The organism is Kitasatospora sp. NPDC034023 (assembly GCF_055575795.1).
The window spans coordinates 1-53,560 of the sequence record NZ_JBVIRY010000038.1 but is presented as its reverse complement, the minus strand read 5'-3'; the positions used below and the strand labels follow the sequence as shown (position 1 = coordinate 53,560).

The following is a 53,560-nucleotide window of genomic DNA, read 5'->3' as shown; positions in this document are numbered from 1 at the left end:
CAGGTGGTCGCCGCCGAGGTGGGCCAGGTAGGCCCGGGTCTCCTGGACGGCCAGGACCTCGGGGTGCTCGGGGCCGCACGCGGCGGCGACGTCCTGGTGGAGCTCCCCGGCAATCCGGTCGGCCTCGGCCAGCTCGCCCAAGCGCACGGCCCCGGCGATCTGCCGGGACCGCACGGACCAGGGCTCGGGCAACAGCGCCTCACCGGGGCCGGCCACCAGCAGCGGCGGCGCCGAAACGGTGCTCCCGACGGTGCCCGTGGCGGCAGGGCGGTGTTGCGTGCGGTTCATCGTCCTATCCTTCGCCGGATCAACCTTCGCAGGCGGGAGGCGTGTGACGGCGTGGCGGCGGTCAGGAGTCGTACACGTCCTCACACGCCTTGCGGCCGGTGACGCCGTCGAAGGTCACGCACAGCTGGCCGGAGAACTGGAACCAGCCCCATTCGGCCGAGAGCGTGTCACCGTGCCGGGTGGCGGTCTGCGGGTAGTCCACTTCGCGGCCGTTCAGCAGCAGGTGTGCGGTGCGCTCCTTCACGTCGCGCGGCGGGTTGGTCCAGATCGCCACCGCCTTGCTGACGTGCTCGCCTTCGCCCTCGACCCGGATGCAGACCTGCGGGCCGCCGCGGTGGGTGCAGGCCGAGGCCGAGCGCGTCGCGGCCTGGACCTGGGGGGCGGTGAGCACCGGCAGCAGGACGGCGGCGAGGACCGCGACGGTGGTGGTGAAGCGGCGCACGGCAGTCTCCCGGTCGGCTCGGCGGATGCGGTGTCCGGCCAACCGCCCGCGCCCGCCGGCGGTTCCGGGGTCCGGCTGCGGTTCACTCAGGCGGCGCAACCCGTCCTCCACCGGCCGCTGGCCGGGAACGGGTCCGGCTGAGGCCGGCCCAAACGACCCGGGGCCGGCCTCTGCCGGTCAGGCCCCGACGGGGCTGGACTGCAGCGCGATCTCCTCCATCACGTCGGTGCCCAGCCAGATGGGCCGGGCGTAGGGAGGGTGGTCCTCCCAGAGCAGGGCGGTCCGGGCCAGCACGTCCCACGCTTCCGCGGCGAGCACGCGCCGGGCGGCTGCCACCCGCTCGTCCAGCTCCGGCTTCGGGGCCAGGTAGGTCTCCAGCGTGGCGACGGCGCTGCCGACCACGTCGAACAGCGCCTCGGCGGTGCGCCGTTCGTCGGTACGCGGCGCCTCGTCCACCCGGGGCCGGAGCCGGTCCTGGATGAACACGGCGAGACCGACGGCCTGCTCGACCGTCACGGTGGCGAGGATCGCCACCCGCGCCCGGAGGTCTTCTTCGTCCGTCATGCGGTGCTCCCCCTCGTCGGTGCCGCCGGGCCGGTGCCCGGGGCTGCACCGAGAACGCTATGCGAGCCGCGCCGGGGAAGGCGTGAGCCCCCGCGCCGGTCGGCGTGGGGGCTCACGGTCGGGGTGCCGGGTCCGCCGGGTCAGGGGCGGGCCTTCGTGCGGGTCACTTCACGATCATGTCGGCCGGGTGGCCGTTGGTCATGTGGTCCACGCACTCCGGGCAATCCTCCCGCCATCCGAGGTGAGCGTGCACCTCGCGGGAGGCGTAGGCGTGCCGCCAGCACTGACGGCACTCTCCCTTGGGCGGGTTGTTCGCCTTGTCGTTCGCCATCGTCGTCTCCTTCGGCTGGTCGGACGGCCGTCCGCTGCGGGGCCGGCCGCCCGGGGTCGGACCGGCGGGCCGGGTCGGCCCGCCGGCGGTTCGGCGGTTTCCGGATGGTCAGCTGAACTCGCTGAGGTCGACCGCGGGCGGCGAGCTCGGCGCGGGCTGATCGCCGTTGCGGGACCTGCGGGGCTTGCGGCGCACAGGCCGGGCGGCATTGGCCTGCCGGACCCGCTCGCGTTCGGCGGCCCGATCCCACCGGACGTTGGCGGCGTCGCTGCGACGGGCGTCGGCCTCGGTGGCCTTGGCCTGCCGATTGGCGTCGGCCTCGGTGGCCTTGGCCGCCCGGTCGGCCTGGTTGTCCCGGTACTGGTCGTCCCGGGCGGACTTGGCGGCCGCGGCGGCCCGGTCGGCCAGGCCGAGCTTGACCTGGCCCTGCACGTGCTGGCCGCCGACCTTGATGCCCTCCTTGGCGGTGGAGATCGCTTCGGTGACCGGCCGGGACACGGCGGCGGTGGTGGTCGCGGCGGCCTGGGCGACGCCTGCGACGGCCTGGGCGGTGCCGGCCACGGCCCCGGCGAGCTGGCCGACGGTGCCGACGGCCGCCGCGGCCAGGTTGATGGTGGCGGCGCCCAGGCCGCCGCCCCCGGCCGGGCGCCGGACCGGCGCGGCGGCGGAGGCGGCGGGGGCCTTCGCGGCGGCGGCCTTCTGCAGGGCGGTCTGCTTGCCCTTGCCGCCCTTGCGCTCCTTGGCCATCGAGTCCTTCGCCAGGACGCCGGTGACCTTGGTCTTGGCCTCGCCGCGGCCGGCCTCGATCTCGAACTTGCCCTCGTTGTTGTAGCGGACCGAGGTGACCACCTCGACCGGCACGGCGGCGTTGGTGAACTCGTGCCCGGCGCTGCAGCGGATGACGGCCCGGGGCTCGGTGTGCCGCTTGGGGCGGCTCAGCCGGTGGTTGGTGACGGAGCCGCACTTCGGGCAGGCGACTTTGGAGCCGTTGGCGATCAGGGGCCCGGCGAGGGCGGTCGTCGGGCGGGCGAACCAGCGTCCCATTTGCGGTCTCGTCTTTCTGGTCGTGGCGGTGCGGGCCGGGGAGGGCCTGGGTCAGGCGGGGCGGTGGTGGAGGATCTCGGCGAAGCCCTCGCCGGGGAGGGTGGCGGCGGCGGCCAGGGCGAGGGCGTGCTGGCGGCGCACCACGTCCTCCGGCACCCGGGTGGCCGGCGGCCTGGCCGCGTTGCGCTGTAGGCAGTCCTCCAGCTCGGCCTCGACCAGCAGAGCCACCGGCCGCACACCGAACTGCCGCGCGAGGCCGACTAGTTGGGCGCGATGGTGGATGTCGACCGACGTCGAATCGGTGTAGGTGGTGGCCCCGCGTCGCAGGCGCATCGTCAGCAGCAGGTGCTGGAGTACCGCCGCGTCGGGCGTCGCCAGCTGGTCGCCCGGCTCGGAGACGGCGGCGCGCAGGGCGTCCAGGCTGACGACCTGGTGGGCCGGGACGGAGCCCAGCAGGGTGGTCTTGCCCGCCCCGCTCGGGCCGATCAGCACGACCAGGTCGCCGGGTCGGACGCTCGCCAGCCAGCGGGCGGTGGTCTCGGCGCCGGTGGAGATGCTGGCGGCGTGCCAGGGGGCGGTGCGGGCGGGGCCGGTCATGGCGGGTACCTCCGTGGTGGGGTAGTGGCCGGTCACTGCTGGACGTTCTGCGCACCGGCGTGCAGGTGCTTGATCCGGACGGTGCGGGCCTCGATGTGCTGCTGGGCGCCGATGACCGCGGTCTTGACGGTCGCGGCCGCGCTGCCGAGGCCGGCGCCCGGCTCGGCGGTGCCGAGGGCGGCCGGGCCGGTGCCGGTGCCTGCGGCGAGGTGCTTGACGATGAGAGCGACCAGGGCGAGGGTCAGCACGGCACCGCCCGCCCCGGCGGCGAGCTGGCCGAGGCTGACCACCACGGCGCCGAGGCCCTGCAGCACCTGACCGGCACCCGCGCCGACGCCCCACGCGGCGACGCCGCCCCCGGCGAGCCAGGCCCCGCCGGCCAGGCCGCGGCCGACCACCGGGTCCTCGCTGACTCGGTAGGCGGGACGTGGGGTGGGCTGGACGGTGACCGGGGTCGGGACGTAGGCGGGGACGGTGCGCCCGTCGGGGAGGAGCACGTGCTGCACGGTCATCCCGGGGTGGCCGGCCGGGATCGGGGCCGGGGCGAGCTCCTGGTGCCCGAAGGCCACCGGGAGGGGCGCCGGAAAGGCGGCCGGGGTGTAGACCGGGGTCTCGTACGGGTCGGTGCCGGGGGCCTGCCACATGATCGTGCTCCGCCTTCTCGGGGTGCCCGGACGGTGTCCGGGTGGGGTAATTTGTGGGTGTTTGTCCTGGTCAGCGGGGTGTCCGGAGGGTGTCCGGGGGGCCCGCAGGCGTCCGGTGGCGGACACCTCGCAGTGGGGTCCGGACACCCTCCGGACACCCCGCGACCTGGGGTTTTGCGGGGCCGGACACCTGCCCGGACACCCGTTTTGCCCTGTTATGCGCCGATTGCGGCGAGGACGTCGGCGAGGGCGAACCCGCGCGTGCTGTTGTCGGTGTCCTTGGTGCTGGCCAGGCTCCGGCCGGTCCCGGCCAGGGCCTTCTTGCACTCGCCCGCCAGGCGGGCGCCGATCCGGGTCGCCCACTGCCGGTCACCCTCGTCCCGCTGCTGGGCCCACCCGGCGGAGGGGTCCATCACGTGCAGCAGCTCGGCGATCTGCACGCTCGGCAGGAAGGCGGGATTCCCGGCCTTCTCGAACACCTTGCGGATCTGGGCGAGGATGCCGCGCGAGCCGACCGCGGGCAGGACCGGGATGCCCATGCCGCCCTCGCCGCCGGCCGCCGAAGTGCGGCCGGTCATCTTGATCAGGTAGTTCTCGATCGGGTCCTCGAACTGCCCCGGCAGGCGGTCGGCCTCGCCGCGCAGCTCGTACCCGGCGTCCAGCGAAACGCGCAGGTCGTCAGACTTCTCGCCGTCGATCAGCATCGAGCGGGCCCGCTCGATGCCGACGCCCTCCATGTCCAGGTAGCCGAGGCCGCGCGAGTCCTTGCTGATCTCCTCGGCCTTGTAGCCGGCCCCCGACATCCCGTCACCGAGGATGCTGTTCGTGCCCTTGTAGTTCGCGGTCCGCATGCACCACCGGTTGGCGCACTGGCTCCGGATGATCTCCGGCACGGTCTTCACGTTCGGGTACTGGGTGGCCAGCAGGAGCAGGATGCCGAACTGCGTGCCCTGCGCGGCGATCAGCACGAGAGCGTCCAGAATCGCCTCGCGCAGCTCGTCCGTCAGCGAGCCGTCGCCGACGCCCGTGTAGGTCTGGAGCTCGTCCACCACGGCCAGCTCGACCGGGTAGTCCGCCAGCATGTCCTCGGCCAGCACAATCCGGCCGGCCCTCATGAACTCGTTCTCGCGCCGCTTGATCTCGGCGACCAGGGCCTGCAGCAGGAACAGCAGCCGCTGGGGGTCACGGTTGAACATCGTCGCCGCGACGCGCGAGTACTGCCCGTGCTCCGGGGGCTTGCCGTCCGCCAGCCGCAGGTTGATCCGCACGTCCCGGGCCGCGCCCACGACCACGTTGCGGATGCCCATGCCCTTGCCCGAGCGGGTGGTGCCGCCGACCAGGGTGTGCGAGTCGCGGATCGGCACGTAGATGAACCGGCCGCGGCGGCTGAATGCCAGCGGCACGCCGTCGGACCAGGCGTTGAGCGGGCCGAGGTAGCTGACCAGCGGGCTGCGGCGCGGGGCCTCGAACGGGTCGCTCTTGGTGTGCCACAGCGAGACCCGGTTGACGGTTCCCACCTTGCGGATGTCCAGCCACTCGGTGTCGATGCCGAGCGCTCCGGCGATCGGCTCGGCCTTCGCCACGACCGTCTTCACGGTCACGTTCTCGGGCAGCTTGAGCGTCATCTCCACGCCCTCGCCGTGCTTGTCCCGCATCGGCAGGCCGACCATCTCGACCACCTGGTTTTCCTTGAGGACACCGACGGTGCGCAGGATCTCGGTGATCCGGGCGAGGTCGACCGGCCGGCCGGGGGCGTCCAGCGGCTGGACGTCCAGCAGCTGCCAGCCCTCACCCTCGGGGGCGTTGCGCTGCTTCTCCCACCGGCCGAGCGTCAGCAGCACCCCGTAGGCCAGCAGGCCGGCCGGGGAGGCCGCGAGCAGCCCGAAGGCGAGCGCGACGTACAGGGTGGCGCCGACGTAGAAGCCGAGGCCGGCCGCCGCGGCGATGGTGCGCGCCTCCCGGCGGCGGGCCTTCGCCACGATCTTGCGCTCCTTGCGCAGGTCGGCGACCACGTCGCCCCGGCCCCTCGCCCGCTTGTTCTCGTGGATCAGCTCGGCGTACTCGTCGGCGGCGGTCAGGTAGCGCACCGCGTCCCGCAGGGTGACCCACGCGCCGAGGCCGGCCGTCAGGGTCGCCCGCCACATGTACTTCGGCGCGCGTACCCCGTGGTAGGCGCCGAGGTTCTTCGTGGTCTCCCACGTGTCCACGACTGCGGCCTCGAAGTGGCTGCGGGAGGCGAACGCCTGGGGCAGCACGGGCCGGTAGGGCTGGTGGCGCCATGCGGTGCGCTCCGCGGCTCCGGCCTGGGAGGGGATGACCATGCCGGTGAGCACCTCGGTCTGCTCCTGGGCGGCGCCGTCGTACACCGAGTCGGTGTCGACCGGGTGAACGGTGACCGTACCGATCCCGGCGGAGGCGCGGCCGTGGTCGGACCCGGCGATCGCGGCGTGCTGCATGTCGCCCTGGAGCCGGGCGAGGGCCTCGGGGCCGAGGCGCTTGGTGAAGTCGACCACCAGGGCGTCGGGGCCGGTGTCGATCCCGGGGGTCTGGGTGGCGTCGGACATTGCGTTCTCCTCGGTTCCGTGCGCGGCGGGGGGGGTGGCGGGGCCCCTCGCGGTGACGGGGCCCCGGTTCGTGCGGGTCAGCATGCTGACCTGCTGGCATGCTGAGGTGTTCCGGATCAGGCGCTGGTGTGGCCGGCCTGCAGGCGCTGGCTGCGGTGGGCCAGCTCGCGCAGGTCGTCGGAGCGCTCCTTGGCGTAGAGGGCCAGGTTCAGCTCCACCTCGGCGCGGCGGTGGGAATCGCTGCGCTGGTTGAGCCAGGCGGCCTGGCGGTAGTGGGCATCGGCCTTGGCCAGCCAGGTGCCGGCCTCCTTCACCGCGGCGTCGGTGTCGAGCTGCTCGTTGGTGGTGTCCACGGTCATGTCGGTGGGCCCTTCTCGGTGGGTTCGGATGAGTGCTGCGGGGTGCCTTCCCGTGCCGCTTCCCGGCTTCGTCGGGTGGCCCGCCCCGGTTACTGCGGGGAGTTGTCGAGCTCGGCCTGGACGGCGTCGCGCACCCGCTGGGCGTAGACCTTGGAGCGCCCGAGCAGCTTGGCCACCTCGGGGGTGGAGAAGGAGCGGTGCGTCCCCTCGATCGCGTGGGCGAAGTGCCGGGCCTTCGTCAGATCGGCCTGCGCGAGGGGCTCCACGGCGTCCCTGCGGGCACGGCGGCCGGTGGTGCGTCGCCCAATCCCCCCAAGGGCTGCAGCGGTGTCGGGCGGCCCATCGGACGGGCCTCCGGCGGACGTCGCGGAGGCGCTCCCGCCGTCTTCCTCGTCGCCCGGCAGCAGGTCCAGCAGGAAGCTGTCGAGCTCCCGGTAGACGCTGTGCTCGCGGGCCTCGGTGAGCACCGTCTCAAGTGCGGCGTCAGCTTCGACCCGGCGGCGCCACGTCGACGCAGTGTCACCAACCGAGGCGCGGTGCACGTCGGACCAGGCGGCGCCCCACACCTTTTTCCGGGCCTCGCCGGTGACGTCGCCGAGGGCCAGCAGGCGCTCCTCGTAGCGCTCGTGGACGGCCGGGAAGCGCACCGCCCGCCGGGCCTCGGCCCAGACCTGCTCGCGGGGGTGCTGGCCCTCGGGGTGGGCGGCCAGCATCCGCTCGAACGCCTTCCACTCCGCAGGGAAGTGCTTGCGGCGCCGGGCGTCCAGCTCGACCTGGGCCTTGCGGGCGGCCTCGGCCTTGCGCTGCTCGGTGAGCTCCCTCTCGGTCGGCTTGGTGACCTTGGGCCGCTCGGTGACGTACTCGAAGACCTCCCACACCAGCGGTCCCACCACGCTGCAGGCCGCGAGCGCCCACCCGGCCGTCGGGCCGAAGGACTCCGAGCCGTGCGCCAGGTTGATCCACCCCGCGTACCCGGCCAGGGTTCCGGCACCGATCCAGAACGGCCACTTCGGCAGCCCCTTGCGGCCGGCGAAGTTGCCGAGCAGGACCATGCCCCACGCCATGAGCTCCAGCGCGAACGGCACGAAGCTGGTGGACCAGGAGTAGGCGGACCAGTCGGTGGGGGCCGGCTGCTTGGGGTCGTGCAGCGTCAGGAAGTACTTCACCTGCGCGGGCAGGGCACCAAGGGTGGTCAGCGCCACCAGGCCGACGACCAGGCCACGGACGGTGTCGCCGCGGTCGGCCTTCGCCTCCTTGGCCTTGCGCCGGTGCTGGGCCTCGACGTCGTCCTGCTCGCGCCGGACCTCGGCGAGCCGGGCCCGGAGTCGGGTCTGCCGGATCTCCTCGGCCAGCCCGGCCGTCGCGGCCTCCCGGCGCTGCTGCTCGGCCCTGGTCTCGTTCTCGACGGTCAGGACGACCGCCTCGGCCTTCTTGATGTCGGCCTCGGCGGTCAGCGCCGCCGCCTCGGCCTGCGTCTTGGCGGCGTCGGCCGCCATCTGGGTGTAGCTGCGGTACTCGCTCACCGGGGGAGCTCCTCGGTCTGGGGGGTCTCGGGGAAGGTCTCGTGCAGCGTCAGGGCGGTCTCGCGCATCACGTCGATGTCACCGGTGCGCTTGGCGTCGTGCATGATCTGTGCGCGCTCGATCACGCGGGCGGCCGCCGGGTCACCGGCCGCCCGGCCGGGGGCGCTCACCGGACCGTCTCCGGGCTGGCCGCCTCGGCGGCCTCGACGATCTCGACGGCCTGGAGCTGGGGGTAGAGGCGGGTGTAGTCGATCAGCCGGATGTCGAAGACGCGCTCCACCTCGGCCGGGTCGATCCCCATGGCGATCATGTGCTCGATCGCCTCGCCGGGGGTCTCGTAGTACGGGGCGTCATCGATCGGCAGCGGGGCGGCGTACTTCCACCAGGCGGCGGCGCACTGGTCCGCGGCGAAGGCGATCAGGAGAGCGACGGTGGCGGCCGTGGGGCTGATCCGCACGCTGCCGAGCTCCAGGACCCACATCACGCCGAGCCCGGCGGCCAGGTACAGGGTCTTGTCGGTGCTGGTGAGGAAGTTGAACACGGCGTCGCCGACGGCGCGGCGGGCGACCATGACGGCGGTCTGCAGGGCGGTCGTGATCTGCTTCATCGGATGCTCCCGGGGCTACTGGGGGGTGGACGGCTGGACGGCGCGGGCCTGGTCGGCGGCGCGGTTCTGCTCGATCTGCCGGTTGATCTCGGCGAGCTGGCGGGCGACCTGCTCGGCCAGCTGGGCGGCGGCGGCGCGCTCGGCTTCGGCGCTCACCGCCGGCTCCGGAGCATCCAGTGGAGGCCGAGCCAGCCGAGCAGGTAGAGCACCAGGCCGACGGCCAGGGAGATGATCACGGGCTGACCGCCCGCGATGCTCTTGTAGGTCATCCACCCGGTAAGGGCGAGGATGGCCAGGTCACCGACCATGATCAGCATGCTGGTGTGCTTGCTTGCCTGCTTGCTGGCACGCTGGTTCCCCCTGCCGGGGCGGCGGGCGGCCATCAGCTGGCCCCGGCGCCGGGCCGCACGCGGAAGGTGCCACCGGCGGGGGCCTGGGCGGCCGGGGCGGTGTGCGCCAGGGTGTCGACGGCCAGGATCACCAGGACGGCGGGGACCAGCAGCAGCCGGACGACCGGGCCGATCTCGACGCCGAGCAGCCACAGGACCAGGCCGACGGGGGCGATCACGCGCAGGCGGGTGACGACGCCGAGGACCAGGTCGCGGGGGTTGATGCCGAGGGACTTCACGCCGCCACCCCCGTCCCGGGTCGGGCGCCGGCCAGCCAGGGCTTGGCGGCGAGGGCGGCCGGGATGGTCGGACGGAGCACGGCAACGTCGGCATCGGCGGCCAGACGGGCCGAGCGGGTGCCGGTACCGAGGGTGCGGACGTAGAGGTCCGGGTCGTCGGCGAGCATGTCGCGGGCGGCGGCCAAACGGCCGGCCTTCTCCTCCGCGGTCTCGCCGGTCAGGTCGTCGGCGTAGGCGAACAGGTCCACACCGAGGTGGAACGAGAGCTCCTCGACCTCGGTGTTCGTGGCCAGGATGCTCATGGGCGATTCGGTCCGCGGGACGGAACCCGGGATGATGTGGAACACGGCTGATCTCCCCTCAGAAGCGTGAGGTGGTGGGTCCGCCGAGCTGCGGGGTTCGGGGTCGCATCCCGGCCCCGCAGCGCCCGAAGCGGGCACGGCGGCAGTGCAGTCTCACCGCACCTTTCCGGGGTCGCATCCCGGTCCGGCTGGCGATGTGATGACTCTGGCACGTCCGGTGATGGAGTGTCAATAACCGGTCTATTGAACTTGAGAGACACGCCGGGCCCGCCTTGCAGACGCCCAATAACCGGGTCTATTGTCTGGGGTATGGACGACGACCAGGCCCACAGCCCACCCACCTCCCGCTACCGTGAGATCGCCGATGACCTGCGCCAACGCATCGAGTCAGGCGAGTTCCCCGTCGGCTCGAAACTGCCGACCTTCGTGGATCTTCGCGCCGAGTACGGGGCGAGCGGGTCAACGATCGAAGAGGCTGTCAACGTCCTGCGCGTTGAGGGCCTGGTCCGCTCGGCTCGCCGACTGGGGACCGTCGTTCTCGACAGGGCGGTCCAGGTCCACCGACTGGACCGAGGCAATGCCGTCCGGCGAAATGAGTACGGCTACATCTTCAACGCCGGTGCGGGCCACTGGCCTCCGCTGCAGGTTCGACCGCCCGCCTGGGTGCCGGCCGACAGCGAGCTTGCGGCCCGACTGGACATCGACCATCGCGCACTGCTCTTGGTCCGTTGGCGGGTGGTCGGCCCCGACCGGGAGCACCCCTACCAGCTGACCCGCTCGTTCATCGTTGAGGATGTCGCGCGGGGGACCGTGATTGAGCAGGTCGACACGGGGCCCGGCGGCTGGATGGACCGGGTGGAGCACGACTTGGGGCACGGTCCGCTGACGTGGGCCGAGTACGTAAGCGCACGGCTCCCCGACCCGGAGGAGGTGAAGGCGCTCCGAATCTCCAAGGAGGCGCCCGTCCTCGTGCTGTCGCGCGTGGCCTCGTCGGGCACGACGGGCAAGCCGATCGCGGTAGACATGACGGTCATGGCTGGCCGGGCGTTCGAAGTCGCTTACCCCATCAAGCGAGACCGCACCGCAAAGTGGCCGACCACCCCGGCCGCCGACCGCAACGTCCCCCGGTAGCTGGCAGTTGCGGGTTGGACAGGGCTACCGTCCAACCCGACCACCTTCGTCCTCCGAACCAGGAGAATCCCCGAGTGAAGACAGCTCAGACCCCCGCCGGCTCCGTCGCCGATCGGCTGGAAGAGTGCTCCGTCAACGCCGAACGGGTGTACCGGGAACTCGCAAAGAGGGCCGTCCGGGGGGACGGGCTTGACCTGATGCCGGTGATCAGCGAGCTGGCCGACGCTCTGGGGCTCAGCCGCCGCTTGGTCACCGACGCCTATCAGGAGCTTGACAACGCGGGGCTGCTGACGACGCGCCGGGTCTACGCCCTGCAACAGCACGACGGAGACGTTTAGCCGTCGACCGGGTATGGTGGCTGCCGGTGATCGTTGCGTGACCTGCAGCTCACCGCCACAGTTGTGCCCGGCCGCAGTGGCTGGGAGAAGTAAAAACCTTGACCGGCTGCGACGGCTGGGAAAGGCGAAACCCCCGCGGCATCCTGCCTGCGGGGGCTCAACCCGGGACTCGTTCGATCTTGGCGGACTGGCCGAGTTCCCTTGAACAAGTCGTCGCACTGGGAGACGACCCTTTTTCTGGCGCCGGCCGGTTGGTGTGCGGCTCCGTATGGAGTCCAAGACCCACCGCCGTATCCCAGCGCTGCCTCAATGGTACCGGCAGCGCACCCCTCGGGAAACCGCACCAGCGAAGGAGTCGCCAGGTAGCGACGGCGGAGGCGCTCGTACATGCGTGTTTTCAGCCGTTTCTCGACTGTCCGGCCTGGTGGCGGGTCCGCCGGATGCAGCACGGGCATGATCAGCCGAATGGGTGGCGTGTCGCCCGTCGGCACCGGCCCGTCGGCGGTGACCCGGTGACCAACGCGTTCGGGATCGAAGAGTCCGGAACCGTCCTGCGGGCCACGGGGGCCAAGGCCGTCACGGTGTACCGGGGGATGACCTTCGGCGGCATCCTGGTCCACGCCCTCGATCACCTGGTGCTGACGCACATTCTGTTCGCCATCGCCAGCGGCGAGGCGCTGACCCCGCTGGTCCTCTGGAAGCGGCTGCAGGAGCTCGGCATTCGTTCCGCAAAGAACGAGAACATCCTGGTGGGCCGGGGTTCGGTGTACGAGTCGTTCGCCCGGATCATCGCGGCCGGCTACATCCACCGCCTCCAGCTGCCGGGCGAGAACGGCAGCGGCTTCGGCCCGGTGGTGTACCTGGCGTACGAAGACCCGGCCGACAACCCGGACCACGGGACGGGCACCACGTCGCCCCAAACGCTGGCCCGCGCGCAGGCGCAGGTGGCCGCGCTGGCTCTTGCAAACGCGCAGGTCAGCGCGCTTACCGGGTGCCAGGAAGCACAGCAGGGCGACAGTGCGACGAATGACGTTTCCGCAGGTCAGACCGCTTACCGGGTGCCGGGAAGCGGGCACCCCGCTTCCCGGCACCCGGTAAGCAGTAGGCAGGACGTTTCCGCAGGTCAGACCGCTTACCGGGTGCCGGGAAGCGGGAAACTTGCACCCCCCCACACCCCCCCGGAGGTTAAAACCCTCCCTTCTTTCCCTCACACCACAGCGGTCCCGCCCGTCGCGGCTGAGGCCGGACCGGGAGGGGGAGGGGTTCGCTCCGCGACAAGCAAGAAGCCCTCCCGGGCTGAGGCCGCAGCGTTGAAGCTGGCGGCGTTCGAGTTCCTCCGTAGCCTGCCGGGGCCTTGGGAGTGCGGGATCACGGTGGCGAAGCGGACCACGAACCTGTTGGTGCAGGTCCACGTGGACCAGGGCTGGCCGCTCGGGCCTGAGCTGGTAGCGGCTCTGACGGAGGAGAAGCGCGGGGCCCGACCGATCGACAGCTACCCGAAGACGCTGGCGTACCGGCTCGGTGCCCTCCCCCGGTACCGGCCGGCTGCTGCTGGCGGCTCGGACAGCGGCCACGGCTCGACCGCACCCTTCGAGCCGTGCGAGTACCACCCCAACCGCGAGGCCAGCACCTGCGTGATCTGCCTGGCCGGGCCGGACTACGCCACCGAGCAGGCCCCGACCGCCCCGGTCGAGACCGATCTGGTGGACGAGACCGCGGGTACCGGGGTCCCGCCGGCCGTCCGGGCGCTGTTCACCAAAACGGCCCGTGCGGCGATCCCGCCGAGCCGGGACGGCCGGAGCCGTCAGCGGACCGGCCGCGCGGCCGGTTACCGGAAGAAGATCGCCAAGGACGCCGAACTCGACGCGGCCGACCGCGCGGGGAAGCTCGCCCAGCTTGAAGAGCTCATGCGAGCCGAGGGCGCCGCCGCCGAGGTCTGAGCGCCCCGGACAGCATGAAGGCCGCCGGTACAGCCCTGCCAGGCCCCGGCGGCCACCGATCACACCCATCTCTCGAACAGGAACGATCTGATGACCAGCGTACCCACGCAGAACCTGCCGGAGCCGACCGAGGGGCCGGAGTCGGAGCCGTTCGACTGGAGCGACAGCACCGAGGCATCGCCCCGGAGGCGGCGCCGCCAGGACGACCAGGCCGACGGCTTCGAGCGGGTGCCCCCGCAGGACCTGGACGCCGAAGTTTCCACGCTGGGCGGTGAGTTGCTGTCCAAGGATGCCATCGCGGACGTGCTGGAGGTGCTCAAGCCCGGCGACTTCTACCGCCCGGCGCACGAGATGATCCACAGCGCCATCCTCGACCTGTACATGGCCGGTGAGCCGGCCGACCCGATCACGGTGGCGGCCGAGCTGACCAAGCGCGGGGAGATCGCCAGGGTCGGCGGAGTTTCCTACCTGCACAAGCTGGTCAACTCGGTGCCGACGGCGGCGAACGCCGGCTACTACGCCGAGATCGTGGCGGAGAAGGCCGTGCTGCGGCGCCTGGTGGAGGCCGGTACCCGGATCGCCGGCATGGGCTACGCGGGCGAGGGCGACGTGGAGGAGATCGTCAACACCGCGCAGGCCGAGGTCAGCGCCGTCACCAACATCCGCACGGAAGAGCAGGTGATCCGCACCTCCACCAGCATGGAGGGCACGATGGACCTGCTGGAAGCGCTGGGTAAGCGGGACAAGGGCAAGCTGTCCGGCGTGCCGACCGGGTTCGCGGACCTGGACGCGGTGACCAACGGTCTGCAGCCCGGCCAGATGATCCTCATCGCGGCCCGTCCGGCCATTGGGAAAAGCACCCTAGCTTTGGACGTTGCCCGGGAGGCGGCGATCCGGCACGGGATCGGGGTGGGCATGTTCAGCTTGGAGATGTCCCGGGACGAGATCAACATGAGGCTGTTGTCGGCCGAGGCCAAGGTCGCGCTGCACCACATGCGGGCCGGAAAGATGACCGAGGACGACTGGGCCCGGGTCGGGCGCCGGCTGCCCGCGATCAACGACGCCCCGCTGTGGGTGGACGACAGCCCCAACCAGTCCATGATGGAGATCCGGGCGAAGGCCCGCCGGCTTCACCAGCGCGAGGGCATCGGCCTGGTGATCATCGACTACCTGCAGCTCATGCAGTACGGCGGCCGCCGCGCAGAGAACCGCCAGCAGGAAGTCAGCGACATCTCGCGCGGGGTCAAGCTCCTGGCGAAGGAGCTCGGGGTACCGGTCATCGCCCTCTCCCAGCTGAACCGCGGGCCCGAGCAGCGCACCGACAAGAAGCCGGTGGCCAGTGACCTGCGGGAATCCGGCTCCCTGGAGCAGGACGCGGACCTGGTCATCCTGCTGCACCGGGAGGACGCCTACGAGAAGGAAAGCCCCCGCGCGGGCGAGGCCGACCTGATCCTCGCCAAGCACCGAAACGGCCCGACCAGCACGATCACGGTGGCGTTCCAGGGCCACTACTCGCGCTTCGCCGACATGACGCGGGACTGACCGAGTCGAACAGGTTTTCGAGAAAGGAGAGGTGATCATGACCACCGTTTCGGGCCGCGTCTACACCCGCACCCGTCCGCGCGGCTTCGCCGAGTGGGCACCGCGCGCCGCCACCCTCGACCTGCTCGACCAGGTCAAGGCCGTGCTGCACGAGAACCGCGAGTACCTCCCTATGACCGCCCGCCAGGTCTTCTACCGCCTGGTCGGCGCGTTCGGCTACGACAAGACCGAAAAGGCGTACGACCGGCTGACCGAGACGCTCAACCGCGCCCGCCGGGCCCGGCTGATCGACATGCACGCCATCCGCGACGACGGCGGCAGCGTCAGCGCGCCGTTCGGCTACGACGGCCCCGAGAGCTACTGGGACAGTGTCCGGGGCGGTGCCCGGTACTACAGCCGGGCCCTGGACGCCGGCCAGCCGACCGCGGTCGAGCTGTGGGTGGAGGCGGCCGGCATGGTGCCGATGGTGGCCCGGGTCGCCCACGACTACGGAGTGACGGTCTACTCCAGCGGCGGGTTCGACTCGGTGACCGCCAAGTACGGGGCCGCGATGCGGATCACCCGCCGGGAGGTGGCCACCAGGGTCCTGCACGTCGGCGACTACGACCCGTCGGGACTGTCCATCCTGGACAGCGCGGCCGAGGACGTCGCCGCTTTCGCCCGCGACGACCTGGTCCGCGAGCTCACCGACGGCTACAGCGAGCTGACCCGGGAGGAGATTCTCGACGGCCACCGGCAGCCGACGTTCACCCGGCTCGCCGTGACACCGGAGCAGATCCGCGAGCACCGCCTGCCCTCCGCCCCGCAGAAGGGCACCGACCGGCGCGGTGAGCACATGCACGCCACTGTCCAGGCCGAGGCGCTGAGCCCGACGCAGCTGCTCGACGCCGTCCGGACCGGCATCGAGGCGGTGGTGGACCTGGCGGTGCTCGCCGAGGTCCGCGAGCAGGGCGAGCGCGAGCGGGAGGAGATCCTGCAGCGGCTGGAGGATCTGGCGATCTGAGCCGGACAACGTGAGGCCCCCCCGGATGGTGTCCGGGGGGGCCTTCTCGTCAACTGGCCTGTGCTTGGGGTGAGTTAGACGTCCGGAAGGGCGTCGCGGTAGAAATCCTCCTCGTCCGGCTCCCGTACGGTGAAGTCGAGCGGGAGTTCCTCCTGGGCGAGCCCGCCGGCCACGGCCCGCACGGCCTCGCGCAGCAGGTCGCCCGTCGTCACGATCTGGGCGCGCAGCCGCTCCCGCTCCTCCAGTGCGGCCCGGGTCGCCCGCGGTGCGAGCACCGCCGCCAGCGCGGCCAGGACGGCGGGCACGCCCTTGGCCTGGGCCTGCCGGAGCCTGATCTCCGGGGCCTCGCCCCACTTGTCGGCCCACTTCCGCAGCTGCTCGATCACCTCCCACGTGTGCCAGTACACAGCCCGCCGCAGTTGCTCCTCCAGGTCGGCCGGGAGCTCTAGGCGCAACGTCGCCTTGAACCCGCCCTCGCCGCGGACGTGGCCGTGCCTGCGGTCGCTGTCGCCCACCGGGCGCCCCCGTGAGGTCGTGCCGGGAGGCACCGGCTTGTACTCGCCGTCCAGGCCGCGCTCGGCGAGCACTTGCCGAAGGCCGGCCGCGACCATGAGGCTTCGGTTGCCGAGCAGCTCCCCGCTGGCCCGTCGGCGGGCCAGCTCGGCCCGGACGTCCTGCCGGGCTTGGGCCCGGTCGGCCCGCGTCGGCAGTTCCTCGGCCGTCGCGCGAGCCTTCTCCAGCCACTTCTTCTCCACCGCGAAGTAGCCGGCCGCCGCATCATCGAAGGCGGCCCGATCGGCTGGCTCCAGCGCCAGCACCGTCATACCCATAGGTTTAGTTTCTGCGTAGATAAACCAAAAGGGAAATCGGCGGACCCGAACCCCCTCCTCAGTCAGCGCAGTTCACCCTGATCAGCCCCGAGCACTTCGTGAGGGTGCGCGAGGGGCGTGCACCAGTGCGAACGGCGGGGAACGAAAGCACGTAGATAAACCGCCCGCGCGCGCCGAAGGCGCTCCTCCACCCAGTTTTTCTACGTAGATAAACCTGGATTAGACAGCCGCCCGAGGGCGGCCGAAGCGGAGCGGAGCCGTGCACGGGGCCCGGTGGCGAACCGAACTGCCCTACCCTGCGGGCCCATTCGGGGCTGGGGAGGGCCCCGTGCACACCCCCGCGCGGCATCCACGTCTGCCGTCCCCGACCACCCACCCCGGCCGCTCGCGCCGATGGTGGCTGAGGACCCCAAAGACTGAACGGAAGGCCGTGCCTGGGCACGGGGCCGGTGCCGAAGCCGGGTGCGGGCTGTGCGGCCCGCGCTGTTCCGTCCCCGCCCCCTCGGCCGCGGGGCGGCCTCACGGGCGGTGCCGGGCGCGGCCCGCCCGGTGGCTGCGGTCAAGGAAAGAAGGCGCTTCGCGCCGCTACCTGGAAGGCCGGCCCCGGCCCGCGGGAGACTTCACGGCTTTGCCGTGCTTTCCGTCGGGGGGCCCCGGTGCGGCTGGCGTCAACGGAACGGTGACACTCCCCGGTGCCGGGCGGGGGACCGGCGATTTCACGGCAGGCCGTGCATCCGACCCCGGCCGGACGGCCGGGAACATCCGTGCCGGATCGTGCGCCAAGAGCGTGTCCCGGCGCTGCCCCGGGCCGATAGGAAGAACGGGGCCTGATCCGCGAGGGGGACGGCCGGACTGAGGGAGGCAGCGGTGGACCAGGACCTGCGGATCGGGACGGCGACGCGAGAGGGGACGGGCGGGCCGCTCGCGGACGCGGCGGCCACCTACCGGTCGGCGCTCACCGGGCGGACGGCCGTGGCGGTGGTCGACGGGATGGGCCACGGCGAGGACATCGTGCGGCTCGCTCCCCTGCTGGCCGAGACGGCCGTGCGCGTCGGCGCGGTGCGCGGCGGCCTGGCCGGCCTGCTGTCGGCGGGGCTGCTGCTGGCCGACCCGGGCCACCCGGACGCGGTCGGCGTCCTGGCCGTGACCCGGGCGGACGGCAGCGGCGCCGAACTGCTCTGGGCCGGCGACTGCCGGGCCTGGCGCTGGGACGGCGCGGTGCTGCAGCAGCTGACGACCGACCACAACCTCGCCGCCTACCTGGGCCGGGCCGCGGGGGCGGAGGTGCCCGTGCACGCCCTGGCCGACTTCGTCGGCGTGACCCTGGGCAGCGCGGTGCCCGCCACCGTCCCCTTCGTCTCGGTGCCCGCGGGCGGCCGGCTGGTGCTGACCTCAGACGGTGTGCACGACCAGGTGGAGGCCGAGGTGCTGGAGCGCCTGGTGCGCGAGCACGCGGACGCCCCGCAGACCCTGGCCGAGGTCCTGGTCGCCGCCGCCGAGCCGGGCGCGGACGGCTACCGCGACGATGCCACCGCCGTCGTCCTCGACCTGGTGCAGCCCTCGGCGGAACACTGATGGCCGGGGAGCTCGACCGGCGGCTGCACCTGTTCGAGACGGTCAGGGCGATCCCGTACGCCACCGACGGCGCACACGACGCCGACAGCCTCCCGGCGGCCGGCCGCGGCGACTGCCTGGCCAAGTCCGCTTACCTGGACCGCGAGTTCCGGCGGCTCGGGTACCCGGTCCGCCGGGTCCGCTGGCTCTACCTGCTCCCCGCCGAACCCGCCGAGGTCCTGCTGCTGGCCAGCCGGGAGGACGTCCACACCGCAACCGAGGTGCGCATCGGCGACCGCTGGGTGCTCGTGGACGCCACCTACGACCCGCCCCTGGCCCGAGCCGGGTTCACCGTCGCCACCTGGGACGGGCACCACGACACCCTGCCCGCCCACCCGCCGGCCGGTCCGCTCTGGCGCCCCGGCGACGGCCCCGAACCCATTCCCGTCCACCCGGGTCCGGGCGGACCCCGCTACCGGGAGGCGTTCAACACCTGGCTGCATTCCGTGAGGGACGTCGGCCGGGAGGCTGAGACGTCACCGTTCCGCTGACGCCTGGCCACGCGGCACCCTAGGCTGCGGCCATGACTACCACTGAGCGAACCCGGGTCGACACGGCGGCGGCCACCCGCGAGGGCTCGGCCGCGCCCTCGGGCGACGCGACCGCCCTCTTCGTCCTGGCGGACGAGACGGTCGGGGCCGCCCTGGTCGACGGCATCGGGCACTCCGACCGGGTGGCCCGCACCGCCGCCCTGCTGGCCGAGGTGGCGGCCCGCACGGCCGCCCGCCGCGGCGTGCTCGCCGGGCTCCTGGGCGCGGGCGAGCTGATCGCCGACCCCGGCGCCGGTGACGAACCCGAGCCCGACGCCGTGGCGGCCGTCGCGGTCACCGCCCCCGGCGACAGCACCACCCGGGTGGCCTGGGTCGGCGACGCCCGCGCCTACGGCTGGGACGGCGAGCGGCTCACCCTCTACTCCACCGACCAGACCATGGGCCAGTGGGTCCGCCAGCACAACGAAGTGCCGGCCGAGATCGCCGCGCACCACGACGCCTGGGTGCGGGTCTCGCTCTCCACCGCCGTGGTCGCCACCGTCCGCGAGGTCGAGATCCCCGACCCGGTGGTGATCCTCACCAGCGACGGCGTGCACGACAGCGTCGACCACCAGGGCCTGGAGGAACTGGTGGGCACGGTCCTGCGCGGCTACGGGCACAACCCCCGGGCGCTCGCCGAGGCCCTCGTCGGCGCGGCCGGGCAGGTCCGCGGCGGCGACCGGGACGACGCCACCGCCCTGGTGCTGATCCACCAGGGCCCCGGGGGCCGGTGACACCCTCCCCGCCTTCCTGCCGCCGGGCCGCCAGCGAACCGCTGACGGCCCGGCGCCGTTCGGGCGGCCGGGGCCAGCCGGTTGTTCCTCATGCCCCGAACCTCAGCGGCCGATGCGACCGCCCCACTAGCGTCAGACCATGAGCAATCCCCACCCGCAGTTCCTCGTCCGCGACCTGATCTCCCGCACCGAACAGGCAACCGCCGACATCGCCCGCCTCGCGGTCGAGACCGGCGTGACGTTCACAGTCACCGCCATCGTGGACGCGGTGGAGCGCGCACTGCCTCCCGGCTACGCGGCACCCACCAAGGGCACCGCCACCCGGCGCGACATGATCGCGGAGATCGCCGAACGGATCATCACCGGCGAGCTGTACCAGGCGTAGGAGCGGACGCCCTCCCCCGCCTTCCTCCCGCCGCCAGGACCCGCCCGTGCGGGAGCGCGCGAAGCGACCCTGTTATCTGTGGCATCGGGAGTCGGAGGGCTTGGCGCCGGTTTTCGCAGAGATGTTCCTCAACGCAAAATCACGGATGGTCAATCTCACGTGACATAAAGTAATGTCAGCCGCCGACTGGTAGGAGGTTCCGTTGAACGACCTGGTGGCGCCCACCGAGCGCGGCCGATCGGCGAACCCGCTCGACGGCCTACGGTCAGTACTGGACCCCTGCGGTCGCTGGCCCGGACACGAATTCACCGCCCGCCTCTTCGCCCGCACTGCAGCGGTCGCGGTCACCATGGCGGTGCTGGTTCGCTGTGACCCGGCGGCGATGCCCCTGCTCGGTGGCATCATCCTGCACCTCTACGGTCCGATCGTGGCCAGCGTCGTCTACCTGATGCTGGCCCACGGGCTCGGCTGGTGGGCACACGCCGCCGTGATGGTCGGCACCGACCTGGCCCGGGGCATCAACCCGATCAATCGCTGGCGCGCCTGAACCGGCGAACCGCCGTGAGGTCGCTCAGCAGGTTGTCGGGGATTGGCGCCGGCCTCGGTCCGGTCTCCTATCTCTGACCCACGGCGCAAAGTAGGCCGCTGGGCTTGCTGACGGCCCGGCGCCGTTCGCACGGCCGGGGCCAGGACCCGCCCGTGCTGAGTGCTGTCGGGCATGGCCGCAGACTGCCCGAGGTGTCGCCCCGACACGGCCGGCTGTCGGGGCGGGTTGTCGCCGGCGCCTTCCCGACAGCCCTGGCACCCGACACCGCGTGTCGGTGGCTGTCGGGTGCCAGGGCCTTGCGGCGGACCGGTGTCGGGCTGTCGGGTCGCTGCCGCGCCCGGCAGTCCTGCGTGTCGGGCTGTCGGGCTGTCGGGCTGTCGGGTCAGGGCGACACGGCCGGACCCGACCCGTGGACGGCGTGCAGGTGTCGGGCCTGCCCCTTGACCTGCTTCATCAGCCGCTGTCCGGTGCGCTCGGTCTCCTGGAGCCGACGCCCGGCCTCCGCGCCCGTCAGCTCCGGCTCGGTCTGGAGCCACAGCCGGATCTGCTCAAGGCGGGGGTCGGTCCCCGGCGCGGAAGGGGCCTGAGCTGCGGCGGGCTGGACTGCGAGCGCCGTCGCCCCGCTCGTCGCCGTGGAGGCCGGCCCGCCCGACACCGGGGCGGCCGACCCGGCAGACGGCCCAACAGGGGCCGTCAGGGGCCCGACAGCGGCCTGTCGGGCGACAGCCGGGGCCGCGCCCGACACCGGGGCGGCCGAGGGCGACACGGCGCCCGTGGCGGCCGTCGGGGCGACACCCGATGTCGGGCACGACACCGGGGAGGTCGACCCGACACCGGCCGGCACCCGGGCCGTGACGGCACGGGAGGCGACAGCCGGGACCGGCCCCGACATGACGGCCTGTCGGGGCGCACCCGACAGGGCGACAGCGCCACCCGACACCGACACCGGGCCTGTCGCCCCGACGGCGGCCGCGGCCGACACGACGGGGAGGGCGACACGGGCCGACAGCGAACCGGCGGGGGCGACAGCGGCCTCGACGGCGAACGGGCTCGGCTGCCGCATCCGGGTGAGGCCGTCGGCGTGCTGGGCGACCGCGAGTTCCATCCGCAGCAGCTCGCGCAGGCGCGGGTCACGGGCGACGCCGGCGGTCCGCAACTCGACCTGCAGCCGGCGGGCGGTGCGTACCGCCCGCCGGGAGCCCTTCGGCAGCCGGGCCAGGCGGACGGACAGCTCCACGGCCCGGCCGAAAGCCCGGTCGCGGCGGATCTGGTCGGCCTTGCGCTCCCCCTCGGTGATGCCGAGGTGGGAGAGCAGGCGCTCACGCGCCTCCCGGACGAGCAGCACCACCAGGTTGGCCGAGGTGCTGCGGCCGCCGTGGCGCATCTCGATGCCCATCGCCAGGTGCCACAGCACGGCGGCGGCCGGCGGGCCGAACCCGATCCGGAAGATCGCGCCGTAGATGTCCCGGGACTCGGCGACGGCGGACACCGAGGCCACCGCCGTGATCACCCACACCAGTTTCCCGGCGGCGCCGGTCGTGCCGGGGGTGCCGGGCTGGCCGTCCTTGGCGGGCTTGGCGCTGTCGCGCAGGGACTGCCGGGCCATCAGCGCGCACGCCAGCAGGGCGGTCTCCGCGACGGCGAAGAGCATCAGCCGCTCGTACTTGTCGGTGATCTGGAGCCTGTCACCTACGAAATGCCAGTTCGTATTCAGGCCCACGCCGGTGGCGAGCAGGGCACCGAGCGCGGCCATCGCGGAGCCGGAGCTGATCTTCCAGCTCTCCAGCTTCTCCCCCTTGGCGATCCTGGCGAGACGAAGCTGGGTCCGCGAGCGGACCACGGCCCGGAGGACCAGGGCGGTGGCGCACGCGCCGGTGGCCGCCACGACCGCGGCGACCACATAGCCGGGGTGGCTCTCCAACCACGTCACGAGTGCATGCACGTCCGCCGCCCTTCGTCTCGGTACCCGCCCGGCGATGATCACCGGGCATGTGACGAGACAGACAGTAGTGCTGCACCGGCGGAGCATGACCCGGAGATTCCGCAGGCCAGGCCGGGTGGGAAGACTGAGCGCCCTGGCCGCCGCCGAGGTCCTCCGCCTGCCGACCACCGGTCCCGAGGCGGCCGGCGAGCAGTCCGCGCCAGGCTATTTCCGCAGGCCAGCCGCCGTTTGGGAGCGCTGCCGCGTGTCGCTCAGCTCTTCTGAATGCGAGCAAAGAAAGCGCAAAGGACCGATCTTCTGCACGGCCTTGGTCACACTTTGGTGAACGCCGTGCCGAACCCTGGCGTGTCGGCTTTCTGGGGCGCACGCGTAGGCGCTTGTCCTCACTGACGCTGATACGGATGCGCACTCACCGTCAGGAACGCGTGTGTGCACGAGTGCGGCCACGGGGTGGTCCCCAGCATTACATCCGCGCGTGCCAGCGGCCGGGCGCGCGTGATCAAGCGCGCGGTGCAGAGCGATGTGACGCGCGCCCGTTCACGCGGTGTGGTACCCGCTTGCAAGGGCGCCGCCGGACGCACTGCGGCGTGCGGGCATGGCCACCCCGTCATGTGCGCCTCCCGTCCCTCTGGCGGACGGGAGGCGCGGTGCGCGGGGGTGGGCGCGATGCGCCGCAGAAGGGTCCGCGTGCGGTTGGATAGTGCGATGAGCACTGTCGGGTGCTCCAGCTTCCGGGACACCCCGCGAGAGGACGAGAGCGAGAGATGACCCAACCTGCCGTGCCTGCCACCTTCGCGGGGCCTGCCGTCCTGCCGTCACAGACCACCGGCCAGCAGCCGGCCGAGGCGCCCGAGGCGCCGCCGAGCGTGCGCGAGGACCCGTCGTGGCGGGCCCCCTCGCTCAAGCACATCGTTCTGGCGGACCTGGTGGCGCGGCTGCAGCCGCGCCTGACCAGGACGGTCGCGGTGATCAACGGAAAGGGCGGCCAGGGGAAGACCAGCGTGGTGTGCAACCTCGCCGTGCTGCTGGCCGAGCTGATGGTGGAGAGCGGTTCCAAGCGGCGGGTCCTGGTGGTCGACCTCGACCCGCAGGCGAACACCGGCCTGGACCTGGGCCACCAGGACCGCGAGGGCGACGACAACGGCGAGGGCCTGGAGGACGCGATCCTGCGCGGCCGGCCGCTGCACATCATCCGCGACGTCCGCCCGCAGCTGGACGTCGTGCCGAGCGGCGACAACCTGGAGCTCCTCGGCGCCGACATCATGTCCCGGGTGACCCGCGACGGCGACCGGGCCTGGCTGAACCTGGCGCTGGCGCTCGCCAAGGTCGCCCACGAGTACGACTGGATTCTGATCGACTGCCCGCCGGGCGAGGCGAACATCCAGAAACTCGCGCTGGCGGCCACCCGGTGGGTGCTGATCCCCGCGCACCTGGACGCCGCCTCTCGCCGCGGCCTGGCCAAGGTCAGCCGGCGGTTCGAAGACGCGGCCCGCTACAACCCCGCCCTGGAGCTCCTCGGCGTCGTGTTGTTCGACTTCAAGCGGACGATGACCAGGCCCAAGGACGGCACGCCGCCCCGGCCGACCGGCCAGGTGGTGCGCCAGCGTCGCCGGATCGAAGCCGTGCTCAGCCGGGTGGGCGCCGACGTGCCGGTGTTCGACGCCTTCATCCGGTCGGCGGACACCGTCGCCGAGCAGTGCCGCGACCGGGGCCAGACGGTTTTCGAGCTCTCGCGCTCCACCGACGGCGCCAAGTGGTGGCAGGTCCGCAAGGACCGGGCGGCCGGGATCGTCCTGGCCTCCGACGCCGCCGAGGCCGTCGGCCAGGACTACGAAGACCTGGGCGCCGAGGTCATCGAGCGCATCATCGGAATCGAGCAGCTGGAGGCCGCCGCGTGAGCACTCCCGAGCCCGTCGTCCGCCCGCCGGCGGACCCTGCGGTGGGCGGCTTCGGCGGCAGCCGCGGCCGGATGCGCAACCTGGTGGGCGGTTCCGGTGCGCGGCCGCCGCAGCCCGGCGAAGCACCCCCCGGCGCCCCGCCGGCTGTTCCGACCACCGCTCCAACTCCACAGCCCCCTGCCGCGGTTGCTCCCGCCGCGCCGGAGCCCGACCCCGTGCCCGCGCCGAGCGGCCAGGCCGCCCCGGCGGCGGCAGGTGGTCCGGCCGGACCACCCGCCGGTCAGCGGACGGCCCCGGCCGTGGAAGCGGACGACGGCGAGGACGACCTGGACGACGGGTTCGAGAGCGACCCGGACAGCGGGCTGACGCGGGAGGTCAAGCCGCTGCTGCCGCTCTCGGTGATCAGCAGGTTCGAGAAGTTCGAGCGGAGGGCCCGGCAGCCCCGCGCGGTGATCCTCATGGACGCGATCGACCACTGCCACGGCAGCGGCACGCTGGGCGAGCTGCTCGCGCCGCCCGCCGTGCGGCCCGCGAACAGCCTGTTCCCGCGCACCGCGCCGTCGCACCGCCGGCTGCCCAAGACGGAGAAAGAGACTCAGCTGTCCTTCCGCCTGACCGGGGCTGAGCGCGAGGTGCTCGACGGCCTGGTGGAGGAGTGGAGCAGGAAGATCGGCCGGAGAATCCCGCTGTCCCGGCTGATCGCCGCCTCCCTCGACGGCTACCTGCCCCCGCTCAAGAAGGCCGCCGCCGCCAGGGCCGCCGCCCCCGAGGGGGACTCTCCCGAGTAGGCCGCTGGCACGGAACGTTGGAGGCCCGCACCACCTCGTCGGTGGTGCGGGCCTCGGCCGTTGCTCACTTGCCCCGGAGTTGGCGCTGCAGCAGCTTCTCCGGCGGGTTCTTGGCCACGAACAGCTCCATGGCCTTCTTGAGCCCCTCGCGCTTCTCGATGCCGAGCAGGTCGCAGACAACTCGGAACTGCATCTGCAGGCCCTCGGGCGCGTAGGAGGAGAAGTGCGACCACTCGTCCTTCGACTGGTCCTTGGCGGGCGTAGGCACCTGGTTGAGTCCTTCCGGGACAGAGTGGAACGGGGGCGGGCCGAGGGCCGCCGGCGGGGCCCACCATCCCACACGATCCGGCGTCCGGGCCAGCGGCTGCGACAGCTTCACGTGCCCCGACCTGCACATATGTACCACTCCAGCGGGCTGGCGTGCGGGCCGGTCAGCATGCTGGCGTGCCCGGTCGCGGATGTGGTGGAGCCCCTCCCCACTGCTCGGGAAGGGGCTCCGGTCTCCGGGGTGCGGTCAGGCCGCGCGGGGCACGAACCGCAGGCCCGGCTCGGCCTGGGTCAGCGCGAGCGTGGCGTCGGCCTGGAACGCCCGACCGAGGGCCTGCAGGACCGGCACGGTCGGGTCCACGGCGGAGGTCTCGATCTCCTCGACCAGGTCCTCGGCCAGGCCGGCGGCCTCGGCGAGCTCGGCCGCGGTCCAGCCGAGCGCGGTCCGCCGCTCGTACACCGCACCGGCCAGCGCCATGCGCCAACCCGCCGCGATGTACTCGGGGTGGCTCTCCCACCCGTCGGTGGCCATCGGCCACCGGGTGTGAACGTCGCTCTGCCTGCTCACGGCCGGGCCTCCTTCGCGTTCCTGCTCCACACATCATGCTCCCCGGGCGCGTGGTGGTGGGCCTCGCACGCCTTTCTCGCCCGGTAGGCCCTCTCCTTGGCGGGCCGGTCGTTGTCCCTCCTCTTGCGGAACGCGGTCAGCAGCACCGCCGCGGGCCGGTCCTCCGGGAGCCAGAACGTCACCCGGTACGGGCCGGGCCGCAGCTCCAGCACGCCGTGCTCCAGACGCTTGGCGTACGGCTCGGTGAGCTCGCGGCCCTGGACGGCGAGCAGCTCGGCGAAGCGCAGGACCATGGCGAACTCGGCGTCGCTGAGGGTCTCCAGCCACAGCCGGACCTCCTCCTCGACCTCGATGTCCAGCAGGCTGGCCCCGGCCTGGAGTGCCTCGCTGATGCCCAGCAGCCAGCGGTGCCTACGCCAGGGCGTGGCCATCGGCCTCTCCCTCCAGTTCCCGCAGCTCGGCCTCGGCGCGGTGCTGGTCGGCGACGGCGGCGATCCCGAAGTCCACCGCGCACCGCTGGACCACGACCTTGCGCCGGGCGAGGTCGAGCAGGGCGTCACGGCTCCAGGGCCGGCCCTGCTGGGCGGCCTGCCAGGCGAGGGTGGCGTCGTCGCCCACCTCCGCGGTGGCGCGCATCGCGGCCCCGACCACGCTCTGGTCGGCGAGCTGGCGTGTTCGCCACGCCAGGTACTCGGCGCGGACGTAGCCGCGCGGGTCGGCGGCCTGCTGGGGCGTGTGCGGGTCGAGCGGGCCGAGGTGGCCGCCGTGGGTGCGGTCGTACTCCAGCAGCGCCAACGCGGTGCTGGTCGCGTTGGCGACGACCCGCTCGTCCATCCAGTCCGGGCCGTCCCCGCGGCCGCCGAGCAGGCCGCCGAGACGGGGCTCTGCCTCGGCCTGCAGGGCGCCCCGGTCGATGATCGCGGCCTGCCGGAGCAGCCACGGGCGGTGCTGGTCGAGCCGGCCGCCGGCTGCGGCGACGGCCGTGCCGATGTTGATGATGGCCTGCATCTCGGTGGGGTGGTCGGGGGCGGTCTCATACGCCTCGGCCGGGGTCGGTGCAGCGCTCATTCGGTCAACTCCCCGTCCGGGCGGGCCTGGTAAGCGGCCCACGCCAGGTACTCGCTGCGGACGTAATCGCGGGTGTCCTTGCCGTCCGGGCCGAGGGGGCCCAGCGTGGTCCCGTGCTCACGGTCCCACTCCTGCAGCTCGACGGCGGCCGCCTCGGCGGCCTTCACCATCTCCTCGCGCAGCTCACGCGCCTGCCGGGCCTGGGTCGAGCGGCTGCGGGCGTAGTGGGCGGCGGTGTCCACGGCAAGCAGCGCGTTGCGGTCGGCCAGGGCGGCATGCCGCAGCCGGTACTCGCGCCACTGGGCCGTGGGGAGCTCGCCAGCGATCCACCGGGTGAGGCCGGTCATGTCTTCGGACATCTCCGCCGGGAGGGACGGGGCGGTGCGGTACGCCTCTTCGGGCGTGGGTGCGGTGGTCACTGCGTCCGCTCCTGGTCGGTGGCCTGCTGGGCGAGCTCGGCGAGCTGGCCGGCGATCCAACGGGCGGCGGCGGTGGGGGTCTTGAACGTCTGGTCGGTGCTGCGGCGGTGCCAGCCGTGGCGGAAGAAGTCGCCGGGCTGCTTGTTGACGCGGATGTCGAGTCCGGCGGTGGCGGACCAGACGATGGCTCCGCGCTTGGTCGTGCCGATGGTGATCTCGCCGACGATGTCGGCCTCGGTCAGCGGGCCGGTCTTGCGGGTGGCGACGACGTACCAGCCCGGGTTTCCCTCGTACAGGCCCCGGCGCGGGCCCGCGTGCAGCCACAGGTCGCCGGCCTTCTTCGGAGCCAGGTCGATCCCGATGTCCTCGGGGACGTGCCCGCGCTGGCGGACGCGCTCGCCGTCCAGCTCGACGGCGGCCCCGCAGCCCCGGCAGAGCAGGCGCACGGTGGTCTTCTCGTAGGTATCGCCGTGCGAGCAGTCGTAGCCGTCGGGGTCGGTCTCGTTGACCTTGCAGGCGTGGCCCTTCTCGGGGTAGCGGCGGTAACCCGTGCCCTGGTGGACGGCCACCTCCCAGCCCCGGGTGCACCCCTCGCGGTGCTCGACCGGCAGGTACCGCAGGTGGGGTTCGAGTCCGTTGAGCATCAGTTCTCCTCGGTGGTGTCGGGCTGCCGGCGGCCGCACCACTGGCAGGTGCGGGTGGCGGCTCCGCCGCAGTACAGGCAGGTGCCGGTGTCGGTGACCGGGCCTCGTCCGTCCTGGCAGGGCGGCCACCGGTCCTCCTCCGGCGGGGCGAACGGGTCGTCCCACGGGTCGAACGGCTTGAACTTGCGGACCTTCCATCCGAGCCGCTCGGCCTGGTCGTAGGCCGTGCCGTCCGGGGCACCCGGGCTCACGGTGGCGGAGAACGCGGCCCGGCATCCGGCGGCGTCGCAGCCAACGGTGTGCACGTGCGTGTTCAGGCTCACGAGATCCTCCACGCCAGGTACTGGGTACGGACGTAGGCCGCGAGGCCCCCGGAGGCATCCCAGTGCGGGGAGTCGGCGCTGTGCTCGCCCTGGGAGGTGCCCGCCCGCCGGTCGTGCTGCAGCAGGGCGAACGCGTCGCGGGCGGCGCCCTGGGCGAGGCGCTCGACCAGCTCGGCGACCTCGCCCCGGTCGGCGGCGGTCAGCGCGGTGCGGTCGGCCAGGGCGGCCTTGCGCAGCAGCAACTCCCGCTCCTCGGCGGGCGAGAGGTCACCGGCGAGCAGGCGGCCGGCCTGGCCGGTGACCAGCTCCGCCTCGTCCAGCAGATCGGGGGCGCCCTCGTAGGCGGCGGGCGGGGCCGGGGCTCCGAACTCGTCCCGGGCGGGTGCCATCGTGGCCAGGATCGCGGCGGCGGGGCCAAGGACGTCGCGCAGGGTCGTGGCCTGGATCTGGGCGCGCTGCAGGACGGCGAGCACCCGGGCGGACTGGGTGACCGGGTCGGTGCCGTCGGTCGTCAGGATCAGCTCCTGGGTGTCCAGCCGGTCCAGCGCCGTGGCGACCTGAGCCAGGGCCTGCGGCAGGTGGCCGGCGAGCTGCTGCAGGCTGGCGACGACGTCGCGCAGGTCACCCGGCCGGGTGGTCCAGTCGGCGCGCTCCGTGCGGCGGGCGAGCGCGCGGAGCTCCTCGACGGCGGCGGCCGCGAGCTCGGCGGGGGTCCGGTCCGGGGGACGGCCGAGCTCCTCGCCGTCCTCGCGGACGCGGCGGGCGGCGTCAACCACCGTTCTGTCCTTGCTCATTGGGGGTCCTTCGGTGTTGGTGGAATCGGCCTGGCGGCCGAGGCCCCGCCCGCCGCGGGGTCCGTCCGGGGCGGGCGGGACGTCGGCTGTCAGGACGGTTCTACGCCACCGGGGAGGCGTGCGAGGCGTGAACGAAGACCTGCAGGCCGCTCTCGCCGCGGCGCTTGACGGCGGTGACACCCCAGCTCCAGCGGTCCAGCCATTCCTGGCGCTGACGGCGGGTGACCTCCAGCCCCTGCTTGGCGAGCATCTCGGCGAACAGCGGGTCGGTGACACCGATCGGGCCGGCGCTCTCCAGCACAGCGAGGGCCTGGTCCTCCAGCTCCAGCAGCCGGGCCTCGGCGGCTTCGCGGTCGGTGCGCTCGGCCGCCCGCTCGGCCTGGCCCGCGGCGAGGACCTCGGCGCTCTCCTGGTCGGCGTCAGCGATCAGGTCTCCGAGGCGGATCAGGGCGGCAAGGATGCCGCGCTGGACCTGCAGGACGTCGGCGCCCTCGGCCAGGGCGTCGGTGGCGATGGTGCGAAGGGGGTGGGTCATGATGGGGCTGTCCTTTCGGGGACAGGCGGGGCGGCCGGCTGTGAGAGGTCGGGGCCGCCCCGCCGATGGGAATCGGGGCTACGCGCCGGCGAGGTGGTTCAGGGCGCGCTGCAGCAGGGGCCGGTGCGCGGCGTAGAGGGTGCGTCCGGCGGCGGCGATCGCGGCGTCCAGCTGGGCGAGGTCGGCGAACGGCCACCAGGTCGCTTCGAGGGCGTCGTCGGAGCCGACGGCGGTCACCGTGGCGGGCAGCAGGTACAGGGCGCTCGTGGAGGCGACCCACGCCTGGTCCGACTGGCGCCAGTCGTCCACGACGTCCCGGCCGAGGATGATCGGGCGGTGGTCCGAGAGGTCCACCCCGGTCTCCTCGCGCAGCTCGCGCACCAAAGCCTGCGGCGCGGTTTCGCCGGGCTCGACCATTCCGCCGGGGATGGCCTCCTGGCGGATGTCGTCCCGGGTAATCAGCAGGACCCGGCGGTCCTGGCCGGTGCCCGCGACCACGATCGGGTCCGCCGCCTGGTTCTCTCCCCACTTGCCGAGGTTGCGGCCGGTGCGGCCGGTGCGGCCAAGGGGGTGCAGCGGCCAGCCCCGGTGGTCGAGCTCGAACGGAACGAGCGCGGCGGCCCGGCGCTCGGCCCAGTCGGTCACGTCGGCCGGCGTCGGCGCCGCCTCGGCCCAGTCGGGCACGTGGCGGGTCAGCGCCGACGGCTGCAGCTCGGGCGGCGTGATGTCCGTAGGCGTGTACTCGCCCATGGTGGATCTCTCCTGGTCTCGTGACGGATTCGGAAGGGACGGCGCTCAGGGGCGGTTCTTCTTGATGGTCAACCGCTCGATGTGGCCCGCGACCAGGCCCACGTTCACGGCCCCCCGCACGGTGATGCCGCCCACGGTGAGCGTCGTCTGGCCGGTGGCGGCCGGCTCGGCCGCCGGGCGGGGGACGGTGCCCTGCTGCAGGGAGGCGGCGATGTCGGCGAGCTGGCCGGCGATCTCGTCCGCGTCCAGGCCCATGTAGCCGTCGGAGAGGGCGCGTTCGAGCGCCTCGGCGAACGCGGCGGTGAGCTGGTCGCGGGCGGCGTCCTGGGCGCTCTGGCCGTCGGTCCGCTCGACCACCGGCAGGTCCAGGTCGCGGTGCACCACCTCGACGTCGTAGCCCTCGGGCCGGGCCAGGCGGGCGAGCTCCTGGGCGAAAACAGCCGCCCTGTGGCGTCCGCCGGCGCATCCGACCGCCACGGTCATCGGCCGGTCGCCGGCCGGGCCGGTGGCGAAGGCGCGCACCGCTGCCATGGCGGAGTCCAGGAGTTCGGCGATGCCGGGGGTGGTCAGCACCGCGTCGACCACCTCGGCGTCACGGGCGGTCATGTGCCGCATCTCGGGCCGGACGTGGGGGTCGCGGAAGTGCTCGCGGAGATCGGCGCTCCAGTGGGCGGCGGGCTGGGGCCTTGTCACGCTGTTGTGCAGGTAGCCGAAGCTGGTGATGGTCAGGCGCATGCTGGTCTCGTTTCGGGGAGTAGTTCGGGCGGCGGCTGGTGTGAGAGGTCGGCCGCCCGGCCTGGTGGGTGGTGCCGGACTGGCCGGTCCCCCGGGCGGCACGGACAGGTGGTCCGTGCCGCCCGGCCGGGCCGTCAGGCCGACGCCTCCGGGAGGCGGTTGCGGACGGCGCTGCGGAGCGCGGCCACGGACTCCGGCTCGAAGCGCAGCCAGGACCGGCCGATGCGGCCGTTCTCGTCCTTGGTGTAGGCGACCAGGACGGCGGAGCCGTCGGTGCTGGACTCCAGGTTGAACGCGGTGATGGTGCCGGTGATCTCGTCGTTCGGGATGTCTTTCACGGCTTCCTCTCGGGGTCGGATGCCAGTTCATCGGGTTGGGGCTGGTCGCTCTGCCCAGCGGTGGGCACGGCGGCGGTGGCGGTGGTCACACGCTGGGCGGCTCGGGTCTTGCGGCGTACCCACTCGCCGAGCGCCTCGTCCACCAGCAGGGAGAGGGACCGGCCGTCGGCCAGGGCCTCCGCCTCCTGGACGGTGGACTCGGACAGGGTGAGGTTGCGCCGCACCGTGCTTCCGGCGCGTCTGATCCGCAGCTCGGAGTCGGGCTTCTTCTCGGTCATTGGACTGTTGTACGTCAGGGGGCGAGGGCGGCCAGGGTCTTGGCGGCCGCGCTCTCGCGCTTGGTGCGCTGGGCCTGGGCGGCCCGGACCGTCGCCCCGCCACCGGGCCCGTACGGCCAGCGGGCGCCCGGGGTCTCGGTGATCACGTTGCTCAGGAAGTAGTGGGCCCGGTCGCCGAGGGTCAGCCGGTCCTCGGCCCAGTCGTGGTGGCGGTCGGCGCTGACGAGTTCCTCGCCGGCCTCCGCCGCGGCGTCCTCGGCGAGGACCCAACGGTGGTGGGCGGCGGCCCAGCCGTCGGTGCGGGTGCTCGCCAGGGCGGTCCACAGCTGGTCCGCCTCGGCCTGGGCCGCCTCGTACACGGCGGCGAGCTTGTCGCCCTCGGCGGAGCGCGGCGCGAGCGTGTTGTAGTAGCGGGCGGCGAGCCAGGCCAGGCGGTCCTCGCCGTCGCCGGCCTGCTGGGGCTGGGGCTCGTCGCCGGTGAATCCGCGGGGGGTGATCCTGGTGACGGTGATGGCGTCGGGCATGTCCGTGCTCCTCGGGCTCTGGCGCGGCGGGATTCGCGCGCTGGTGGATCGAGCGGAGACGCCGGGAGGCGGTCCCGATTCGGGGGTCCGCGACCTTCCGGCCCCCCAAGTATGCGCATAGTTCGGAGGGGTCCGCAAGCACTTCCACACGCCAGACCGCTGGCGTGCTGGCATGCCAGCACGCCAGCGGCGCGTTCTCAACTCCCCTATGGGTCCTCTGATCTGCGGCTATGCGACCGCCTCACTGGTCGGCTTGAGAGCGGCCAGCGGGGAGCGCTTCCTCCGACCGGATGACCTGACCGCCTCCCAGTTGACCTCGGGGTGCGCGGCACACAGGGCGTCGACTTCGATGGTGCGGTAGACCGGCACGTAGACGGCGCCCGCCCTGGACGTGCCGAACCGGACCTCCCAGTAGGTCGCCGGGGTGAGCCAGCCGAGTCGGGTGACGTGGTCGAAGTCAGCCCGGCGGATGCCGAGGCGGGCGGCGGCCTGCTCGGGGCCGAGGGGCGATTCCTCGGCGACCAGGCGGGCGAGGTCGTCGCGGCGGCAGACCTCGGCGACCTGGTCGGGGTGCAGCAGCGAGCCGTCCGGATTGCCGGACAGGTCGGTGAGCAGGCCGCGGCCGACCAGCTGCTGCACCACGAACACCGCGACGCTGGCCCGGCTGTGGGTCTCGTTGGGCCGGCCGATCGCCTCGGCGATCCGGTCGGCGGCCTGGCCGCCGCTGAGGCAGCCGCCGGCCGGGACGGCGGCGCGGATCGCCTCCCGGTCCATCGCCTCGACCTGCTCCCGGGACCAGGTGCCGCCCGGTCCGGGCTTGGGAGCGATGCCGGTGTGGACGGCCCACCGGTAGGCGGTGATCGGGACGCGCAGCCGCCCGGCGGCCTGGTCCTCGCGGTACTCGGTCAGTCGGTTCGCCATGGATCTCTCCTCCGTAGGTCTTCGCAGGTCAGCGGGCGTTGGGGCCGTCGTGGACGACGCGGCCGTGCCGGACGACGGTCAGCCGATGCGGGCCGGCCTCCATCCACAGGTCGAACAGCACGTCGCCGAGCACCGGGCCGACGGCGTAGGCCCCGGCCAGGCCCTCCCCGACGGGGGTGTAGGCGAGCAGGCGCAGGGCCAGTTCGCCGGAGTCGTCGGCCTCGACCAGGTATGTCTCGCCGAACTCGGTGTCGCTGCCGGGGCCGGCGCCGAATGCGGCGTGGACCAGGTCGCCGGCCCGGGGCGGGTACCAGGGCGCGGCCAGCAGGGCCCGTTCGCCGTCGACCAGGGCGCCGACCTCGGCGCCGAGGTCGCGCCGGCGCTTGGCCTGGTCGGCGCGCTCGGTGGGCGAGGTCGGCGCGGCCGGGCCGGGCCGGACCAGGGCGGCCGGGTCGACCACCACGGACAGGTAGGCGCGCAGGCCCGCGCCCTTGCGACTGGGGGCGTAGGACGCGGGCGAGCTGCCGGGGGTGGCGGCGATCGACTCGGCCAGCGCGCGGACGGCGATCTCGCCGCCGATCAGCCGGACGTCGACCGGCTGGGGAGCGGTGCGGGCATGCATGGGGGGTCCTTTCCTCGGGGCCCGGAGTCGGGCGGAACAGACCGTGACACATCGCATGATGTGCCGTCAAGTAGCTTGATAGTGGGGCGAGTTGGACACTTTCCCCCCTACTGCGCTCGCGTACGCGAGGGAGATTTCACCCACCCGGAGGACGGCCCGGAAAGCCCTGGGGGCGGGAACGGCGAAGGCCCCGGACCAGGGGTCCGGGGCCTTCGAACGCGGCGGGCGGAGAGGGCCGCCGGGGGGCGCGGCCTACCCGGCGAGGAACTTCTGGACGGCCTTGGTGGGCTTGGCGCCGGAGCCCGCCACGACGGTGAGCATGGGCAGGATCTCGGCCCCGACCGCGGCCCGCTCGGCGGGGTCGCGGATGGCGGCCCACATGGCGTAGGCCCGGCGGGCGCTGGCCTTCGTCAGGTCGTGGCCGGTGCCGGAGATTCCGGCCTGCAGGCCGGTGGTGTGCAGGTGCCAGCGGGCGGCGGCGGCCGGCTGGCCCTGCAGGTGGGAGATCATGCCGCGCAACTCGCGGATGTTGATGGTGTTCTGGTCGGCGGGGCCGAACGCTGCGGTGATCTCGGCGTCCAGGTGCTGGGCCTCGCTCTCGGCGAGCATCATCTGCAGGTTGGTCTGCGGCCTGGAGAGCTTCTTGGCCAGGTCCTCGATGCGGTCGCGGTAGGCGGCGGGCATCGGCTGCGGCGGGGCCTGGGCAGCGACGACGGCCGGCGGTACCCGCTGGGCGGCCGGGGCCGGCGGGGGCCCGGGGAGGGGCGGCGGCGCGCTCCGGCGGGCCGCCGCGTAGACGGGCGGCTCGGTGTAGGTCACCGGTTCGTCGTGGTGCTCCGGCTGCGGTTCGGGCTCCGGCTCCGGCTCGGGGGCGGGGGCGGGGGCGGGGGCGGCCCAGAAGTCGGCCGCCGCCTCGCCCCACGGGCGGGCCAGTTGGTCCTCGGTCAGCATCGTGCCCTCCTGTCCGTTCACCACTGCACCACCCGCACGACCTGCGTGATCCGGGTGGTCGCCTTGGTGCTGTTGCGCCAACCGTCGTAGGCGACCACCCGGGTCTGCGCACCGGTGTGCGGAGCCTCGACGATCATGCCGTTGCCGACGTACATCCCGACGTGACCGGGACTGTCGTCACTGCCGTCGGACCCTGCGTTGAACACCAGGTCGCCGGGCTTCACGTCGTCAATGCCTACCCGGGTGCCGATCTTGACCTGGGCGTAGGTCACACGGGGGATCGACACCCCGGCCTTGGCGTACGCCTGCTGCGTCAGGGAGGAGCAGTCACAGCGGCCCATCGGTTCGTCACCGAGGGGGTTCGTGCAGTTGCCGCCCCACTGGTACCAGCCGCCGCGCTGGGCCAGTGCCCACGCCACGGCCGTCTTGACCTGCTCCGGCGTGCCCTCGGGCAGCTGGTAGTCCGCCGGGAGGTCAACCGGTGTGGTGTCCTGTGACATGGTGAACTTCCTGACGTCCTCCATGATCTTCTTGACGTAGTTGTAGGTCTGCCCCTGCGCGAACTCGACGGGCGGAACGCCCTTGTACTGGTCGACGCGGCCCCATCCGGCGTTGTAGCCGGCCAGCGCGAGCTCGATCGGGCTGGCGCTGTAGTCCGGGTGGCCCTTCGCCGTCTTGAGCAGGGAGCACATGAACCGGCCCTGCGCGGCGATCGCGTCGGCCGGCTCCCAGACGTTCCCGCCGTTGCCCCACGTTTTCCAGGTGTCCGGAGTGAACTGGGCGATCCCCTGGGCCTGGCCGGAATCGGCCCTCGGGTCGAACGCGGACTCCGCGTTGATCTGCGCGGCGAGGACTCCGGCGCTCAGCCCCTGGTCGCACGCCGCGGCCGCGCCCCGGATGAAATCGGCGTACTGCTCGGGCACTCCGCCGGGCCCCACCCGCAGGGTCCCGGAGCCGACCAGGACGGACCCGCCGCCCCCGCCGCCCGAGTCGTCATCGAACATGGAAATGAACATGACCAGCCCGACACCCAACGCCAGCGGGCTCATCGCCACCGCGCCGACGGCGGCCGCCAGCCCCCGATTGATTTGCAATCCGCCCCCCTCAGTCGTAAACCGTCCAAGCCGTTCCGGCACTTCCGGCCCCCTGCGGCGGACCGCGGGGAGCGAGCGGAGCGCCCATTCTCACATCGCCCCACGACGCGCCCGGCGGCATTAAGTCCCCAGCTCGGAGCACTCCGCCATCCGGAGGCGTGTCAATTGGTGCATTCCAGCGTTAAAGGGGATGAACCATCCTACTGACCTGCCCCCGCCCCCCATTTGACTGATCGTCAACAAAATAAGTCTCGGGACATGTGTTCGGTACCGAGATTAGACTGACGCGCGGGCCCGGCAGCCATGGGAGGGATTGCCCGAGCACGACCGCACATTGCAATTCGGGGGAACGTTGGCACGAAAAGCTCAACCCGCCGTGGTGCTGTCTTCCCACGCCCGGGTCATGACACCCGTCCTCTCCGCCGTGGGCGGCAGCGGACGATCGACAGTGGCGGGACTGCTCGCCGCCGCGCTGGCACAGTCGGGGTCGAGCGTGGTCCTGGACCTCGCACACCGCCTGGCCTCGCCCTGGCCGGAATGGACCCCGGACCCCGGGTCCGGACTGGTCTCGATCCCGCCGCACCAGCCGCTGAGCAGGCGCCAGGTCCACGCGGCCGCGAGCAGGCGCCAGGGCCTGGGCGGCGCGCAGTGGCAGGTCCTGACGGACAACCGGGAGTGGAGCGCACCGCCGCTCCCGCCGGTGGACAACCCGGCGGCCTGGCACCAGCTCGCCGCCGTCGGCGGCTGGCAGGCGGTGGTCGCGGACACCGCGCACCCGATGGCACACGACATCGTCGCGGCCCGGACGGCCGGCCGCTCCGGGGCGACGGCGGCGTGGTGCGCGCTGCCGTTCAGCGTGCCCGTGGTGTGCGCGGCCGCGACCGCCTCCGGCATGCAGGCCCTGGAGACCGCGCTCAAGGCGGCCACCGCCGAGGGCCTGCCGCTGGAGCGGATGGTCGTCGCCCTGGTCTCCACCGCCGACGGCCGGCTTCCCGCAACCGTCCAGGCCGGGAAGACGATGATCGAGCCGCGCGTCGGCGCCCTCGTCCACGTGCCCTACGACCAGCAGCTCCGCACCTACGGCCTGCGCGACGTCAGCCGGCTCGGCTCCCGCTCGCTGCAGGCCGCCGACCAGCTCGCGCGGGCAGTCCTCACCTCGGCCCACGCCTCCTGGGGCGACCCGCTCCCGGCCGCGGCCACCCCGGCCGCCCTGCCGCTACCGATCCACTCCGCACAGCCCGTACCAGAGAAGGTGTCCCTATGAGTCAGTTCCTGAGCACCGTCAACGCGCTGCTGTCGGACCCGCACCTGCACATCCTCGCCGAGGACCCGCCGAAGCCGCCCGTCACCAACCCGATCCCCAACTTCACCCCGACGCTGCCGGACAACGTCAAGAACCCGACCGGGACCATCCTCGGCTGGACCGCCGGCGGCGGCCTGGCCCTGGCCACGCTCGGCGGCCTGATCGGCTTTGCGTGCGTCGGCATCGGCGAGAACACCGACCGCGGCGGCCTCGCGGCGCGCGGCAAGAAGGCCATCGTGATGAGCCTGGTCTCGGGGATCGGCATCGCCTGCATCGCCGGACTCGTCTTCGCCGCCTACAAGATGGCGGCGGGCTGATGCAGCAGCACGAACGCGCTGCCAAGCGCGCCCGCCTTCGCCTGATCGGCCTCGGCGCCCTGGTCGCCGCCGCCCTCACCGGCGGCGGCGTTCTGCTCGTCGTCAACCTCGACGGCGACCCCGACAAGGGCGGACCGCTCGCGGCCCCCACCTCCAGCGCGTCGGCGACGGCCGGCTCGCCATCGCCGAGCAGCACGGAGGAACCCGGCACGATGACGCCGGGCAAGTCCAAGCCGGTGAAGCTCAAGGTGCCCACCGGCCAGAAGGACGGGGCCTCGATCGGCTTCCCCAAGGACGGCCTGGGCGCCATCTCGGCGGCGACCTACCACATGGACGAACTGTCGCTGCTCGATGACGACATGGTGCGCCGACAGCTGACCACCATCACCGCCAAGGGCTCCGAGGCGAGCATCGACAAGGCCGTCTCCGACGTGCGCAAGCTGCGGGAGGCGGTGGGCCTGCCGCCGTCCGGCGGCACCCCGGCCGGCATGACGGTGACCACGAACGTGGACGCCGTGCGCGGCAAGTCGCTGACGCCCGATGGCACCGTGGTCCAGGTCTGGCTGCACTACAGCCGTACCGCCACGCTGCCCAAGGCCGCGCCGGACGACAGCCCGCTGAAAGACCAGCTGTCCGACGTGATCATGAAGTGGGAAGACGGGGACTGGAAGATCACTACCGACCCGCAGTACGTCGCCAAGAGGACGTTCGCCGTCGCCTACGACCCGAACTCGCGGGCCGCATGGCTGGACGGCTGGTGGGTGGTGGTCCGTGCGGACTAACCGAGGCAAGCGCCTGCTGCGGCTGCTGACCCTGCTGCTGACGTTCCTGATCTGCACGGGCGTGGCGGCGCCGGCCGCGATGGCCGACGACCCGTCCAAGCACGCCCCCTACGGCCCGCCGAAGGAGCCGCCGAAGGAGTGGAGCGAGGGCGGGCTGGCCATCGGCGTCGACAAGGACGGCCACTGGTGCATCATCGCCGAGGCGGACGGCTGCGGCCTGGAGGGCGGGGAACTCCCGGGCACCGTCGCCCCGTGCAGCGAGCACACGGACGGCTGCACGCCCGAGCAGCGCAAGGAGTACGAGCTCAAGCAGCTGGCCAAGTGGGAGGCCGGCGCCGACCACGGCGCCGAGAACTACCCGAAGCTCTCCAAGTATTTGAAGGAGTGCGTCAACAAGGGCGACACCTTCACACAGTGCATGTCGTTCGGCATCGGCCTGTACCCGCCACCGGTCAGCGGTCCGACGGACTGGGTCGCGGGCAAAATCTCGAAGATGGCCGCCAGCGCCATGAAGGAAGCCGCCGGGGCGATCGGCGAGGGCGTGGTGTGGCTCCTGCAGCAGTTCGCGGACGCCTTCAACGCCGCGTCCACCATCGACCTGGGCAAGACCGGGATCGGGCAGGTCACCGGGATCATGACGGTGCTCTCCGTGCTGGTCGCCACCTTCCTGGCCCTGATCCAGTTCGCCAAGGTAGCCATCTCCCAGCAGGGTGCCCCGCTGGTCACCGTGCTGACCGGCCTCGGCAAGTACGCCGTGGTGCTGGCCGTCTACGCGAGCGCCGCGCAGGCGATCCTGTACTGGATCGACGCGGTCTCGATCTGGATCATCAACACCAGTTTCCAGGGCGGCGGTTCGGGCGAGCAGGACGCCGCCGCGGCGATGAAGCAGCAGCTGGGCACCTTGTTCGCCAGCCTGGTCTCGGGCGGCGGCGGCGCTGCCGCTGGCGGCGCCGCGCTGGTCACCGGGAGCGGCGTGCTGAGTCAGGCCGTCGGCGTGGTCATCGTGGTGGGCATCCTGTGCATCCTGATCATCGGCGCCCTGTGGATCGAAGTGCTGCTCCGTCAGGCCGGAATCATGATCATCATGGCCACCCTGCCCATCGCGGTGGCCGGCCAGCTCTCCGACGAAACGGCGGAGTGGTGGCCCAAGGCACGCCGGGCCTTCACCGCGCTGGCACTGGCGAAGCTCGCGATGGTGGCTTGCTTCTCCATCGGCTTCGGGGCGATGGGCCACGCCGAGGGCGTGCAGAACGTGATCGTGGGCCTGGTCGTCTTCCTGCTGGCGGCGGCGGCCTGGCCGGTCCTCGCCCGGTTCATCACGGCCGTGGAAGCGGGCGGCGGCAACTCCGTGGCGTCCGGCATGATCAGCTCCGTCGGCAGCAGTGTCTCGGCCGCGTTCGGCGGATTCAGCGGCGCGGCCGTGGCGGGCGCCGGTGCGGTCGGCGGCGGCTCCGGCTACACCAAGGCCCTGGAAGAGGACAACAGCACCTCCGCCGGAAGCGGCTCCAACAGCGGCGGCGGCGGGTTCTGGCGAAGCGTCGGCGGCGGCGTTGGCCTCGGCCTACAGGCCGCATCGGCAGGGTTCAGCACCCTGGAGAGCGGCATGGCCAACATGGCGGCCCACGCGAACCTCGGGCCGGCCGCCAACGGCGGCGGCACCGTCGTCCCGCCGCGCCGCAACGCCGACGGCGGGGCACCGGCCGAACCGGCCGGGGAGGATGGCAACGACGCGCCGCCGGCGGAGCGGCCTCCCGCGCCGGGCCCCGGCACGGGAGCGGGCACGGCCGAGGTACCGGCCCCGGGCACGGGAGCGGGCACGGCCGAGGTACCCGCCCCGCAGGGGGGGAGCACAGCCGCCCCCGAGGCGTCGACCCCGCAGGGCGGAAGCACCGGCACGGCCACGGCTGGCTCCACCCCGGCCCCGGCGGGGACGACGGAGACCACTCCCCGCCCGACGGTGCCCGGACCGACCCCGGCCGGACCGACGGAGAGCGCCCCGCCCCGGGCCCCCCTTCCGCCCACCCCACCCACGAATCAGGGGAGCTGACCTGTGTCCCTGACCACGACCGCACCGGACACCTACCGCGGGTGGCAGAGAGAGAAGTCCGGGTTCATCGGCAATTTGTCGGGTGTCGGCTTCTCCCTGGTGGCGGCCGCCGCGGTGATCGCCCTCATCCCGATCTACCTGCACAGCTGGACCGGCGCTGCGGTGGCGCTCCCCCTGGCCGCTCTCCTGCTCCTGCTCGCCTACGGGCGGGTGATGGGCCTGGCCGCGGAGGAGTGGATCTTCCTCGCGGTCCGGCACCAGATCGCCGTGGCCACCCGGCGGAACCTGTTCTACTCGGGGGTCTACGCCCCCGCCGACAAAGAGGGGAACCAGCCCATGGACCTGCCCGGTGTGCTGGCGCGCCTGCGCGTGCTGACCGCATCCGACGGCCAGGGCGGCAAGCTGGGTGTCGTCCACAACCCGATCGACAACACGTACACCCTGGTCGCCCGGGTCACTTTCCCGGGCCTCGCACTGGTCGACACCGACCGCCAGAACAACCGGGTACGGCAGTGGGCGACGTTCCTGCGCTCCCAGTGCAAGGAAGACGGGGCGATCGTCCGGCTGCAGGTCCACCAGCGCTCTCTGCCCGACGACGGGGAGGCCCTGCGCTCCTGGACCACCCGGCACATCAGCCCGGACGCGCCCCCGGTGGCCGTCCAGGCGCTCGGCGAGCTGATGGAGTCCGCCGGGCCCGCGGCGACCATCCGCGAGACGTACCTGTCGGTGACGCTCTCCTCGGCCCGCGCACGGCTAGCCGTGCGCGGGGCCGGCGGGGGCCAGATCGGCGCGGCCGCCGTCCTCGTGCGCGAGTTCAACGCCATGACCGGCACGCTGTCCTCCGCCGGACTGCAGGTGGTGGAGGTGCTCGACCCGCGCCGGGTCGCCGCCGTGATCCGCACGGCCTTCGACCCGGACTCCCAGCAGATGCTCGCTGCCCGCACCTCGGCAGCGGGCTCGGACGGCTGGACCGGCACGGCGCCGGGCCTCGACCCGGCGCTCGCCGGGCCGGCCGCCGCCGAGACCACCTGGGGCCTGTACCAGCACGACGGCGCGTGGACCGTCACCTACCAGGTGCGCGGGTTCCCGCAGTCCGAGGTGTTCGCCACCTTTTTGCAGCCGCTCCTGCGGCCGCGCTCCAACGCGCGGCGCTCGATGTCGCTGGTGTACGAGCCGGTCGGCCCCGCGAAGGCCCGCAGGGAACTGAGCCGGGAGAGGTCCAAGCGCCAGGCCGCCGGCATCCTGCGCAAGAAGACGGGCCGGGCCGAGTCCGAGGACGAACGCCGCGAGGACGCATTCGCCCGGGACCAGGACATCGCCCGCGCCTCGGGCCAAGGCGTGGTGCGGATGGTCGCCCTGATCGCGGTCACCGTGACCAACCTGGATCAGCTGGAAACGGCGTGCGCCGAGCTCCAGGCCGACGCCTCCGACGCGGGGCTCGAACTGCGCAGGTGCTGGGGCGCGATGGATGAGGCGTTCGCCGCCGCCGCGCTCCCGCTCGGCATGGGCCTGCCGCCCCGGAGGACAGCGCTGTGAGCTTCCCGTTCCTGCGTCGCCGCTCCGCCGGCGACACCTCCCTCGAAGCGGCCTCGCTGGCCGACCTGCTCGGGCCCGGCGAGCAGGTGCCCCGTCAGCGCGCGCTCACCCCGCGCGAGCTGCGGCGCGCCCGGCTGCTGGAGGACCCGGACGCGGCGATGCGGATCGCCCCGCGCAAGGGGTGGCACCAGCCCTACGCGGGCCGCGCCGCCAGCCATGCCCGCGCCGAGGTCTTCCGCGCGGACACCGGCCGCGCGAGCGGGATCTACCCGTTCCTGCACGCCGCGAGCCTGCCGCCGGTCGGCCCGTACATCGGCTGGAACACGCTGACGATGCAGGCGTTCAGCGCCCACCCGGCGGCCTGGGTCCGCGAGGGCCTGGCCACCAACCCCAACGTGATGATCACCGGCATCCCCGGCTCGGGGAAGTCCGCGCACATCAAGGCGCTGTGCTTCCGGCTGATGGCGTTCGGCCAAAGGACGCTGATCGCGGGCGACGTCAAGGGCGAGTACCGCAGGCTCTGCGAGCACCTCGGGGTCGAGCCGGTCCGGCTCGGCCCCGGCTTGCGGGGTCGCCTCAATCCCCTGGACGCCGGGCCGCTCGGCCAGGACCTGCATCTCATCAAGGGCCGGGCCGAGCTGCAGTCCCGGCTCACCGAGATCCACCGCCGCCGCCTGACCCTGGTCAAGGCGCTGCTGGAACTGCAGCTCAAGCGCAACCTGTTGCCGCAGGAAGAGGAGTGCCTGGACGTCGCGGTGCGGGAGGTGACCGGCGAGCTGGCCGGCACCGGGGAGTCCCGGCTGGACACGCCCACCCTGCCGTTGGTCTACGGGGTACTCAAGGACCCGACCGAGGCCATGGCCAAGGAACTGCGGGTCCGCGGGGGGGACGTGCAGACCGCGCGCGAGCAGATGGCCAGCATCCGCTCCGCGCTCGGTGGCATGGTGACCGGGCACCTCGGCGGCCTGTTCGACCAGAGGACCAGCATCAGCCTGGACTGGGAGGCGCCGATCCAGAGCGTCGACATCTCCGCCCTGGAGCAGTACGGGGACGAGACCGTGGCCATGGTGCTGACCTGCGTCAGTTCCTGGGCGCAGTCGGCCATCGACCGGCCGGGCCGGCCGTGGATCGTGGTGCGGGACGAACTGTGGCGCCAGATGCGCTCGGGCGGGGCCGCGATGGTCCGCAAGATCGACGCCGACCTGCGGCTGAGCCGGGCGACCGGCACGATCCAGCTCCTGGCCACGCACAGGCTCAGCGACTTCGAGGCAGTGGGCGCGGCCGGCTCCGAGGCGGTCGCCATCGCCAAGGACTTGATCGCCTCGTGCGAGACCCGCATCCAGCTCGCGCAGGACACCAAGCCGCTGCGGATGACCCGCGAGGCGATCGGCCTCACCGATGCCGAGTGCGACCTGATCGGCTCCTGGGGCGCCGGGCAGCGCGGCCGAGCGTTGTGGAAGGTCGGCCGCGGCGGCGGCTCGCACGCGGTGCAGCTGATGCTCAGCCACATCGAGAAGACCCTGTTCGAGACGGACGAGAAGATGGTGATCTGATGGCCGACAGCCGGATGGACGACAGCACCCTGCTGTGGGCGCTGGGCGCCGGCGCGGTGGTCTCGGGCAGCGCTGCGGTGCTCGCCGCCGGGGCCCTGGCCGGCCTTCTGTCCGGCGGCGGCCTGCCGAGGATGACGGCCAGCGTGCCGGAGACGGTGCTGATGTCGGTGGTCAAGGGCCCCGGGGCGGTCTACTCCCCGGCCCCGCCGACCTGGCTGTTCTGGCTGGTGCTCGGCCTCCTGGTCGTGCTCCTCCTGGTGGCCGTCGTGGCCCTGGTCCGCCGCGGCGGCCGCCGTCGCCACCGGGTACCGACAGGCGGCGCCCGGTGGGGCGGCGCGGCCGTGGAGAAGGAGATGGGCCTGGCCGAGGCCCCGAAGGAGCGGCCGGACCGGATCACCGCCGGACGCGGTCAGGAGACCGGCAAGGTGGTCGGCGTGATCGAGCGCAGCGCCTCCGGCGTGGCGTTCGGACCGCCCGGCAGTTCCAAGACCACCGGCCTTCTGGCCCCGAACGCGGCCGAGTGGCAGGGGCCGGCGATCGTGACCGGGACCAAGGTCGCCGACCTGCAGGAGATCTACAACGCCCGCGCCCACCTCGGCCCGGTGTGGGCGATCGCACCCGCTGGCCTTCCCGACGGGCCGTGGATTCCCGCCCACTGGTCGCCGGTGGACTACGCGACCGACGCCGACAAGGCCGAGCTGATGGCCGAGTGGATGGCCGACGCGGCCCAGAAGGCGTACGACCCCAAGGCCGAGCCCTGGCTGATCCAGGCCCGCGCCATCGTCACCGGCGTGCTGCTGGCCGCGAAGGTCTCCAAGGGCGGCATCGCGGACTTCCGGCGCTGGCTGGCCCTGGGCACGGACGCGGTCGACCATGTGCGGAGCATCCTGAAAAAGCCGTACCCGGAGGCGGAGCTGGACTACGCGCAGCCCTGGCTCAAGCTCCACGAAGAAGGCGCGGGAAGCGTGCAGTTCACCCTCAACGTGCTGGCCGCCGTCTACCGCAACACCGGTATCCGGGCCGTGGCGGAGAAGACAGATTTCACCGCCGAGGAGCTCCTGGCGAAGAACGGCACGCTGGTGATCATCGCCAGCCCGAGCAACGCGGAGCGGTTCGCGCCGTTCTTCACCGCGTTGATCGCCTCGGTGATCCACGAAGCTGAGGCGAAGTACGAGAAGGCCGGCCGCCACCCGGAGCGCACCCTGGGCTGCTTCATTGATGAGGCGGGCAACATGCTGCGCTACCCCCGGCTGCCGAACACGCTGACCACCGGCCGCGGCATGGGCATCGCCATGTTCACCATCTGGCACTCCTACTCCCAGCTGGTCGAGCGGATGGGCCGGGAAGGCGCGCGGACCATCATCTCGGCGTCCACGCTGCGGATGTTGCTGCCCGGCTTGGCCGATGACGAGACCCTGCGCTACTTCTCGTACCTCTTCGGCAAGGAGCTGGTCGAGCGGACCAGCACCACCAACTCGGACGGCCGGGACTCCACCTCGACGTCCTTCGTGGAGTCCGACCTGCTGCCCGTGCACCAGCTGCGCGAGATCCCCGACTACACCGCTATCGCGCTCTACTTCAACAGGCCGCCGATCCGGGTCAACATGCGCCTGACCTGGCGCGACCCGGACGTGATGGCCTGGCTGGCGCGCCCGCTGGACCCGGCGCTCGCGGCGCTGCCCACGCAGGCCCTGCCGCTGTCCGCGCCGGTCACCCTCACCAAGACCACCCCGTAGGAGAACGATGTCCGAGGCAACCGCCGTCCCCGCGCAGGCCGCCGAGGCCGCACCCGCCGCCCCGGCCGGCGCGCCCCGCCGCTGGGTGTGGTCGGCGATGGACCTGACCGAGCGCCAGCAGCGCCTGGTCGAGCTCGCCGAGTGGGTGGATTGGCTGATCACCACCCACGAGATGACTCGGGAGGTCCCCCGCTGCTGGTACCGGCACCGGCGGGTGCTGGAGGTGTTGACGGCCCTCTACCTCGGGTGGGTGCGCACCTACGCGGGCGACCCGACCAAGACCGGGACGCTCGGCGAGATCGACTGGATCACCCGGCTGCACACCCTCGCCCCGCGCCTGGCCGCCCCGTCCTGCACGGACGGGCACCGCAGCTGGGACGACGATTTCACCCCGACCGGTGAGGGGCTGTCGGACTGGCTGGACGAAGGCGACAACGAGTGGATGGAGGAACGGGCCTACCACCCGGCGCAGGCCGAGGCCAACCGCCTGGCGGCCGCCGCGGCGGCCGCCAGGGCCGAGGCCGCCGCGCGGGCGAAGACCGGCGCCCGGACCTGAGCCGGTGCAGGCAGAACGCCCCGCGAATCGCGGGGCGTTCTGCGTTCCGGCGCCGGACCGGTCAGTCCACCGTCCAGGCGTCGAACCCTTGCTCGGTGGCCGCAGCGGCGAACCGGCGCTCCTCGACGCAGAGTTCGCAGAGGTAGCCGCCGGCGGGACCTTCGTGGCAGGACTCGCACAGCGGCGAGCCGTCCGCGGGCGGGGTGTACGGGTCCTGCCGACGGAGGGGCCACACGACGCCCAGCTGATCGGTACCGTCGGCGAGCCGGGAGCGCTGAACTCCGACCACCGCCCTGGTGACCGCGAGCGGGGGCAGGGCCCCGGGGAGCTCGACCCGCACCAGGCGGCCGGTCTGGTGGGGCGGCGTCTCAACGGCCCGGTCGACCAAGCCGCGGAGGTTGACGCGCGGGTTGTCGCTGTTCCAGCTGAGATCGGCGGACCAGACATGCCAGTCGGTGAGTTCCACCCGCCATCCGCCGGCGAAGACCAGCAGGGCGGGCGCGGCTGGGGCGGCCGGCTCGGCGCGGGCCGCGCGCAACAGGGCGGTGTACGGGACTTGGGGGTTGGCCTGCTGGGCACGCCGGGCGTGCTGGGCGGCGGTGGACTGGTGCTTGGGCACGGTGCTCTCACGTCCTGGCGGGTCTCCCACGCTCACCCGCCGGCTGAGGACACGGTGGGGTCAGCACGGGCCTCGGAAGACCTTGGTCGAACGGCGCCCTGACCAGGCGTGGGCCGGTGGGGCAGCGACGATCGGCGGTGCGTGTCCAGCAGGCAGCAGCCTAGCGCGCCGTCCCGTCGGCCTGGAGCGGAGCCGCCGCTGGCTTCGGCGGCTCGACGTCGGCGGCCGTACGGACCGCCAAGCGAACGGCCGTCAGTTCACCGAGCAGGTCGAGAAGCACGGAGCAGGCGGCGGCGGCCTCGGCGGCGCGGGGCCCGGTGGGGGCGAGGGGCTCCGTTGCCCCGCTCGGCATGAGCCGCCACCCGATGCGCTGCAGGTGGCCGGCCAGCACGGTGATCGGCGGGTTCTCCGCCGCGAGGGTCTCGTGCAGCCCCTTGACGGGGAGCACCGCGAGCACGTCGTCCTCCAGCTGTGGCCACGCCTCGGCCAGAACAGCGGCGAGGCCCTGGGCAGCCGCCTGAATCCGGCCGGCGTTCGCCTCGCACCAGGCCGCGGCGGCCCGCTGACGCGCCCGGTCGAGCCGCTCGTCGCTGACCTTCCGGCCGCTGTCGTACTTCATGGAGCGCTCCAGCCGCAGCGCGCGGTTCTCGGCGCTCTGCCGGGTTTTCAGGCCCAGCGCGAGGGCGATCCGGCTCCACGGGGTGGTGCGGGTGCGGGCCGCGCGGATCAGGTCCAGCTCCAGCCCGTCGAGCCGCTCCCTGGCGTCCTCGATCAGGGCCAGTGCGGCCAGGACGTCCTCCGCCGGTACCGGCTTCGACTCCTCGGTGAGCAGATGGGAGTAGGCCGAGGGGTAGGCCGCCGCGCGGACTGCGCGCATGGCGTCAACAGGGTCGGCACCGTTCCATCCGTAGCGCTCGCGCAGCAGCCGCTTGTTCGCCTCGCGGGCCTCGTAGTCCATGGACGTCAGCATCCCACCGGCGCGGAACCGTCACCAAAACGCTGACGCCTTCGGGTCCGGCCGGCGATAGGCTCTCTCCACTGATCCATCGCCCCGGCCTTCGGGGAACGGCCCGCCTCGGCGGGCACTGGTCCCCGCCCTGGCGGGGTGGGTCCGCCAACGCGGGCCCGAACACCCGTGCGCGAACCGCGCCGTACCCCAACATGGAGAAGGGCATCCGATGGAACTTGAGCCGACCCCGGCGGGCACTGCGCGGCTGGATCTGCGCGTGGACGGCCGTGGCAAGGGGAGGACCCCTGAGCCGCAGGTCAGTTTCACGACGGTGAACGGCGGGAGCGTGGTGATGTGGGCCCGCGACCTACCGCAGCTGGAAGGCGCGTCGGCGAGGCGGGACGGCGCGGAGACCGGCGTCCTGATCGGCCGAGCCGAGGTGGTCGAGCTGGTGGGCTTCCTGGTCGGCTACCTGGAGCGCACCGAACACCTGGCCTGAGCGACAGAACGGCAGAGCGGCCCGCCGGCGGCGGGCCGCTCTGCCGTTCCCGGCCTGGCGGGCCGTCAGTACAGCGGCCGCCCGAGCGCGAAGCGCAGGGCACTCGCTCGCGCACGGTCCGGGTCGTCGGCGAGCATTTGGTCCACCTCGTCCGGACCGGCGGACAGGTCGCTGAGAGCGTGCTTCTGCAGCGGCGCCGGCTCGGCGTAGGCGGCGCGGGCGGCCTCGTCCGCCGCCACCTGGATGCGGGCCATGCCGACCGCCCCGGCGGGCAGGCGCGCCAGGTCGTCCATGGTCGGCTGCCGGGTGAGGGGGGTCGCCACCAGGACGTACATGCCCATGTCGGCGTGGACCAGGGCGTGCCCGACGGACTGGGGGAACGGGGAGGGAACGGGGATCGGGTCGCCGGACTCCAACGCCGCGTCCAGCGGGTGGTTCACCAGCCGTCCCGAGGTGCCGGTCAACTCCAGCACCGTGGCGCCGTCCGGGCCGGCCAGGTAGTGCGCCATGTGCTCGTTCATCCGCTGGTGCTGGATGAACCCGCGGTACTGGCGGGCGAGTTCCTGGGCCTGCGGGTCGCCCGCGTCGGGGTGGTACCACCAGGAGATCACCGCCGGGATCATGCGGTTGTCGGGTGAGACGGTCCAGTCGTACTGAACGGCGAGCTCGAACGGCTCGAAGGCAGGGCTGTTCATGCGGCGATCGTCCCATCGGTCACTGACACTGCGGAGTTGAACAGGCACGCTGTGCTGGCAGTTGAGCGTCGGGCGGGCGTGGTCACGGCCGGGCCTCGACCTCGGCCCGGAGCTGGGCGGCGTAGGCGCGGGCCTCGATGGCTTGCTGGGCAGCCTCTGGCTTGCCCTCCTCGACGGCGATCCGGTCCAGCAGTGCGGCCTTGCGCTCGATGACGGCGGCGCGCTCGATCGGGTCGGCGCCGCTGCGGTGCACGTGGGCGATGGCGTTCAGGACCTGGGAGAGCTCTTCGGCGGTGGTCAGCTTCGACAGGTGACCGGAGACGGGGTGCTCGGTGTCGCGGTAGCGCGGAAGGCGGTCGCGTACCCACTGGTCGAGTCGCCGGGCGGCCGGGGTCGGCGAGTACGCCGCGTCGGGCAGTCGCAGATCGCGGACCGGTACTTGGCCGTTGATGTTGGCCGGGCGGGCCGGGTAGAGCGGCTCCAGCAGGGCGAGCCGCCATTCCTCCTCGGTTTCGCGGTAGCGCTCGTGGGCGGACTGGCGGGCGATGTCGAGCTGGTCACCGATCTGCTGCCAGCTGGCGCCGCGCTGCCGCTCGTAGACCACGGCGCGGGCCAGCGCCGCCTCGGCCAGCGCGACCAGGGCGGCGGCCTCGCCGACCATCTCGCCGCGATTGCTGAACGAGTCGCTGACGGTGGGGATGTGGGCGGCGGCCTGCTCGGCGAGCTCGGCGAGCTCGTCGGCGTAGGCGAGGCGGGCGAGAGCGGTCCGGCTGTAGCCGTGGCGGTCCGCGTCGGGGTCGTACGCGGGGGCGTCCGTCATGCTGCGGCCCCCTCGGTCAGGGCCGTGCGGACGGCGTCGTCGCCATAGGCGCGCTGCAGGGCGACGACAAGGTTCATGGAGGCGCCGGCCCCTCGACGGTCGCGGAGGTCGTCCACGAGATGGCGGATCGCGTCGAGCGTCAGCGCGGGGAGACCGAACTCCGCGGAACGGTCGGGGCGGTCGCCAGCGCTGGCGAGAAGCCGGGGGACGTAGGGCTCGTTCATGCTGCGGTTTCCTCTCTGAGGCACGGCGGACGCCGAGCCGGCCGGGACACGCAAGAGCACTGTCAGGATAGCCTGACGCAATCCATCTGTCAGGCCATCCTGACATTGGTCAACATGTCAGGGCGGCCTGACATTCCCTAGCGTCAGCGGAACGCTGACGCTAGGTCGGATCTCCCTGATAAGGTTCGGCTCACTCGTGATAATGCTCCTTACCGTGGGAGACAAAGTGACCCAAATCGAAGGCCCTTCTGCACCCCTGGCTGAACGTCAGCGATCCGCTGACACCGGCGGGCTATCCGCGGCCGAGCGGCACCTGGTGGACGTACTGCGGTGCGACGCCGCAACCCGGGACCGGCGGCCGGGCTGGCGCTACGGCAGCGTGGCCGAGCTGCTGCTGGACGTCGGCCGGCTCTTCACCCCGACCTTCTGGCCGGGCGAGCCGGGCACACCGTCCAACCGCTACGCGGAGGCCCTCGACCGGGCGACCGCCCGGGGGACCTACGTCGAAGGCGTGGCCCGCGACAACGGCCTGGTGCCGCTGCGGCACGCCTGGTACTCCGCCCCCGGCGCGACCATCGCACTCGATCCGGCCTGGACCCCGCCCGGCACCGCCTACCTCGGGCTGCCAGTGGAGCCGCGCACCGCCTCCGCCCTGATCGGCGATCAGGAGGTGCTGCTGCAGCGCGGTTCGGCGGCGTGCCTGCGGTGGCTGGAGCACGGCGTGCCCGAGGACCTGCTGGTCGACTGCGGGCGGCCGGTCCCGGCCGAGGGGGCGGCCCGGTGAACGGCGGCCTGGTCCCGGCCCTCCCGGAACGGGTGCCGCCCGGCGCGGTACAGATCATCGCGGACGTCTCCGCCTGGACGGAGGCCGACTTCACGCTCTCCCCGCGCACCCGCGAGAAGCTGCAGCAGGCCGTGCCCGCCGAGACGTTCCGCGCGTACGTGCGGTGGTGGGACCGGGCTGCCTCGTGGTGTGTCACGGCGGGCCGTGTTCCGCTGCCGATGACGGCGGAGACGCTCACCGAGTGGGTGCGGGTGCTGACGGACACCGTCTCGGACCGCACCGGCAAGCTGCTCGGCGTCCCCTCGCTCGACCAGGCGGTGGCCGCCGTCCGCGCGGTGCACACCGAGGTCGGGTTCGACGGGATGCCCGGCACCCGGCAGGCCCGGAAGCTGATCAAGGCCCACGGGCGGCAGCTCTCCAACGCCGGGCGGAAGGAGAAGAAGAGTGCGGTCATCACGGCGGACCAGGCCCTCGACGTCGCCGAGGCGATCGACCCCACCACCCTGACCGGCTGCCGGAACCGGGTCATCGTCAGCTTCTCGTTCGCGGCCTGGACCCGGCGGAGCGAGTTGACCGGCCTCAACTTGGTGGACTGCACGGTGAGCACCGACCCCGAGGCCCCCGGACTGTGGCTGTTCTTCACCTCCTCCAAGACGGACCAGGAAGGCGAGGGCGAGAAGGCGTTCCTGCCCGCCCGCGGGGACGCGCTCTGTCCGCTGCAGTCCTTCCTGGCCTGGCGGGGGATGCTCGCCGCACTGGGCATCACCGAGGGCCGGCTGCTGCGGAAGGTGGACCGCTGGGGCCGCGTCTCCGAGAAGCTGCACCCCGGCTCGGTCAACGACATCTCCAAGCAGCTGGTTGCGGCGGTCGGCCTGGAGCAGGACCTGCAGGGCAACGACTTCACCGCGCACGGCTGGCGGGCTTCCGGCCGGTCCGCATCGGTGGCGGCCGGGGCCTCGGAAACCGCCGCGAACGCGCACGGCCGGTGGTCGAAGAACTCGGTGGCGGGCAAGGGGTACGAGCGCGACCGCGGCGGCTTCGCGGACCACCCGATGGTGAAGGTCGCCCAGCAGCAGGCGGCCAGGGCGGCGACCGCCGATCAGCCGCCGGCGGATTCGGCGCCCCCCGCCGCCGAGGTTCTCGTGGACGGCTTCGCCGTGGTGGACGACCAGCGCCGAGACCGGAAGACCGGGGCCCGGGTGGGCTCGGACGGCCAGCTGGCCATCGTGCTGCCGAGCGAGCAGGCCTGGCCCACCGGGAACGAGAACCAGTCCGTCTGACCTCGCACAAGGGGAGCGGGGCCCGCTGAAAGCCGGGCCCCGCTCCGTCGTTTCTGCCGTCCGGCGCCGCCGAGCACGCGCACCGGCGATGTCCCTTACGGGTGGTCCGGGTGCTGCGGCGGCAGCCAGCGCACCCGCTCCCCTTCCCGTGCCCGCAACGGGTCGGGAGGCATGAACCCGTGCGGGAAGGCGATGGGCCACCCCGCGGTGATCAGCACGGAGAACACCGGCAGGCCGGGGAAGCGGTCCGACTCGATGATGTAGCCGATCTGCTCGCCGTCCTTGAACACCTTCGCGGCGGGCACCGCCTTGGCCCCGGCGTCCGGCTCCTGGTTTACCGTCAGCCCGAGGTCGGGCCATCCTGCGGCTTCCGTTCCGTAGGTATCCGCCAGCTCGGTCGCCGTCAGTGTGCGGCCTTCGTCTGTCGCCATAGCCCCGAAAGGTACCGGTCCAGGGGGCCCTCCGTTCACCCGGTACGGGGTTCGGTTCACCCGCACGGACCACGACAAAGCGCGGCTCTCCGCGCTGCAGGGACGAGTTCGGCTATCGTCCGGGAGAAGGCGTCGGCCCCTGCAATCTGGCCGCCGTGAGAACGCAGGACCGGCACCGCCAGGTGGCCAGTCTGCGCAGGCGACCGCGAGGTGGCCAACCCGAGCAGGCGGGCGCGATACAGACCTAAGCAGCAGCGACCTGGACTGAGCGGGGCCCGGACAACCGGGCCCCGCTTCGCTGTTCTGCCCTTCCCACAGGGACTACAGCTCGGGTCCGCTGCGGCCCTGCCCACGGTTCACGTCCGGGCCGGGCTGCTGCTGGTTCCGCTGCTGCCGCTGCTGTTCGGCGGCAAGCTGGGCGGCTTGGATGCGCTGGGCGTCCTCCGCGATGCGGGCGGCGTACGGCTGGGCGTCGCGCCTGTTCATCTCCTGGCGGATCTGAGCGGCGGCGCCGTCCAGTTCGGTGACCCGGCCGCGGGCGGCGAGGGCCTCGGCCTGGGTCGCCTGCAGACCACGCGCTCGGGACGCCTTGGTCCGCTCCAGTACGGCCTCGCGGCTGCCGCCGGCGCGCTGCCAGGCCGCCAGCACGTCCTCGTGCTCGGCTGGGTTCCCGGCGGCGCGGGCGCTCTCCTCCAGCCTGTGCCGGGTGGCACCGAGCTCCTGGTCGCGCTGCTGGACAGCGGTGCGCAGGCCGAGAAGCTGCTGCTCCAGAGTCTCGCGGTCGGCGCCGCGAACGGCGGGCCGACCGAGCCGGGTGGTCTCCGCCAGCCGGGCCTCGACGGCCGCGGCCTGGTGCTGGAACTGGCCGATCTCGGCGGTGAGCTGGTCGACCAGGACGGTGGCCGTGCGGCTCTCCACGATCGCCTCGACCCGCTCGGCGCGGGCAGCGACGCGCTGCTCGATCTCACCGCCGGGCGCGAGGTCCGCCGCAAGTTCGGCGGCGCGTGCCTCTTGGGCGACGGCCTGCTGCAGAGCAGTGTCGGCGGCCTCCGTGGTGTACGCCAGCACGTCGGACAGTTCGCCGTCGGACAGCTCGCCGTAGGGCAGGCTCTCCCACTCCGCGACCACCGGGGCGGTGCGCTCGGCCGGCTCCTCGGCGACGTCGACCACGAGCTCGGGCACGGCCTGGTCCTCGACCAGCTCCACCGGCTCGGCGACGTCGGCGACCGGAACCTGCAGCTCGTCCTCGACCACCGCGACCACCGGGGCGGTGCGCTCGGCCGGCTCCTCGGCGACGTCGACCACGAGCTCGGGCACGGCCTGGTCCTCGACCAGCTCCACCGGCTCGGCGACGTCGGCGACCGGAACCTGCAGCTCGTCCTCGACCACCGCGACCACCGGGGCGGTGCGCTCGGCCGGCTCCTCGGCGACGTCGACCACGAGCTCGGGCACGGCCTGGTCCTCGACCAGCTCCACCGGCTCG

The 53,560-nt window shown here is 72.9% G+C and carries 65 protein-coding genes and 1 pseudogene (1 of these 66 cut by a window edge); 23 read left to right on the top strand and 43 right to left on the bottom strand.

The features are described from left to right. From ACZ52R_RS35930 to ACZ52R_RS35855, 16 genes are all read right to left on the bottom strand, one after another. A protein-coding gene (locus ACZ52R_RS35930) for a hypothetical protein (protein WP_465754922.1) crosses the window boundary here: on the bottom strand, positions 1-288 show its 5' end (the start). It extends 729 nt beyond the left edge of the window; only the first 288 of its 1,017 coding nucleotides appear in the window; it begins with the start codon at positions 286-288; its stop codon lies beyond the left edge, outside the window. 61 nt (positions 289-349) lie between these two features. Beyond that, positions 350-730, bottom strand: a complete 381-nt coding sequence (locus tag ACZ52R_RS35925) for a hypothetical protein (protein WP_465754921.1) — start codon at positions 728-730, stop codon at positions 350-352. 177 nt (positions 731-907) lie between these two features. Continuing rightward, positions 908-1,294, bottom strand: a complete 387-nt coding sequence (locus ACZ52R_RS35920) for a hypothetical protein (RefSeq protein ID WP_465754920.1) — start codon at positions 1,292-1,294, stop codon at positions 908-910. Positions 1,295-1,457: 163 nt separating this feature from the next. Further along, the gene (locus ACZ52R_RS35915) at positions 1,458-1,625 is read right to left on the bottom strand and encodes a pRL2-8 (RefSeq protein WP_465754919.1); all 168 of its coding nucleotides are present in this window, start codon (positions 1,623-1,625) and stop codon (positions 1,458-1,460) included. A gap of 108 nt (positions 1,626-1,733) precedes the next feature. Further along, positions 1,734-2,669, bottom strand: coding sequence for a hypothetical protein (locus ACZ52R_RS35910; protein ID WP_465754918.1), 936 nt, complete (start codon positions 2,667-2,669; stop codon positions 1,734-1,736). Between the two features lie 51 nt (positions 2,670-2,720). Continuing rightward, the gene (locus tag ACZ52R_RS35905; protein WP_465754917.1) at positions 2,721-3,266 is read right to left on the bottom strand and encodes an AAA family ATPase; all 546 of its coding nucleotides are present in this window, start codon (positions 3,264-3,266) and stop codon (positions 2,721-2,723) included. 32 nt (positions 3,267-3,298) lie between these two features. Then, positions 3,299-3,910, bottom strand: coding sequence for a hypothetical protein (locus ACZ52R_RS35900; protein WP_465754916.1), 612 nt, complete (start codon positions 3,908-3,910; stop codon positions 3,299-3,301). Between the two features lie 215 nt (positions 3,911-4,125). Beyond that, positions 4,126-6,474, bottom strand: a complete 2,349-nt coding sequence (locus ACZ52R_RS35895) for an FtsK/SpoIIIE domain-containing protein (RefSeq protein WP_465754915.1) — start codon at positions 6,472-6,474, stop codon at positions 4,126-4,128. A gap of 116 nt (positions 6,475-6,590) precedes the next feature. Continuing rightward, the gene (locus ACZ52R_RS35890) at positions 6,591-6,833 is read right to left on the bottom strand and encodes a hypothetical protein (protein ID WP_465754914.1); all 243 of its coding nucleotides are present in this window, start codon (positions 6,831-6,833) and stop codon (positions 6,591-6,593) included. Between the two features lie 89 nt (positions 6,834-6,922). Further along, on the bottom strand, positions 6,923-8,356 hold the full coding sequence (locus tag ACZ52R_RS35885; protein WP_465754913.1) for a hypothetical protein: 1,434 nt from the start codon (positions 8,354-8,356) through the stop codon (positions 6,923-6,925). Then, the gene (locus ACZ52R_RS35880) at positions 8,353-8,526 is read right to left on the bottom strand and encodes a hypothetical protein (protein WP_465754912.1); all 174 of its coding nucleotides are present in this window, start codon (positions 8,524-8,526) and stop codon (positions 8,353-8,355) included. The genes ACZ52R_RS35885 and ACZ52R_RS35880 overlap by 4 nt, the downstream gene beginning before the upstream one ends. Further along, the gene (locus tag ACZ52R_RS35875) at positions 8,523-8,963 is read right to left on the bottom strand and encodes a hypothetical protein (RefSeq protein ID WP_465754911.1); all 441 of its coding nucleotides are present in this window, start codon (positions 8,961-8,963) and stop codon (positions 8,523-8,525) included. Before ACZ52R_RS35875 ends, ACZ52R_RS35880 begins: the two co-directional genes overlap by 4 nt. Positions 8,964-8,978: 15 nt before the next feature. Next, positions 8,979-9,119: a hypothetical protein gene (locus tag ACZ52R_RS35870; RefSeq protein ID WP_465754910.1), complete on the bottom strand. Its 141-nt coding sequence runs from the start codon at positions 9,117-9,119 to the stop codon at positions 8,979-8,981. Continuing rightward, positions 9,116-9,280: a hypothetical protein gene (locus ACZ52R_RS35865; protein ID WP_465754909.1), complete on the bottom strand. Its 165-nt coding sequence runs from the start codon at positions 9,278-9,280 to the stop codon at positions 9,116-9,118. The genes ACZ52R_RS35870 and ACZ52R_RS35865 overlap by 4 nt, the downstream gene beginning before the upstream one ends. A gap of 65 nt (positions 9,281-9,345) precedes the next feature. After that, on the bottom strand, positions 9,346-9,591 hold the full coding sequence (locus ACZ52R_RS35860) for a hypothetical protein (protein WP_465754908.1): 246 nt from the start codon (positions 9,589-9,591) through the stop codon (positions 9,346-9,348). Then, positions 9,588-9,893, bottom strand: a complete 306-nt coding sequence (locus ACZ52R_RS35855) for a hypothetical protein (protein ID WP_465754907.1) — start codon at positions 9,891-9,893, stop codon at positions 9,588-9,590. Before ACZ52R_RS35855 ends, ACZ52R_RS35860 begins: the two co-directional genes overlap by 4 nt. 309 nt (positions 9,894-10,202) lie before the next feature. On the opposite strand from ACZ52R_RS35855, the gene ACZ52R_RS35850 reads away from it, so the two are divergent. The 5 genes from ACZ52R_RS35850 to ACZ52R_RS35830 all read left to right on the top strand — a co-directional run bounded on the left by ACZ52R_RS35850 (position 10,203) and on the right by ACZ52R_RS35830 (position 15,847). Then, entirely contained in the window at positions 10,203-11,024 is an 822-nt protein-coding gene (locus ACZ52R_RS35850) for a GntR family transcriptional regulator (protein WP_465754906.1), read from the top strand. A gap of 74 nt (positions 11,025-11,098) precedes the next feature. Then, positions 11,099-11,362: a hypothetical protein gene (locus ACZ52R_RS35845; protein ID WP_465754905.1), complete on the top strand. Its 264-nt coding sequence runs from the start codon at positions 11,099-11,101 to the stop codon at positions 11,360-11,362. Positions 11,363-11,955: 593 nt separating this feature from the next. Continuing rightward, positions 11,956-13,302, top strand: a complete 1,347-nt coding sequence (locus ACZ52R_RS35840; RefSeq protein WP_465754904.1) for a hypothetical protein — start codon at positions 11,956-11,958, stop codon at positions 13,300-13,302. Positions 13,303-13,392: 90 nt separating this feature from the next. Further along, entirely contained in the window at positions 13,393-14,844 is a 1,452-nt protein-coding gene (gene dnaB / locus ACZ52R_RS35835; RefSeq protein WP_465754903.1) for a replicative DNA helicase, read from the top strand. A gap of 37 nt (positions 14,845-14,881) precedes the next feature. Beyond that, positions 14,882-15,847 carry a hypothetical protein gene (locus ACZ52R_RS35830; RefSeq protein ID WP_465754902.1) on the top strand — a complete coding sequence of 322 codons (966 nt, stop codon included), beginning with the start codon at positions 14,882-14,884 and terminating at the stop codon, positions 15,845-15,847. 74 nt (positions 15,848-15,921) lie between these two features. On the opposite strand, the gene ACZ52R_RS35825 is transcribed toward ACZ52R_RS35830, so the two are convergent. After that, positions 15,922-16,677, bottom strand: a complete 756-nt coding sequence (locus ACZ52R_RS35825) for a hypothetical protein (RefSeq protein ID WP_465754901.1) — start codon at positions 16,675-16,677, stop codon at positions 15,922-15,924. Positions 16,678-17,544: 867 nt separating this feature from the next. On the opposite strand from ACZ52R_RS35825, the gene ACZ52R_RS35820 reads away from it, so the two are divergent. From ACZ52R_RS35820 to ACZ52R_RS35800, 5 genes are all read left to right on the top strand, one after another. Beyond that, positions 17,545-18,252 (top strand): PP2C family protein-serine/threonine phosphatase, encoded by a 708-nt coding sequence (locus ACZ52R_RS35820; RefSeq protein ID WP_465754900.1) that lies wholly within the window; start codon positions 17,545-17,547, stop codon positions 18,250-18,252. Continuing rightward, a complete protein-coding gene (locus ACZ52R_RS35815) occupies positions 18,252-18,782 on the top strand; it encodes a transglutaminase domain-containing protein (protein ID WP_465754899.1) in 531 nt (176 codons plus the stop codon). The genes ACZ52R_RS35820 and ACZ52R_RS35815 overlap by 1 nt, the downstream gene beginning before the upstream one ends. Positions 18,783-18,814: 32 nt before the next feature. Beyond that, the gene (locus ACZ52R_RS35810; protein WP_465754898.1) at positions 18,815-19,555 is read left to right on the top strand and encodes a hypothetical protein; all 741 of its coding nucleotides are present in this window, start codon (positions 18,815-18,817) and stop codon (positions 19,553-19,555) included. Between the two features lie 139 nt (positions 19,556-19,694). Then, positions 19,695-19,940 carry a hypothetical protein gene (locus tag ACZ52R_RS35805; protein WP_465754897.1) on the top strand — a complete coding sequence of 82 codons (246 nt, stop codon included), beginning with the start codon at positions 19,695-19,697 and terminating at the stop codon, positions 19,938-19,940. Between the two features lie 202 nt (positions 19,941-20,142). Beyond that, positions 20,143-20,487, top strand: coding sequence for a hypothetical protein (locus ACZ52R_RS35800; RefSeq protein ID WP_465754896.1), 345 nt, complete (start codon positions 20,143-20,145; stop codon positions 20,485-20,487). Between the two features lie 382 nt (positions 20,488-20,869). Here ACZ52R_RS35800 and ACZ52R_RS35795 read toward each other — a convergent pair whose 3' ends face one another. After that, on the bottom strand, positions 20,870-22,429 hold the full coding sequence (locus ACZ52R_RS35795; protein WP_465754895.1) for a hypothetical protein: 1,560 nt from the start codon (positions 22,427-22,429) through the stop codon (positions 20,870-20,872). Between the two features lie 764 nt (positions 22,430-23,193). Here ACZ52R_RS35795 and ACZ52R_RS35790 point away from each other — a divergent pair. After that, on the top strand, positions 23,194-24,327 hold the full coding sequence (locus ACZ52R_RS35790) for a ParA family protein (protein ID WP_465754894.1): 1,134 nt from the start codon (positions 23,194-23,196) through the stop codon (positions 24,325-24,327). Further along, positions 24,324-25,115, top strand: a complete 792-nt coding sequence (locus ACZ52R_RS35785; protein ID WP_465754893.1) for a hypothetical protein — start codon at positions 24,324-24,326, stop codon at positions 25,113-25,115. Before ACZ52R_RS35790 ends, ACZ52R_RS35785 begins: the two co-directional genes overlap by 4 nt. A 64-nt stretch (positions 25,116-25,179) precedes the next feature. On the opposite strand, the gene ACZ52R_RS35780 is transcribed toward ACZ52R_RS35785, so the two are convergent. The 18 genes from ACZ52R_RS35780 to ACZ52R_RS35695 all read right to left on the bottom strand — a co-directional run bounded on the left by ACZ52R_RS35780 (position 25,180) and on the right by ACZ52R_RS35695 (position 35,946). Then, complete coding sequence (locus tag ACZ52R_RS35780; protein ID WP_465754892.1) at positions 25,180-25,383, bottom strand: hypothetical protein; 204 nt, start codon at positions 25,381-25,383, stop codon at positions 25,180-25,182. A gap of 246 nt (positions 25,384-25,629) precedes the next feature. Beyond that, positions 25,630-25,950: a helix-turn-helix domain-containing protein gene (locus tag ACZ52R_RS35775; protein ID WP_465754891.1), complete on the bottom strand. Its 321-nt coding sequence runs from the start codon at positions 25,948-25,950 to the stop codon at positions 25,630-25,632. Next, positions 25,947-26,381, bottom strand: a complete 435-nt coding sequence (locus ACZ52R_RS35770; RefSeq protein WP_465754890.1) for a type II toxin-antitoxin system RelE/ParE family toxin — start codon at positions 26,379-26,381, stop codon at positions 25,947-25,949. Before ACZ52R_RS35770 ends, ACZ52R_RS35775 begins: the two co-directional genes overlap by 4 nt. Further along, entirely contained in the window at positions 26,362-27,018 is a 657-nt protein-coding gene (locus tag ACZ52R_RS35765; protein WP_465754889.1) for a hypothetical protein, read from the bottom strand. Before ACZ52R_RS35765 ends, ACZ52R_RS35770 begins: the two co-directional genes overlap by 20 nt. After that, complete coding sequence (locus ACZ52R_RS35760; protein WP_465754888.1) at positions 27,015-27,437, bottom strand: hypothetical protein; 423 nt, start codon at positions 27,435-27,437, stop codon at positions 27,015-27,017. The genes ACZ52R_RS35765 and ACZ52R_RS35760 overlap by 4 nt, the downstream gene beginning before the upstream one ends. After that, positions 27,434-28,081, bottom strand: a complete 648-nt coding sequence (locus tag ACZ52R_RS35755) for a hypothetical protein (protein WP_465754887.1) — start codon at positions 28,079-28,081, stop codon at positions 27,434-27,436. Before ACZ52R_RS35755 ends, ACZ52R_RS35760 begins: the two co-directional genes overlap by 4 nt. Further along, the gene (locus tag ACZ52R_RS35750; protein ID WP_465754886.1) at positions 28,081-28,404 is read right to left on the bottom strand and encodes a hypothetical protein; all 324 of its coding nucleotides are present in this window, start codon (positions 28,402-28,404) and stop codon (positions 28,081-28,083) included. Before ACZ52R_RS35750 ends, ACZ52R_RS35755 begins: the two co-directional genes overlap by 1 nt. Then, positions 28,401-29,198 (bottom strand): hypothetical protein, encoded by a 798-nt coding sequence (locus ACZ52R_RS35745; RefSeq protein ID WP_465754885.1) that lies wholly within the window; start codon positions 29,196-29,198, stop codon positions 28,401-28,403. The genes ACZ52R_RS35750 and ACZ52R_RS35745 overlap by 4 nt, the downstream gene beginning before the upstream one ends. Before the next feature lie 100 nt (positions 29,199-29,298). Then, a complete protein-coding gene (locus ACZ52R_RS35740) occupies positions 29,299-29,733 on the bottom strand; it encodes a hypothetical protein (RefSeq protein ID WP_465754884.1) in 435 nt (144 codons plus the stop codon). Positions 29,734-29,811: 78 nt separating this feature from the next. Further along, the gene (locus ACZ52R_RS35735) at positions 29,812-30,483 is read right to left on the bottom strand and encodes an NUDIX domain-containing protein (RefSeq protein ID WP_465754883.1); all 672 of its coding nucleotides are present in this window, start codon (positions 30,481-30,483) and stop codon (positions 29,812-29,814) included. Positions 30,484-30,528: 45 nt separating this feature from the next. Beyond that, on the bottom strand, positions 30,529-31,218 hold the full coding sequence (locus tag ACZ52R_RS35730) for a RapZ C-terminal domain-containing protein (RefSeq protein WP_465754882.1): 690 nt from the start codon (positions 31,216-31,218) through the stop codon (positions 30,529-30,531). 134 nt (positions 31,219-31,352) lie between these two features. Further along, entirely contained in the window at positions 31,353-31,556 is a 204-nt protein-coding gene (locus ACZ52R_RS35725; protein WP_465754881.1) for a hypothetical protein, read from the bottom strand. After that, complete coding sequence (locus ACZ52R_RS35720) at positions 31,553-31,834, bottom strand: hypothetical protein (protein WP_465754880.1); 282 nt, start codon at positions 31,832-31,834, stop codon at positions 31,553-31,555. Before ACZ52R_RS35720 ends, ACZ52R_RS35725 begins: the two co-directional genes overlap by 4 nt. A gap of 14 nt (positions 31,835-31,848) precedes the next feature. Further along, positions 31,849-32,358, bottom strand: coding sequence for a hypothetical protein (locus ACZ52R_RS35715; protein WP_465754879.1), 510 nt, complete (start codon positions 32,356-32,358; stop codon positions 31,849-31,851). A 228-nt stretch (positions 32,359-32,586) separates the two neighbouring features. Continuing rightward, positions 32,587-33,279, bottom strand: a complete 693-nt coding sequence (locus ACZ52R_RS35710; RefSeq protein WP_465754878.1) for a hypothetical protein — start codon at positions 33,277-33,279, stop codon at positions 32,587-32,589. Between the two features lie 28 nt (positions 33,280-33,307). Next, positions 33,308-33,901, bottom strand: coding sequence for a hypothetical protein (locus ACZ52R_RS35705; RefSeq protein ID WP_465754877.1), 594 nt, complete (start codon positions 33,899-33,901; stop codon positions 33,308-33,310). A gap of 252 nt (positions 33,902-34,153) precedes the next feature. Then, complete coding sequence (locus ACZ52R_RS35700; protein WP_465754876.1) at positions 34,154-34,852, bottom strand: hypothetical protein; 699 nt, start codon at positions 34,850-34,852, stop codon at positions 34,154-34,156. A gap of 17 nt (positions 34,853-34,869) precedes the next feature. Then, the gene (locus ACZ52R_RS35695; RefSeq protein ID WP_465754875.1) at positions 34,870-35,946 is read right to left on the bottom strand and encodes an NlpC/P60 family protein; all 1,077 of its coding nucleotides are present in this window, start codon (positions 35,944-35,946) and stop codon (positions 34,870-34,872) included. 403 nt (positions 35,947-36,349) lie between these two features. On the opposite strand from ACZ52R_RS35695, the gene ACZ52R_RS35690 reads away from it, so the two are divergent. From ACZ52R_RS35690 to ACZ52R_RS35655, 8 genes are read left to right on the top strand one after another with little or no spacing between them, the layout of a single operon-like run. Then, the gene (locus ACZ52R_RS35690; protein ID WP_465754874.1) at positions 36,350-37,210 is read left to right on the top strand and encodes a hypothetical protein; all 861 of its coding nucleotides are present in this window, start codon (positions 36,350-36,352) and stop codon (positions 37,208-37,210) included. After that, positions 37,207-37,566 carry a hypothetical protein gene (locus ACZ52R_RS35685; protein ID WP_465754873.1) on the top strand — a complete coding sequence of 120 codons (360 nt, stop codon included), beginning with the start codon at positions 37,207-37,209 and terminating at the stop codon, positions 37,564-37,566. The genes ACZ52R_RS35690 and ACZ52R_RS35685 overlap by 4 nt, the downstream gene beginning before the upstream one ends. After that, positions 37,566-38,348 (top strand): hypothetical protein, encoded by a 783-nt coding sequence (locus ACZ52R_RS35680; RefSeq protein WP_465754872.1) that lies wholly within the window; start codon positions 37,566-37,568, stop codon positions 38,346-38,348. Before ACZ52R_RS35685 ends, ACZ52R_RS35680 begins: the two co-directional genes overlap by 1 nt. Further along, complete coding sequence (locus ACZ52R_RS35675) at positions 38,338-40,395, top strand: hypothetical protein (protein WP_465754871.1); 2,058 nt, start codon at positions 38,338-38,340, stop codon at positions 40,393-40,395. The genes ACZ52R_RS35680 and ACZ52R_RS35675 overlap by 11 nt, the downstream gene beginning before the upstream one ends. A 3-nt stretch (positions 40,396-40,398) precedes the next feature. Next, positions 40,399-41,931: an SCO6880 family protein gene (locus tag ACZ52R_RS35670; protein WP_465754870.1), complete on the top strand. Its 1,533-nt coding sequence runs from the start codon at positions 40,399-40,401 to the stop codon at positions 41,929-41,931. After that, the gene (locus tag ACZ52R_RS35665) at positions 41,928-43,484 is read left to right on the top strand and encodes a type VI secretion protein (RefSeq protein ID WP_465754869.1); all 1,557 of its coding nucleotides are present in this window, start codon (positions 41,928-41,930) and stop codon (positions 43,482-43,484) included. Before ACZ52R_RS35670 ends, ACZ52R_RS35665 begins: the two co-directional genes overlap by 4 nt. Continuing rightward, positions 43,484-45,220, top strand: coding sequence for a type IV secretory system conjugative DNA transfer family protein (locus ACZ52R_RS35660; RefSeq protein WP_465754868.1), 1,737 nt, complete (start codon positions 43,484-43,486; stop codon positions 45,218-45,220). The genes ACZ52R_RS35665 and ACZ52R_RS35660 overlap by 1 nt, the downstream gene beginning before the upstream one ends. A 7-nt stretch (positions 45,221-45,227) precedes the next feature. Beyond that, entirely contained in the window at positions 45,228-45,776 is a 549-nt protein-coding gene (locus ACZ52R_RS35655; RefSeq protein WP_465754867.1) for a hypothetical protein, read from the top strand. Between the two features lie 61 nt (positions 45,777-45,837). Here ACZ52R_RS35655 and ACZ52R_RS35650 read toward each other — a convergent pair whose 3' ends face one another. Both ACZ52R_RS35650 and ACZ52R_RS35645 read right to left on the bottom strand, forming a co-directional pair. Further along, entirely contained in the window at positions 45,838-46,395 is a 558-nt protein-coding gene (locus ACZ52R_RS35650; protein WP_465754866.1) for a hypothetical protein, read from the bottom strand. A gap of 160 nt (positions 46,396-46,555) precedes the next feature. After that, the gene (locus tag ACZ52R_RS35645) at positions 46,556-47,353 is read right to left on the bottom strand and encodes a hypothetical protein (RefSeq protein ID WP_465754865.1); all 798 of its coding nucleotides are present in this window, start codon (positions 47,351-47,353) and stop codon (positions 46,556-46,558) included. A gap of 220 nt (positions 47,354-47,573) precedes the next feature. Here ACZ52R_RS35645 and ACZ52R_RS35640 point away from each other — a divergent pair, with 220 nt between their 5' ends. Then, entirely contained in the window at positions 47,574-47,843 is a 270-nt protein-coding gene (locus ACZ52R_RS35640) for a hypothetical protein (RefSeq protein ID WP_465754864.1), read from the top strand. A 65-nt stretch (positions 47,844-47,908) separates the two neighbouring features. Here the strand turns inward: ACZ52R_RS35640 and ACZ52R_RS35635 are convergent, their stop codons facing one another. The 3 genes from ACZ52R_RS35635 to ACZ52R_RS35625 form a co-directional block, all read right to left on the bottom strand. Further along, positions 47,909-48,538, bottom strand: a complete 630-nt coding sequence (locus ACZ52R_RS35635) for a hypothetical protein (protein WP_465754863.1) — start codon at positions 48,536-48,538, stop codon at positions 47,909-47,911. A gap of 82 nt (positions 48,539-48,620) precedes the next feature. After that, on the bottom strand, positions 48,621-49,358 hold the full coding sequence (locus tag ACZ52R_RS35630) for a hypothetical protein (protein WP_465754862.1): 738 nt from the start codon (positions 49,356-49,358) through the stop codon (positions 48,621-48,623). After that, complete coding sequence (locus ACZ52R_RS35625; protein WP_465754861.1) at positions 49,355-49,582, bottom strand: hypothetical protein; 228 nt, start codon at positions 49,580-49,582, stop codon at positions 49,355-49,357. The genes ACZ52R_RS35630 and ACZ52R_RS35625 overlap by 4 nt, the downstream gene beginning before the upstream one ends. A 316-nt stretch (positions 49,583-49,898) precedes the next feature. Between ACZ52R_RS35625 and ACZ52R_RS35620 the strand changes: the two genes are divergently transcribed. Together ACZ52R_RS35620 and ACZ52R_RS35615 are read left to right on the top strand one after the other, a co-directional pair. After that, positions 49,899-50,366 carry a hypothetical protein gene (locus ACZ52R_RS35620; protein ID WP_465754860.1) on the top strand — a complete coding sequence of 156 codons (468 nt, stop codon included), beginning with the start codon at positions 49,899-49,901 and terminating at the stop codon, positions 50,364-50,366. Continuing rightward, positions 50,363-51,646 (top strand): site-specific integrase, encoded by a 1,284-nt coding sequence (locus ACZ52R_RS35615; protein ID WP_465754859.1) that lies wholly within the window; start codon positions 50,363-50,365, stop codon positions 51,644-51,646. The genes ACZ52R_RS35620 and ACZ52R_RS35615 overlap by 4 nt, the downstream gene beginning before the upstream one ends. A 95-nt stretch (positions 51,647-51,741) precedes the next feature. Here the strand turns inward: ACZ52R_RS35615 and ACZ52R_RS35610 are convergent, their stop codons facing one another. Next, positions 51,742-52,077 carry a hypothetical protein gene (locus tag ACZ52R_RS35610; protein WP_465754858.1) on the bottom strand — a complete coding sequence of 112 codons (336 nt, stop codon included), beginning with the start codon at positions 52,075-52,077 and terminating at the stop codon, positions 51,742-51,744. A 321-nt stretch (positions 52,078-52,398) separates the two neighbouring features. After that, positions 52,399-53,560, bottom strand: a pseudogene (locus tag ACZ52R_RS35605) (MobF family relaxase); the annotation flags it as partial.

Bases quoted from the DNA above. Each gene is read 5' to 3' on its own strand.
- ACZ52R_RS35890 (WP_465754914.1), bottom strand. From the start codon at position 6,833: ATGACCGTGGACACCACCAACGAGCAGCTCGACACCGACGCCGCGGTG.
- ACZ52R_RS35865 (WP_465754909.1), bottom strand. From the start codon at position 9,280: ATGCTGATCATGGTCGGTGACCTGGCCATCCTCGCCCTTACCGGGTGG.
- ACZ52R_RS35840 (WP_465754904.1), top strand. From the start codon at position 11,956: ATGACCTTCGGCGGCATCCTGGTCCACGCCCTCGATCACCTGGTGCTG.
- ACZ52R_RS35660 (WP_465754868.1), top strand. From the start codon at position 43,484: ATGGCCGACAGCCGGATGGACGACAGCACCCTGCTGTGGGCGCTGGGC.
- ACZ52R_RS35770 (WP_465754890.1), bottom strand. From the start codon at position 26,381: ATGGCCACGCCCTGGCGTAGGCACCGCTGGCTGCTGGGCATCAGCGAG.
- ACZ52R_RS35705 (WP_465754877.1), bottom strand. From the start codon at position 33,901: ATGCATGCCCGCACCGCTCCCCAGCCGGTCGACGTCCGGCTGATCGGC.
- ACZ52R_RS35850 (WP_465754906.1), top strand. From the start codon at position 10,203: ATGGACGACGACCAGGCCCACAGCCCACCCACCTCCCGCTACCGTGAG.
- ACZ52R_RS35700 (WP_465754876.1), bottom strand. From the start codon at position 34,852: ATGCTGACCGAGGACCAACTGGCCCGCCCGTGGGGCGAGGCGGCGGCC.
- ACZ52R_RS35625 (WP_465754861.1), bottom strand. From the start codon at position 49,582: ATGAACGAGCCCTACGTCCCCCGGCTTCTCGCCAGCGCTGGCGACCGC.
- ACZ52R_RS35710 (WP_465754878.1), bottom strand. From the start codon at position 33,279: ATGGCGAACCGACTGACCGAGTACCGCGAGGACCAGGCCGCCGGGCGG.
- ACZ52R_RS35805 (WP_465754897.1), top strand. From the start codon at position 19,695: ATGAGCAATCCCCACCCGCAGTTCCTCGTCCGCGACCTGATCTCCCGC.
- ACZ52R_RS35645 (WP_465754865.1), bottom strand. From the start codon at position 47,353: ATGGACTACGAGGCCCGCGAGGCGAACAAGCGGCTGCTGCGCGAGCGC.
- ACZ52R_RS35825 (WP_465754901.1), bottom strand. From the start codon at position 16,677: ATGGGTATGACGGTGCTGGCGCTGGAGCCAGCCGATCGGGCCGCCTTC.
- ACZ52R_RS35690 (WP_465754874.1), top strand. From the start codon at position 36,350: ATGACACCCGTCCTCTCCGCCGTGGGCGGCAGCGGACGATCGACAGTG.
- ACZ52R_RS35810 (WP_465754898.1), top strand. From the start codon at position 18,815: ATGACTACCACTGAGCGAACCCGGGTCGACACGGCGGCGGCCACCCGC.
- ACZ52R_RS35920 (WP_465754920.1), bottom strand. From the start codon at position 1,294: ATGACGGACGAAGAAGACCTCCGGGCGCGGGTGGCGATCCTCGCCACC.
- ACZ52R_RS35635 (WP_465754863.1), bottom strand. From the start codon at position 48,538: ATGAACAGCCCTGCCTTCGAGCCGTTCGAGCTCGCCGTTCAGTACGAC.
- ACZ52R_RS35790 (WP_465754894.1), top strand. From the start codon at position 23,194: ATGACCCAACCTGCCGTGCCTGCCACCTTCGCGGGGCCTGCCGTCCTG.
- ACZ52R_RS35815 (WP_465754899.1), top strand. From the start codon at position 18,252: ATGGCCGGGGAGCTCGACCGGCGGCTGCACCTGTTCGAGACGGTCAGG.
- ACZ52R_RS35655 (WP_465754867.1), top strand. From the start codon at position 45,228: ATGTCCGAGGCAACCGCCGTCCCCGCGCAGGCCGCCGAGGCCGCACCC.
- ACZ52R_RS35910 (WP_465754918.1), bottom strand. From the start codon at position 2,669: ATGGGACGCTGGTTCGCCCGCCCGACGACCGCCCTCGCCGGGCCCCTG.
- ACZ52R_RS35735 (WP_465754883.1), bottom strand. From the start codon at position 30,483: ATGGGCGAGTACACGCCTACGGACATCACGCCGCCCGAGCTGCAGCCG.
- ACZ52R_RS35765 (WP_465754889.1), bottom strand. From the start codon at position 27,018: ATGAGCGCTGCACCGACCCCGGCCGAGGCGTATGAGACCGCCCCCGAC.
- ACZ52R_RS35680 (WP_465754872.1), top strand. From the start codon at position 37,566: ATGCAGCAGCACGAACGCGCTGCCAAGCGCGCCCGCCTTCGCCTGATC.
- ACZ52R_RS35745 (WP_465754885.1), bottom strand. From the start codon at position 29,198: ATGAGCAAGGACAGAACGGTGGTTGACGCCGCCCGCCGCGTCCGCGAG.
- dnaB (WP_465754903.1), top strand. From the start codon at position 13,393: ATGACCAGCGTACCCACGCAGAACCTGCCGGAGCCGACCGAGGGGCCG.
- ACZ52R_RS35875 (WP_465754911.1), bottom strand. From the start codon at position 8,963: ATGAAGCAGATCACGACCGCCCTGCAGACCGCCGTCATGGTCGCCCGC.
- ACZ52R_RS35610 (WP_465754858.1), bottom strand. From the start codon at position 52,077: ATGGCGACAGACGAAGGCCGCACACTGACGGCGACCGAGCTGGCGGAT.
- ACZ52R_RS35720 (WP_465754880.1), bottom strand. From the start codon at position 31,834: ATGACCGAGAAGAAGCCCGACTCCGAGCTGCGGATCAGACGCGCCGGA.
- ACZ52R_RS35895 (WP_465754915.1), bottom strand. From the start codon at position 6,474: ATGTCCGACGCCACCCAGACCCCCGGGATCGACACCGGCCCCGACGCC.
- ACZ52R_RS35900 (WP_465754916.1), bottom strand. From the start codon at position 3,910: ATGTGGCAGGCCCCCGGCACCGACCCGTACGAGACCCCGGTCTACACC.
- ACZ52R_RS35905 (WP_465754917.1), bottom strand. From the start codon at position 3,266: ATGACCGGCCCCGCCCGCACCGCCCCCTGGCACGCCGCCAGCATCTCC.
- ACZ52R_RS35630 (WP_465754862.1), bottom strand. From the start codon at position 49,358: ATGACGGACGCCCCCGCGTACGACCCCGACGCGGACCGCCACGGCTAC.
- ACZ52R_RS35830 (WP_465754902.1), top strand. From the start codon at position 14,882: ATGACCACCGTTTCGGGCCGCGTCTACACCCGCACCCGTCCGCGCGGC.
- ACZ52R_RS35640 (WP_465754864.1), top strand. From the start codon at position 47,574: ATGGAACTTGAGCCGACCCCGGCGGGCACTGCGCGGCTGGATCTGCGC.
- ACZ52R_RS35685 (WP_465754873.1), top strand. From the start codon at position 37,207: ATGAGTCAGTTCCTGAGCACCGTCAACGCGCTGCTGTCGGACCCGCAC.
- ACZ52R_RS35915 (WP_465754919.1), bottom strand. From the start codon at position 1,625: ATGGCGAACGACAAGGCGAACAACCCGCCCAAGGGAGAGTGCCGTCAG.
- ACZ52R_RS35730 (WP_465754882.1), bottom strand. From the start codon at position 31,218: ATGCGCCTGACCATCACCAGCTTCGGCTACCTGCACAACAGCGTGACA.
- ACZ52R_RS35855 (WP_465754907.1), bottom strand. From the start codon at position 9,893: ATGAGCATCCTGGCCACGAACACCGAGGTCGAGGAGCTCTCGTTCCAC.
- ACZ52R_RS35715 (WP_465754879.1), bottom strand. From the start codon at position 32,358: ATGCCCGACGCCATCACCGTCACCAGGATCACCCCCCGCGGATTCACC.
- ACZ52R_RS35740 (WP_465754884.1), bottom strand. From the start codon at position 29,733: ATGACCCACCCCCTTCGCACCATCGCCACCGACGCCCTGGCCGAGGGC.
- ACZ52R_RS35755 (WP_465754887.1), bottom strand. From the start codon at position 28,081: ATGCTCAACGGACTCGAACCCCACCTGCGGTACCTGCCGGTCGAGCAC.